The sequence below is a fragment of the Nocardia alni genome, assembly GCF_019038435.1.
GTDB classification, from domain to species: domain Bacteria; phylum Actinomycetota; class Actinomycetes; order Mycobacteriales; family Mycobacteriaceae; genus Nocardia; species Nocardia alni.
The window spans coordinates 1-54669 of record NZ_JAGPOX010000042.1; the positions used below are offsets into that span (position 1 = coordinate 1).

At 66.6% G+C, this 54669-nt stretch carries 59 protein-coding genes (1 of these 59 only partly in view); 26 read left to right on the top strand and 33 right to left on the bottom strand.

Annotated features, from left to right (window positions below):
* The 4 genes from JZ791_RS17825 to JZ791_RS17840 form a co-directional block, all read right to left on the bottom strand.
* A partial coding sequence (locus JZ791_RS17825; RefSeq protein ID WP_216896266.1) for an SAM-dependent methyltransferase occupies window positions 1-755 on the bottom strand: 755 nt, incomplete at its 3' end.
* Window positions 756-766: 11 nt separating this feature from the next.
* Window positions 767-1867, bottom strand: a complete 1101-nt coding sequence (locus JZ791_RS17830) for an NAD(P)-dependent alcohol dehydrogenase (RefSeq protein WP_216896267.1) — start codon at window positions 1865-1867, stop codon at window positions 767-769.
* Window positions 1868-1875: 8 nt separating this feature from the next.
* Window positions 1876-3267 (bottom strand): aldehyde dehydrogenase family protein, encoded by a 1392-nt coding sequence (locus tag JZ791_RS17835; protein ID WP_254205883.1) that lies wholly within the window; start codon window positions 3265-3267, stop codon window positions 1876-1878.
* Window positions 3268-3277: 10 nt separating this feature from the next.
* Window positions 3278-4012 (bottom strand): (5-formylfuran-3-yl)methyl phosphate synthase, encoded by a 735-nt coding sequence (locus JZ791_RS17840; protein ID WP_216896269.1) that lies wholly within the window; start codon window positions 4010-4012, stop codon window positions 3278-3280.
* 462 nt (window positions 4013-4474) lie between these two features.
* Here JZ791_RS17840 and JZ791_RS17845 point away from each other — a divergent pair, with 462 nt between their 5' ends.
* Window positions 4475-4942 (top strand): PaaI family thioesterase, encoded by a 468-nt coding sequence (locus JZ791_RS17845; RefSeq protein WP_216896270.1) that lies wholly within the window; start codon window positions 4475-4477, stop codon window positions 4940-4942.
* A gap of 5 nt (window positions 4943-4947) precedes the next feature.
* Here JZ791_RS17845 and JZ791_RS45110 read toward each other — a convergent pair whose 3' ends face one another.
* Window positions 4948-6450 (bottom strand): transglycosylase SLT domain-containing protein, encoded by a 1503-nt coding sequence (locus JZ791_RS45110; RefSeq protein ID WP_254205884.1) that lies wholly within the window; start codon window positions 6448-6450, stop codon window positions 4948-4950.
* Window positions 6451-6602: 152 nt separating this feature from the next.
* Window positions 6603-7607 carry an aldo/keto reductase gene (locus tag JZ791_RS17855; RefSeq protein ID WP_216896271.1) on the bottom strand — a complete coding sequence of 335 codons (1005 nt, stop codon included), beginning with the start codon at window positions 7605-7607 and terminating at the stop codon, window positions 6603-6605.
* Window positions 7608-7708: 101 nt separating this feature from the next.
* Between JZ791_RS17855 and JZ791_RS17860 the strand changes: the two genes are divergently transcribed.
* Complete coding sequence (locus JZ791_RS17860; RefSeq protein WP_216896272.1) at window positions 7709-8584, top strand: helix-turn-helix transcriptional regulator; 876 nt, start codon at window positions 7709-7711, stop codon at window positions 8582-8584.
* On the opposite strand, the gene JZ791_RS17865 is transcribed toward JZ791_RS17860, so the two are convergent.
* The 4 genes from JZ791_RS17865 to JZ791_RS17880 are packed head-to-tail and all read right to left on the bottom strand — an operon-like array spanning window position 8581 to window position 10888.
* Complete coding sequence (locus JZ791_RS17865; RefSeq protein WP_216896273.1) at window positions 8581-9555, bottom strand: pirin family protein; 975 nt, start codon at window positions 9553-9555, stop codon at window positions 8581-8583. The two genes, JZ791_RS17860 and JZ791_RS17865, sit on opposite strands and share 4 nt — an antisense overlap.
* Window positions 9556-9574: 19 nt before the next feature.
* The gene (locus tag JZ791_RS17870; protein WP_216896274.1) at window positions 9575-9886 is read right to left on the bottom strand and encodes a GNAT family N-acetyltransferase; all 312 of its coding nucleotides are present in this window, start codon (window positions 9884-9886) and stop codon (window positions 9575-9577) included.
* On the bottom strand, window positions 9887-10366 hold the full coding sequence (locus JZ791_RS17875) for a carboxymuconolactone decarboxylase family protein (RefSeq protein WP_216896275.1): 480 nt from the start codon (window positions 10364-10366) through the stop codon (window positions 9887-9889).
* A gap of 54 nt (window positions 10367-10420) precedes the next feature.
* Window positions 10421-10888, bottom strand: a complete 468-nt coding sequence (locus JZ791_RS17880) for a MarR family winged helix-turn-helix transcriptional regulator (RefSeq protein ID WP_216896276.1) — start codon at window positions 10886-10888, stop codon at window positions 10421-10423.
* Between the two features lie 94 nt (window positions 10889-10982).
* Here JZ791_RS17880 and JZ791_RS17885 point away from each other — a divergent pair, with 94 nt between their 5' ends.
* Both JZ791_RS17885 and JZ791_RS17890 read left to right on the top strand, forming a co-directional pair.
* On the top strand, window positions 10983-11618 hold the full coding sequence (locus tag JZ791_RS17885) for a GTP cyclohydrolase II (protein WP_254205885.1): 636 nt from the start codon (window positions 10983-10985) through the stop codon (window positions 11616-11618).
* A 13-nt stretch (window positions 11619-11631) separates the two neighbouring features.
* Complete coding sequence (locus tag JZ791_RS17890; RefSeq protein WP_254205886.1) at window positions 11632-12417, top strand: dioxygenase family protein; 786 nt, start codon at window positions 11632-11634, stop codon at window positions 12415-12417.
* 42 nt (window positions 12418-12459) lie between these two features.
* On the opposite strand, the gene JZ791_RS17895 is transcribed toward JZ791_RS17890, so the two are convergent.
* Window positions 12460-13506, bottom strand: a complete 1047-nt coding sequence (locus JZ791_RS17895; RefSeq protein WP_216896277.1) for an aminotransferase class V-fold PLP-dependent enzyme — start codon at window positions 13504-13506, stop codon at window positions 12460-12462.
* Between the two features lie 135 nt (window positions 13507-13641).
* On the opposite strand from JZ791_RS17895, the gene JZ791_RS17900 reads away from it, so the two are divergent.
* On the top strand, window positions 13642-14262 hold the full coding sequence (locus tag JZ791_RS17900) for an LpqN/LpqT family lipoprotein (RefSeq protein WP_216896278.1): 621 nt from the start codon (window positions 13642-13644) through the stop codon (window positions 14260-14262).
* 15 nt (window positions 14263-14277) lie between these two features.
* Here the strand turns inward: JZ791_RS17900 and JZ791_RS17905 are convergent, their stop codons facing one another.
* On the bottom strand, window positions 14278-14934 hold the full coding sequence (locus tag JZ791_RS17905) for a TetR/AcrR family transcriptional regulator (RefSeq protein ID WP_216896279.1): 657 nt from the start codon (window positions 14932-14934) through the stop codon (window positions 14278-14280).
* Window positions 14935-15070: 136 nt separating this feature from the next.
* Here JZ791_RS17905 and JZ791_RS17910 point away from each other — a divergent pair, with 136 nt between their 5' ends.
* Together JZ791_RS17910 and JZ791_RS17915 are read left to right on the top strand one after the other, a co-directional pair.
* On the top strand, window positions 15071-15304 hold the full coding sequence (locus tag JZ791_RS17910; RefSeq protein ID WP_216896280.1) for a hypothetical protein: 234 nt from the start codon (window positions 15071-15073) through the stop codon (window positions 15302-15304).
* A gap of 130 nt (window positions 15305-15434) precedes the next feature.
* Entirely contained in the window at window positions 15435-15722 is a 288-nt protein-coding gene (locus tag JZ791_RS17915; protein WP_216896281.1) for a hypothetical protein, read from the top strand.
* Window positions 15723-15746: 24 nt separating this feature from the next.
* Here JZ791_RS17915 and JZ791_RS17920 read toward each other — a convergent pair whose 3' ends face one another.
* The 6 genes from JZ791_RS17920 to JZ791_RS17945 all read right to left on the bottom strand — a co-directional run bounded on the left by JZ791_RS17920 (window position 15747) and on the right by JZ791_RS17945 (window position 20096).
* Window positions 15747-16538 (bottom strand): ESX secretion-associated protein EspG, encoded by a 792-nt coding sequence (locus JZ791_RS17920; protein WP_216896282.1) that lies wholly within the window; start codon window positions 16536-16538, stop codon window positions 15747-15749.
* The gene (locus JZ791_RS17925; protein WP_216896283.1) at window positions 16522-17937 is read right to left on the bottom strand and encodes a hypothetical protein; all 1416 of its coding nucleotides are present in this window, start codon (window positions 17935-17937) and stop codon (window positions 16522-16524) included. The genes JZ791_RS17920 and JZ791_RS17925 overlap by 17 nt, the downstream gene beginning before the upstream one ends.
* Window positions 17934-18311 carry a hypothetical protein gene (locus JZ791_RS17930; protein WP_216896284.1) on the bottom strand — a complete coding sequence of 126 codons (378 nt, stop codon included), beginning with the start codon at window positions 18309-18311 and terminating at the stop codon, window positions 17934-17936. Before JZ791_RS17930 ends, JZ791_RS17925 begins: the two co-directional genes overlap by 4 nt.
* Before the next feature lie 9 nt (window positions 18312-18320).
* Window positions 18321-18908: a DUF3558 domain-containing protein gene (locus JZ791_RS17935; protein ID WP_216896285.1), complete on the bottom strand. Its 588-nt coding sequence runs from the start codon at window positions 18906-18908 to the stop codon at window positions 18321-18323.
* Between the two features lie 100 nt (window positions 18909-19008).
* Window positions 19009-19215: a DUF397 domain-containing protein gene (locus JZ791_RS17940; RefSeq protein ID WP_216896286.1), complete on the bottom strand. Its 207-nt coding sequence runs from the start codon at window positions 19213-19215 to the stop codon at window positions 19009-19011.
* Complete coding sequence (locus tag JZ791_RS17945; protein ID WP_216896287.1) at window positions 19212-20096, bottom strand: helix-turn-helix domain-containing protein; 885 nt, start codon at window positions 20094-20096, stop codon at window positions 19212-19214. Before JZ791_RS17945 ends, JZ791_RS17940 begins: the two co-directional genes overlap by 4 nt.
* 248 nt (window positions 20097-20344) lie before the next feature.
* Here JZ791_RS17945 and JZ791_RS17950 point away from each other — a divergent pair, with 248 nt between their 5' ends.
* The 3 genes from JZ791_RS17950 (at window position 20345) to JZ791_RS17960 (ending at window position 22740) form a co-directional block, all read left to right on the top strand.
* Window positions 20345-20770, top strand: coding sequence for a DUF4254 domain-containing protein (locus tag JZ791_RS17950; RefSeq protein ID WP_216896288.1), 426 nt, complete (start codon window positions 20345-20347; stop codon window positions 20768-20770).
* A gap of 543 nt (window positions 20771-21313) precedes the next feature.
* The gene (locus JZ791_RS17955) at window positions 21314-21976 is read left to right on the top strand and encodes an MspA family porin (RefSeq protein ID WP_216896289.1); all 663 of its coding nucleotides are present in this window, start codon (window positions 21314-21316) and stop codon (window positions 21974-21976) included.
* A 62-nt stretch (window positions 21977-22038) separates the two neighbouring features.
* Window positions 22039-22740, top strand: a complete 702-nt coding sequence (locus JZ791_RS17960; protein WP_216896290.1) for an MspA family porin — start codon at window positions 22039-22041, stop codon at window positions 22738-22740.
* A 30-nt stretch (window positions 22741-22770) separates the two neighbouring features.
* Here the strand turns inward: JZ791_RS17960 and JZ791_RS17965 are convergent, their stop codons facing one another.
* Window positions 22771-23481, bottom strand: coding sequence for a GNAT family N-acetyltransferase (locus tag JZ791_RS17965; RefSeq protein ID WP_308162969.1), 711 nt, complete (start codon window positions 23479-23481; stop codon window positions 22771-22773).
* A gap of 361 nt (window positions 23482-23842) precedes the next feature.
* Here JZ791_RS17965 and JZ791_RS17970 point away from each other — a divergent pair, with 361 nt between their 5' ends.
* Window positions 23843-24127, top strand: coding sequence for a hypothetical protein (locus JZ791_RS17970; protein WP_216896291.1), 285 nt, complete (start codon window positions 23843-23845; stop codon window positions 24125-24127).
* On the opposite strand, the gene JZ791_RS17975 is transcribed toward JZ791_RS17970, so the two are convergent.
* On the bottom strand, window positions 24128-24880 hold the full coding sequence (locus JZ791_RS17975; RefSeq protein WP_216896292.1) for an isocitrate lyase/PEP mutase family protein: 753 nt from the start codon (window positions 24878-24880) through the stop codon (window positions 24128-24130). It lies immediately after the preceding gene.
* A 528-nt stretch (window positions 24881-25408) separates the two neighbouring features.
* On the opposite strand from JZ791_RS17975, the gene JZ791_RS17980 reads away from it, so the two are divergent.
* The 6 genes from JZ791_RS17980 to JZ791_RS18005 all read left to right on the top strand — a co-directional run bounded on the left by JZ791_RS17980 (window position 25409) and on the right by JZ791_RS18005 (window position 32582).
* Window positions 25409-26071: an MspA family porin gene (locus tag JZ791_RS17980; RefSeq protein WP_216896293.1), complete on the top strand. Its 663-nt coding sequence runs from the start codon at window positions 25409-25411 to the stop codon at window positions 26069-26071.
* Window positions 26072-26132: 61 nt separating this feature from the next.
* Window positions 26133-26834, top strand: coding sequence for an MspA family porin (locus JZ791_RS17985; protein ID WP_216896294.1), 702 nt, complete (start codon window positions 26133-26135; stop codon window positions 26832-26834).
* A 307-nt stretch (window positions 26835-27141) separates the two neighbouring features.
* The gene (locus tag JZ791_RS17990; RefSeq protein ID WP_216896295.1) at window positions 27142-28023 is read left to right on the top strand and encodes an IclR family transcriptional regulator; all 882 of its coding nucleotides are present in this window, start codon (window positions 27142-27144) and stop codon (window positions 28021-28023) included.
* 91 nt (window positions 28024-28114) lie between these two features.
* A complete protein-coding gene (locus JZ791_RS17995) occupies window positions 28115-30127 on the top strand; it encodes an ArnT family glycosyltransferase (RefSeq protein ID WP_216896296.1) in 2013 nt (670 codons plus the stop codon).
* 185 nt (window positions 30128-30312) lie between these two features.
* Entirely contained in the window at window positions 30313-30957 is a 645-nt protein-coding gene (locus JZ791_RS18000) for a TetR/AcrR family transcriptional regulator (RefSeq protein WP_216896297.1), read from the top strand.
* The gene (locus JZ791_RS18005) at window positions 30954-32582 is read left to right on the top strand and encodes an MDR family MFS transporter (protein WP_216896298.1); all 1629 of its coding nucleotides are present in this window, start codon (window positions 30954-30956) and stop codon (window positions 32580-32582) included. The genes JZ791_RS18000 and JZ791_RS18005 overlap by 4 nt, the downstream gene beginning before the upstream one ends.
* A gap of 54 nt (window positions 32583-32636) precedes the next feature.
* On the opposite strand, the gene JZ791_RS18010 is transcribed toward JZ791_RS18005, so the two are convergent.
* The 3 genes from JZ791_RS18010 to JZ791_RS18020 all read right to left on the bottom strand — a co-directional run bounded on the left by JZ791_RS18010 (window position 32637) and on the right by JZ791_RS18020 (window position 35950).
* The gene (locus tag JZ791_RS18010) at window positions 32637-33578 is read right to left on the bottom strand and encodes an aldo/keto reductase (protein ID WP_216896299.1); all 942 of its coding nucleotides are present in this window, start codon (window positions 33576-33578) and stop codon (window positions 32637-32639) included.
* 88 nt (window positions 33579-33666) lie between these two features.
* A complete protein-coding gene (locus JZ791_RS18015) occupies window positions 33667-35238 on the bottom strand; it encodes a sensor histidine kinase (protein WP_216896300.1) in 1572 nt (523 codons plus the stop codon).
* 1 nt (window position 35239) lies between these two features.
* The gene (locus tag JZ791_RS18020) at window positions 35240-35950 is read right to left on the bottom strand and encodes a response regulator transcription factor (RefSeq protein ID WP_216896301.1); all 711 of its coding nucleotides are present in this window, start codon (window positions 35948-35950) and stop codon (window positions 35240-35242) included.
* Between the two features lie 552 nt (window positions 35951-36502).
* Between JZ791_RS18020 and JZ791_RS18025 the strand changes: the two genes are divergently transcribed.
* A complete protein-coding gene (locus tag JZ791_RS18025; RefSeq protein WP_216896302.1) occupies window positions 36503-37375 on the top strand; it encodes a P1 family peptidase in 873 nt (290 codons plus the stop codon).
* Here JZ791_RS18025 and JZ791_RS18030 read toward each other — a convergent pair.
* On the bottom strand, window positions 37359-37961 hold the full coding sequence (locus JZ791_RS18030) for a hypothetical protein (RefSeq protein WP_216896303.1): 603 nt from the start codon (window positions 37959-37961) through the stop codon (window positions 37359-37361). The genes JZ791_RS18025 and JZ791_RS18030 overlap by 17 nt on opposite strands.
* A gap of 720 nt (window positions 37962-38681) precedes the next feature.
* Here JZ791_RS18030 and JZ791_RS18035 point away from each other — a divergent pair.
* Window positions 38682-39389, top strand: coding sequence for a YoaK family protein (locus tag JZ791_RS18035; RefSeq protein WP_216896304.1), 708 nt, complete (start codon window positions 38682-38684; stop codon window positions 39387-39389).
* A gap of 2 nt (window positions 39390-39391) precedes the next feature.
* On the opposite strand, the gene JZ791_RS18040 is transcribed toward JZ791_RS18035, so the two are convergent.
* Complete coding sequence (locus JZ791_RS18040) at window positions 39392-41035, bottom strand: glycoside hydrolase 5 family protein (RefSeq protein ID WP_216896305.1); 1644 nt, start codon at window positions 41033-41035, stop codon at window positions 39392-39394.
* A 53-nt stretch (window positions 41036-41088) separates the two neighbouring features.
* On the opposite strand from JZ791_RS18040, the gene JZ791_RS18045 reads away from it, so the two are divergent.
* Window positions 41089-41694: a TetR family transcriptional regulator C-terminal domain-containing protein gene (locus JZ791_RS18045; protein WP_216896306.1), complete on the top strand. Its 606-nt coding sequence runs from the start codon at window positions 41089-41091 to the stop codon at window positions 41692-41694.
* A gap of 39 nt (window positions 41695-41733) precedes the next feature.
* Here JZ791_RS18045 and JZ791_RS18050 read toward each other — a convergent pair whose 3' ends face one another.
* Both JZ791_RS18050 and JZ791_RS18055 read right to left on the bottom strand, forming a co-directional pair.
* Window positions 41734-43470: a thiamine pyrophosphate-dependent enzyme gene (locus JZ791_RS18050; protein WP_216896330.1), complete on the bottom strand. Its 1737-nt coding sequence runs from the start codon at window positions 43468-43470 to the stop codon at window positions 41734-41736.
* Between the two features lie 173 nt (window positions 43471-43643).
* A complete protein-coding gene (locus JZ791_RS18055) occupies window positions 43644-44360 on the bottom strand; it encodes a MerR family transcriptional regulator (protein WP_216896307.1) in 717 nt (238 codons plus the stop codon).
* A gap of 113 nt (window positions 44361-44473) precedes the next feature.
* On the opposite strand from JZ791_RS18055, the gene JZ791_RS18060 reads away from it, so the two are divergent.
* The 3 genes from JZ791_RS18060 (at window position 44474) to JZ791_RS18070 (ending at window position 47418) form a co-directional block, all read left to right on the top strand.
* The gene (locus JZ791_RS18060) at window positions 44474-45679 is read left to right on the top strand and encodes an erythromycin esterase family protein (protein ID WP_216896308.1); all 1206 of its coding nucleotides are present in this window, start codon (window positions 44474-44476) and stop codon (window positions 45677-45679) included.
* Window positions 45680-45776: 97 nt separating this feature from the next.
* Window positions 45777-46472, top strand: coding sequence for a maleylpyruvate isomerase family mycothiol-dependent enzyme (locus JZ791_RS18065; protein ID WP_216896309.1), 696 nt, complete (start codon window positions 45777-45779; stop codon window positions 46470-46472).
* Window positions 46473-46578: 106 nt separating this feature from the next.
* Window positions 46579-47418, top strand: coding sequence for an SAM-dependent methyltransferase (locus JZ791_RS18070; protein WP_216896310.1), 840 nt, complete (start codon window positions 46579-46581; stop codon window positions 47416-47418).
* On the opposite strand, the gene JZ791_RS18075 is transcribed toward JZ791_RS18070, so the two are convergent.
* Window positions 47408-48139: a class I SAM-dependent methyltransferase gene (locus tag JZ791_RS18075; RefSeq protein WP_438804533.1), complete on the bottom strand. Its 732-nt coding sequence runs from the start codon at window positions 48137-48139 to the stop codon at window positions 47408-47410. The two genes, JZ791_RS18070 and JZ791_RS18075, sit on opposite strands and share 11 nt — an antisense overlap.
* A gap of 292 nt (window positions 48140-48431) precedes the next feature.
* Here JZ791_RS18075 and JZ791_RS18080 point away from each other — a divergent pair, with 292 nt between their 5' ends.
* On the top strand, window positions 48432-49070 hold the full coding sequence (locus tag JZ791_RS18080) for a lytic transglycosylase domain-containing protein (RefSeq protein WP_216896312.1): 639 nt from the start codon (window positions 48432-48434) through the stop codon (window positions 49068-49070).
* 22 nt (window positions 49071-49092) lie between these two features.
* On the opposite strand, the gene JZ791_RS18085 is transcribed toward JZ791_RS18080, so the two are convergent.
* From JZ791_RS18085 to JZ791_RS18105, 5 genes are all read right to left on the bottom strand, one after another.
* On the bottom strand, window positions 49093-49407 hold the full coding sequence (locus JZ791_RS18085) for a transcriptional regulator (protein WP_216896313.1): 315 nt from the start codon (window positions 49405-49407) through the stop codon (window positions 49093-49095).
* Entirely contained in the window at window positions 49404-49907 is a 504-nt protein-coding gene (locus JZ791_RS18090) for a hypothetical protein (RefSeq protein ID WP_216896314.1), read from the bottom strand. The genes JZ791_RS18085 and JZ791_RS18090 overlap by 4 nt, the downstream gene beginning before the upstream one ends.
* Window positions 49908-49960: 53 nt before the next feature.
* Window positions 49961-50875, bottom strand: coding sequence for an SDR family NAD(P)-dependent oxidoreductase (locus JZ791_RS18095; protein WP_216896315.1), 915 nt, complete (start codon window positions 50873-50875; stop codon window positions 49961-49963).
* A 188-nt stretch (window positions 50876-51063) separates the two neighbouring features.
* Window positions 51064-52791 carry a cytochrome c biogenesis protein CcdA gene (locus tag JZ791_RS18100; RefSeq protein ID WP_216896316.1) on the bottom strand — a complete coding sequence of 576 codons (1728 nt, stop codon included), beginning with the start codon at window positions 52789-52791 and terminating at the stop codon, window positions 51064-51066.
* Between the two features lie 40 nt (window positions 52792-52831).
* Window positions 52832-53311: a MarR family winged helix-turn-helix transcriptional regulator gene (locus tag JZ791_RS18105; RefSeq protein ID WP_216896317.1), complete on the bottom strand. Its 480-nt coding sequence runs from the start codon at window positions 53309-53311 to the stop codon at window positions 52832-52834.
* An 83-nt stretch (window positions 53312-53394) separates the two neighbouring features.
* Here JZ791_RS18105 and JZ791_RS18110 point away from each other — a divergent pair, with 83 nt between their 5' ends.
* Window positions 53395-54282, top strand: a complete 888-nt coding sequence (locus JZ791_RS18110) for an alpha/beta fold hydrolase (protein ID WP_216896318.1) — start codon at window positions 53395-53397, stop codon at window positions 54280-54282.
* A gap of 205 nt (window positions 54283-54487) precedes the next feature.
* Window positions 54488-54669: the beginning of a hypothetical protein gene (locus tag JZ791_RS18115; RefSeq protein ID WP_216896319.1), read on the top strand. It continues 241 nt past the right edge of the window; the window shows 182 of its 423 coding nt (coding positions 1-182); it begins with the start codon at window positions 54488-54490; its stop codon lies beyond the right edge, outside the window.

Sequence of the window (54669 nt, forward strand, 5' to 3'; positions counted from 1 at the left end):
TATTCGGTCAGGGCGGTGGTGGAGTCGGGGCGGGGGTCGTGGTCGAAGAGTTCGGGGAGGTCGATGTTCAGTTGCCGGCGGGTCGCGGCGTAGATGGAGCTGTCGCGGACTTCCGGGGATTCCAGGCCGGGTTTGATTTCGAAGACTACGTGGCTGGATTCGGCGCTGAGGGCGTTGAGGGTTTCGAACAGGCTGTGTTCGATTGCCGCTGGTAGGTAGAACAGCACGCCCTCGATCAGCCAGGCGGTCGGCGCGGTGGGGTCGAAGCCGGCCTCTAGGAGGGGGCGGGCCCAGTCCTGGGCCAGATCCGCTGCGATCGGACGTCGTGTCGTTGTGGGGGCGGCGTCGAGTACCGCGTGTTTGAAGGCCAGCACGTCGGCGCGGTCGAGTTCGTAGATCGTTTGGCCCGCAGGCCAATCGATTCGGAAGGCTCGCGTGTCCAGGCCGGCGCCGAGCAGGACGATCTGGCGGGTGCCGGTGCGGGCCTGCTGGATGAGGTAGTCGTCGAAGACCCTTGTGCGCAGGCCGAAGTACCGGGCGAACCTGCCCCACAAGGGATTTGCCTCGCCGCCGGGCACCTGCGCCGGGTGGACCGGCCAGGCCGCGGAAACCCTTGCGGCGCGGACGAAATGCTCGGCGTAGATATCGCCGGCCAGGGAGTCGGATCGGTGGGTCTCGATCGCTCTGGCCGCGGCGACCAGCAGAGCTGTCCGCCCGACACCGCTGTCGACACCGGTGTCCGTGATCTGTGGCATGACGAGCTCCTTCAATCGGTGTGGGGTGGGAGCAGTACGGGTTTGACCACTCGCCCGGTGCGGCAGTCGTTTTCGGCGTCGTTGATCGCCGACAGGGGATAGGTGGTGATCAGCTGGTCGAAGGGAAAGCCGCCGCCGAGCCACAGCGCGATCAGGCGTGGAATCAGGACGCGCGGGACGGCGTCTCCTTCACAGACGTGCGCTATGCGCCTGCCGCGGTCCAGGAGGCCGGGCGCGAGGGTCAGCGGTGCGCGCTGCCGGCTGATCACCGCGAGCGTTCCCCGGGGCAGCAGCGCCGCGAGGGCGTGATTGATCAGTTCCGCGGATCCCGTTGTGTCCAGCGCGAATTGGACGCCGCCGCCGCTGCGCCGCCGGACCTCGTTGCCGATGTCGGGTGCACCGAGCGGGATCGGTATCGCGCCGAGTTTTTCGGCGATGTCGAGTCGTTCGCCGTGCCGGTCCACGGCCAGGACCGTCGCGGAGGTGGCCTTCGCGGCCATGATGGCGGCCAGCCCAACGGCTCCGGCGCCGAAGACGGCGAAGGTGTCGCCGGCGGACATCCGGAATGTCTCGAGTACGGTGCCCGCGCCGGTGAGAAAGCCGCAGCCGAGTGGCCCCAGCAGCTCGATCGGCAGTGCGCGATCGACACGGACGGCGTTGCGGGCACGGACCACCGCGTAGCCGGCGAAGGACGACTGCCCGAACCATCGGGGCGCCAGGCGCCGGCCGTCGCGGTCGGTGAATCGGTGCGCGTCGTCGCGACGTCGGCCGAACAGGTTCAGCGCGGCGAAGGATTCGCAGTAGGACGGTGCGGCTCGCAGGCAATTGCGGCATTGCCCGCACGAGTCGAAACTCAGCAGCACATGGTCGTCGGTCTCGATATCGGTCACCGCGTCGCCGACGACCGTCACGATCCCCGCACCCTCGTGGCCGAGGACCGCGGGCACCGGAGACTGCCCGGCCGAGTAGCGGACGGCCAGATCGGTGTGGCACAGCCCGCAGCCGGCTATTCGGACCAGGATCTCGTCGGCCGCCAGGCGCGTGCGGAGGCTGATTTCCTCGAGGGTGAACGGTGTGTCGTAGTCGCGCAGAACCGCGGCGGTGACCTGCATGCCGTCCCCTACGCGCCGGACTCGGGCCGGTGGATGACCATCGGCCGCAGATTGCCGTACATACCCCACTCGCCGCCGGCGACGCCGACTCCACTGTCCTTGACGCCGGTGAAGGGTTGGGCCAGGGACAATTCCGCGTGGTGGTTGATCCATGCCGTGCCGCATTCCAGCCGATCGGCGACGGCCGCGGCACGGTCGAGGTCTGTTCCCCAGACCGAGCCGCCCAGCCCGAATCGGGTGGCGTTGGCCGCCTGGACGGCGTCGTCGAGGTTCGAATAGCGGATCACCGGCAATACCGGGCCGAATTGTTCCTCGGTCACCACGGCGCAGTCGCCGGGCACATCGGCCAGGATCGTCGGGGCGAAGAAGTAGCCGGGCCGGTCGGGCCGGTCGCCGCCCGCGGCGACCCGTGCCCCGGCGGCGCGGCCGTCCGCGACCAGGTGCTCGACCCGCTCGAGCTGGCGCGCGTTGTTGATCGGGCCGATCTGCGTCGTCTCGTCCAGGCCGTCGCCGACGACCACCTCGCGAGCGCGGTGGGTGAGGGCGGTGACCACGTCGTCGTACAGCCGGGTGGGGGCGTAGACCCGCTTGACCGCCATGCAGACCTGTCCGCAGTTGCGGAACGCCGACCAGAACAGGGTGTCGGCGATCCGGTCGATGTCGGCGTCGTCGAGGATGATCGCGGCGTCGTTGCCACCCAATTCCAGGGTCACCCGTTTGAGCCCGCTCGCCGCCTGCATGGCCACCCTGCGGCCCGTGGCGATCGAACCGGTGAAGGTCACGTGGGCGATGTCCGGGTGCCCGGCGAGCTGGGATCCCAGCGGTTCCCGGCCGGTGACCACCCCGAATACCCCGGGCGGGAGTACCGAACCCAGCACCTGTTCCAACAGTGCCGTCGCCAGCGGCGTGTACGGGGACGGCTTGAGCACCACGGTGCTACCGGCGGCGAGCGCCGGGGCGATCTTCGACGACGCCAGTTGGAGGGGAAAGTTCCAGGGCGTGATCGCGGCGACCGGACCGAGCGAATGCCATCGCAGCTCGGTGTGCACGGCCCGGCCGTCCCGGATCCGATCGGCCTTCGGCGCCAGCCCGGAGAAATGACGCAGCCGTGCCGCCACCCGCGCGACCTCGGCTCGGGACTCCGCCAGTGGCTTGCCCTGTTCCCGGGTGAGCACCGTTGCCAACTCCGCGCCCGCGGCCTCGACGGCGGCGGCCGCGTCGAGCATGGCCGCGGTGCGTCCCACGGGATCGGCGCGCCACTGCGGCCATGCCGTGCACGCGCGCGCGACGACGGTGTCCAGGTCTGCGGGCGAGTGCTGTGGCGATTGTGCGAAAACCTGTCCCGTCGCCGGATTCACCACGTCGAAGACCGTGCCCAGGTGGGCATCCGGGCGCGTCATGATCATCGGATCAGCTCACCGCGACCCTGTGGCGATCCATCTCCGCGCGGAACGCGGCGATCAGGTGCGGCTGGATCCGGCCGGTATTCCGGTCGCCTCTCTCGCAGACCGCCCCACGCACCCCGACGATGTCGGTCTCCATCGCGGTCAGCGCCTCGAGGTGCTCGCTCTTCACGCTTCCCGCCAGCGCGGCCAGCAGGTTCGCCTCGTGGGTCGACTCCACGAAGCGCCTGCACTCCTCGACCGGAAGATGGTCGAACAGGCTCTTGCCGTCCTTGATCGCGGTATCGAGCATCGCCACATCCGAGCCGGACTGTTGCGCGATATAGGGAATCGACAGCGGACTGATACAACCGACCCGATGCGCATCGGCGTAGCCCGAGGCCACGACCAGGGCTTCGGGGTTGTACTCCTTGACCGACCGCCACACCCCGCGCATGACTTCGATTCCCTGAGCGGGGGTTACACAGCCCATCAGCCCGACCTTGATATAGGTGGCACCGGCGACCGCGGCCCCCAGCGCCGCCTGCGCGACCGTGCCCGGCTTGTACGGCACATCGCCCAGCGTGGCCGACACCGGTTTGTCCGCGGGCACGATGGATCGAATCTCCCGTATCACCCACGGATAATTCGCGCCCAGCGACCCTTCATCGGGTTTCTTGACATCGACGATATCCAGAAATTGTGCCGCCTTCGCACAGACGATGGCCTCGTCGACATTATCCGGAGAAATCAACAGACGCATGACACAGCACCTTTCCCGCGCTAATGATTGCATCGTGAGCGCACGACAATGAATGCGCAGTAAACTCGCATCGACGCGGACCTACCGCTGAACTGCCGGTTCGATGTGTTGTATACCGCGAGAGCAGAAGACACTTGTCATCAAGAGAAGATGTCCAAGGATTTGCTTATTACGCCGGTTGCTGCATACAGGGCCCACCCGTTGGCGATATCGTGATTGATAAACAGAACGCATGGCACTACAGAAAAAATATAACACCGACGGTCGCGCCGGAACAAGGACAACAACCGGACCCGTCGATGTCCTCGCATTGGCCTGGATCCGCGGATCCCGGAGATTCGAGCGCCGCAATGAGCCGCGGGCGAGTATGGACAGATGTCTGACAGGTGTCTTACGTAGCGCCCGCACTCCCTGTACGCTGTACGACACAGTAGAACGTGTTCTAATTTGATGGGAGTCGGGATGGACAGCGCCCTGGGCGATCTGGTGTGGGCCGGGTTTCAGAAGCTGGGCTTCTTGCAGTACGCGGGCATGGCGAGCGTCGAGTATCGGGAGGGCCGCAACGTCGTGCAGATCGTGCCCAAGCCCGAGCATCTGAACCACAACGGGGATCTGCACGCGGCGATCCTGTTCGGGCTGGCCGAGACCGTGGCCATGGGTGTGTCGATCTCCGGGATCGTGGATCTGATGGGGGATGCGTTCATCGTGGCGCGGGACGGGCGGATCGAATATCTGGCGCGGGCAAAGGGGGAGGTGGGGCCGATCCGGGCCACCTCGGAGTTGTCCGATGCGGTCGTGGCCGGGATGCGGGCGGATATCCAGGCGGGCAAGGACGTTGAACTCGCCGTGCCGGTCGACATCACCGACAACACCGGGAAGTCCGTTGCCGCGGCGAGTTTCACCGCGGTGATCCGGCCCCGGCGCAAGTAGGTGGCTCAGTAACCTTGGTAGGCATGGCCTTCGGCGACCGCCGCGACGCCGGGGACGCTGTCCAAGGAGCCGTAGCGGGCGATGGCGTAGCGGACTCCGGCGACGATGTTGTCGACCGGATTCCAGACGTCGCCGTGGCCAGGCGCCATATAGGCGTTGAAGGTGCCATCGATGGTCTGCATCAGGCCCTTGGAGGGGTGACCCGCCACGGCGTTGCTGTCGTACAGGTTGATGGCGTGCGGGTTGCCGGCCGATTCATGGGCGATGATCGTCGCGATGGCCCGGGCGTCGATCTGATTCGGGGCGTAGCCCATCTGCAGCAGGATCTGGGTGGCCTGATCGATCCACTGGCCGACATCGCCGGTCGGCACCGGTTCCAGGGATTCCTGGGCGGCGGCGTTGTTCTGGGGTACATAGCTGCTCGCGTCGGGCGCGGAGGAGTTCGAGACGGCGCTCGCGGTGGTGACGCCGGGCTGGGCCGAGCTGTGGGGACTGCTCGCGACGCCGGGTTGTATCGTCGGCATTTCCGCTGCGGCGGTGGTGATTCCGGGGACATAGGTCTGGCTGTAGACGCCCCGGTACTGGCCCAGGGCGAGCATCAGCTCGCCACCGGGTGTGCCGCTGGCCAGATAACCCATCGCCGTGTTGACCGGCATGCCCTGATACGTGGACAACAGCCATTCCGCGCAGGTCTGGAGATTCTCGCCCAGGGCCTTGATCGAATCCGAGAGGTTCGAGGAATGGTCACGGATAGTGGCGACGGCGTCGATGGCGGCCTGTTTGCCGGAACCGGTCCAGCCGTCGTCGGATAGCAGCACCAGATCGTCGTGCAGGGTCGACATATCGCTGCGGACCTGATCGGCCATCCAGGAATACTGGATGCCCGCGGTCCGCGCGATCGAGTCCGATCCGTGCAACGACTTTCCGAACTCGTAGAAATCGTCGAAGAGCATGCTCTCGCCCGGGCGGATGGAACTGTAGATGCCGTTGTCGGCATTCGTGACGGGCGGACGATCGAGCGAGATGGTGCTGATCGGCGAGCCCGAGGCCGGGGGGTTGAAATCGGTCGGCGGTGCGCTCGGGGGCGCGGACGGGGTCACGCCGGACATCGACCCGATCCGGTTGAGATCCGAACTCGTCATATGCTCGTGGTTCAGGTAGGTCTGCAATGCCGTGGTGAAGGCGTCGCCCATCTTCTCCATGGTGTTCTGCAACGAGTACATCGTGGAGATGAGCTGCTGCCCCCGGCTGCTGAACATATTTGTCAGCGCTTTTCCACCGGGCTCGTTCGAGAATTGCTTGATATTATCCAGGGAATTGTCCTGGATGTATTTTTGATACCATTCGAGCCGGGAGATCGTGGTCTGGCAATCCTGGATGCATTTCGTGAACAGCTGCAGGTCGACGTTGATCGGATTCAGGCCGAGCGTGCCGTTGTGAGTGTCGGCGTCGACAGCGTCCCACGAATTCGGCTGCCCCTGGTCGGCCGCGGGATCGGTACCGCTCATCGGTGTCCTCGAATCGGCATAGCGTCCTCCCCACCACGGGAAATACTCGCGTTTCGAAGATACCAGCTTGCCGAGCCGGCCGACCAGCCCCTGTAACCGGGGCCACGAACCCTGTGACCGGCGAATCACCCGCCGATCACAGGGAATCGCGCTCAGCGTTCGCTGTCCAGCAGTGCCATTTGCGGTGCGGCATAGCGGGTTCCGGCCACCTGATCGGCGGGCGCGGCCGCCTCGATCGCCGCGAGTTCGTCCTCGGACAGCGTCAGCTCCAGTGCGCCAAGAGATTCGGCCAGCCGCTCGGCGGTGCGTGCGCCGATCACCGGGACGATGTCAGCACCCCTGGACAGCGCCCACGCGATCGCCAGCTGTGCCACGGTGGCGCCGTGGCCTTCGGCGATGGCGGCCAGAGCGTCGACCAAACGCAGGTTGGCCGTGAGGTTCTCGCCCTGGAAACGCGGGCTGTGCGCCCGGAAATCGTCGGGCGCGAACGGGCGGCGGTCGCGCAGCGAATCGCTCAGCAGGCCGCGCGACAGCACACCGTAGGCGGTGATCGCGGTGCCGAGTTCGCGGGCGGTCGGCAGGATCCGCTCCTCGATCGTCCGGGTGATCAGCGAGTACTCGATCTGCAGATCCACGATCGGATGCACGGCCGCGGCGCGGCGCAGGGTGTCCACGCCGATCTCGGACAGCCCGATATGCCGCACGAATCCGGCCTGCACCATCTCCGCGATGGCCCCGACGGTGTCCTCGATCGGGACATTCGGGTCCAGCCGCGCGGGCCGGTAGATATCGATGTAATCCACGCCGAGCCGCTGTAGTGAATATGCCAGGAAATTGCGAACCGCCGCTGGACGGCCGTCGAAACCGCCCCAGCTGTCATTCGGTCCGCGCAGCGCACCGAATTTCACGCTGAGCAGATAATCCTCGCGCTTGCGGTCGGCCAGGGCGCGCTGGATCAGCATCTCGTTATGGCCCATGGCGTAGAAATCGCCGGTGTCGATCAGGTTCACGCCCGCGTCGAGTGCGGCGTGGATGGTAGCGATGGACTCTTTTTCGTCGGCCTTTCCGTACACGCCGGACATGCTCATGCCGCCGAGGCCGATCCGGCTGACGACGGGGCCGGTCGTGCCGAGCTTGGTTGTGTCGATAGTGGTCATACCGAAAATTCTGCGCGCGCTATCCCAGGATCGGGGAGGAGCGCGTATCGGGGGATCGGCGATCCCTGGCTGGGCGATCCGGGCAGGAGGACAGTGGACATATGGACCGCGACGAACTAGCCGATTTCCTGCGCTGCCGCCGCGAGCAGCTGCAACCGGCCGACGTGGGGTTGCTGCCGGGTGTCCGGCGGCGCACGCCGGGCTTACGCCGCGACGAGGTGGCGCTGCTGGCCGGAATGTCCACCGACTATTACACCCGGCTCGAGCAGTCCCGGGGTCCGCGGCCGTCGGTGCAGGTGCTGGGCGCGGTGGCCCGTGCGCTGAGGCTGACCGACGACGAGCGCGATCACCTGTTCCACCTGTGCGGGCATCCCGCGCCTCAACGTGGCGCCGCCGCCGCGCACGTCGGCCCGGGCATGCTGTTCCTGTTGTCCAAGCTCGAGGACACCCCGGCTTGCGTGATCTCCGACCTGAGCGAGACGCTGGCGCAGAACCGCATGCATATCAACCTGTTCGGCGACTTCTCCCGCTACACCGGACTGCATCGCTACCTGCTGTGGCGGCTGTTCACCGAGCCGCAGACCCGCAGCCACTATCCGCAGGAGGACTGGGATCGCCTGATCCGCAGGCATGTCGCGGATCTGCGGGCCACGGCCGCGCGGCGCTCGGGCGACCCCGACGTCGTCGAGCTGGTGACGCGGCTGCGCGCCGAGAGTTCCGAATTCGAGTACCTCTGGGCCGAACACGAAGTGGCGGCGCGGCACTCGGATGCCAAGCGGGTAATCCATCCCGAACTCGGTGTGCTCGACCTGCTCTGTGAGACGCTGGTCAGCCCGACCTCTTCCCAGACCCTGCTCGTGCTGTATCCACGTCCCGGCGGTGATGCCCAGGACAAACTGGATCTGTTGCGCGTCATCGGAACTCAGTCGATGAATACCGAATCGGATTCCGGCGCGGTGGTATACGAGCTGCCCTAAACCACGCGGCGCTTGCGCGGCTTCAGGCGCAGGTTGGGCAGCGGTGGGGCGGGAATGCGCTGGTCAGGGGTGTGCCCGGCGATATCGGGGAAGCGGGCGAGATCATGGGATTCCCAGGCGTTTCGGGCCTCGAGGATCTCATCGTGGCTGCGTGCCACGAAGTTCCACCACATCACCAGATCCTCGCCGAGCGGCTCGCCGCCGATCAGCACGACATGCGCACCGCCCGCGCTGGAGAGCGGCAATTCGCTGCGGTCACTGCCCAGATACAGCAGCGCGCCGGGCGTCACCGGCTGGTCCGCCACGCTCAGCTCGCCATCGATGACCAGCAGCGCGTGCTCGAATTCCGTTGTCAGCGGCAGATTTACCGCGCTGCCGGGGTCCAGCCGCATATCCGCGCCGACGATCGGCGTATACGCGGTCGCCGGGGACCGCACGCCGGCCAGCGAGCCGATCAGCACCCGCGCTCGCAGGCCCGGCAGATCCAGCACCGGCAGCTCGCGATGCTGTTCGAAATGCGGTGCGATCTCGCGCGCGCCCTCGGGTAGCGCGATCCACAGTTGCAGCCCCTGCCCGGCCGGCGCCCCGGTGACGGTGTACTCCGAATGCGCGATCCCGTGCCCGGACGTCATCAGATTCAGTTGGCCGGGCTCGATCTGCACATCGGACCCGATGCTGTCGCGGTGCCGGATCCGGCCCTCGAACGGCCAGGTGACCGTCTGCAGACCGATATGCGGATGCGGGTCGATATCCGGCGGCAGATCATCGCGCGGCGCGGTCGACCCGAAATGGTCCAGGAAGCACCAGGCGCCGACGGTCGGCAGATCCCGCTGCGGGAGCGTGCGCCGCACGAACACTCCGCGCACACCGCCCAGGGGCACTTCGCGCGCCGGATAGCTGTCGGCCCGCGGCCCCGGTCCGGGCGACGCCTCGCACAGCGCCGCCTCGGGATGCGCCTCGAGGTCACTCATGGGTGCACCGCATCGGCGCTCACCTCTGGATGCCCTTGCCGACCACATGCTCATCATATTCCGGGTGCTTGTCCAGCCAGCTCTTGATGTAGGGGCACCGCGGCACGATGGCGCGTCCTCGGGCGATCTCACCCTCGATGGCCTGGCGCGCCAGGATGCCGCCCAGCCCCATGCCGGCGTACTCGGTGTCGACCTCGGTGTGGATGAAGACCGTGTCCTCGTCGCGCTCGCGGTACTCGGCGAATCCGGCCAGTTTATCGTCGTACCACAGCTCGTAGCGCAGTTGCGCGTCGTTGCGGACGACCGAAGTCTGCACTGCCTGCTCACTCATTCAGCTCTCCTTCCGCGCCCGCACCGGATGCCTGCTCATGATCGATACGCGATTGAATGCACCGATGGTCGTCGCGGCCCAAATGACGACGGATACTTGATCGTCCGACATATGTTGCCGCGCAAGAGCATACTCATGCTCGAGAATTTGTTCACCCGGAAGTATGGTGGTCGTCTCGGCCAGCGCGAGCGCGGCGCGCTGTAGCGGCGTGTACAGGTCGGCGCGCCGCCAGCCTTCGAGCACGTCGAGTTGCTGCTGGGTGACTCCGGCCTCCACCGCGGCGCGGGTGTGCAGATTCAGGCAGAAGGGGCAGCCGTTCAGCTGGGACACCCGGACGTTGATCAGCTCGATGAGCACGCGGTCCAGGCCGGCCGCGGTGGCGGCGTGGTGTAGCGCGAGGGATAGGGCGCTGAGCGCGTGATACGCCTCGGGTGTCTGCTTGTCGATCCAGACGCGGGCCGGGGTGGGTTCAGTTTCCATGGCGGTCGCATCGTAATCGTGCTGGGCCGATGACGCGCGGTGCGTGACGTCATTTCAGGGCTCATCGCGCAGTCGCTCGGCGACAGCGCCCAAACCCTCGCCGATCACGGTGAGCTGGTCGGGCGTCAGCACGTCGACGAACAGCGCTCGGACGGTGGCGATATGTCCGGGTGCGGCCTGGTCGAGGGTGTCCCGGCCGAGCTCGGTCAGCACCGCGTAGACCGCGCGCATATCGGACGGACAGGAGCGCCGCCGTACCAGCCCGGCATGTTCGAGCCGGTCGATCTGGTAGGAGAGTTTGCTCTTGGAGTTGAGCATGGCGGTGGCGAGCTCGCTCATCCGCAGCTCACCCTTGGGGGCGGCGGACAGGCGGACCAGGATTTCGTACTGCAGATGGGACAGTCCGGCATCGTGCTCGAGTTGCTGGCCCAGGCGGCGCTCGAGCAGTCCTGCGACGGTGAGAAAGGCCAGCCAGGCACGCTGTTCCTGTTCGTTCAACCAGTGCGGCCGGGACTCACCCATCGTTTCAGGCTACCGCCGGTGCCCGGGGCGGAATAAGCCCCGGGGCGTCTTTGTTCAAATTTGAACGTAAGCGTTCCCGGACTCCGGAGCAGCCATGACACCCACTCTCGGTCCCGTCTCGCAGATCGGCACAGCTACGGTGCGCACCCGCGTGCGCATCCCGCTGATCTTCGGCGACGGATACTCGGCCATGGCCGAGGCGGTCACCTTCGACGGCCTGTCCGACGGTCGCGAACATCTGGCCCTGCTGTTGGGCGAGCCCGGCGCGGTGCCGCTGGTGCGGCTGCATTCGGAGTGCCTGACCGGCGATGTATTCGGTTCGGCCCGCTGTGACTGCGGCCCGCAACTGCGCGAGGCGGCGCAGCGGATCACCGAGGTCGGCGGGGTGCTGCTGTATCTGCGGCAGGAGGGCCGGGATATCGGCCTGTACAACAAGATCGACGCCTACGCGCTGCAGGACCAGGGGCTGGACACCTATCAGGCCAACACGGCCCTCGGCCTGCCCGAGGACGGCCGCGACTACACCGCGGCCGCCCAGATGCTCGCCGCGCTGGGCGTGGGTGAGATCGACCTGCTGACGAACAATCCCGATAAGCCGCGCCAGCTGCGCGCCCTCGGCGTCGGCGTGCGCACGACGGTCCCGACCGATGTGCACGCCACCCCGAACAATGTGCGCTACCTGCGCGCCAAGGTCGAGCGGACCGGGCATACCATTCGATTGATCGGTTGAGAGGTAGACAGACATGACCGATACCGTGAACGCCGAGCGCATGCCGGTGCTGTATTTGTCCCACGGTGCGCCGCCGCTGGCCGACGACCCGCTGTGGCCGGGCCAGCTCGCCGCGTGGTCGTCCGAATTACCCAGGCCCACAGCGATTCTCGTGGTGTCCGCGCACTGGGAGGATGCCCCGGTGACGCTGGGCGCGACGACGACCGTGCCGCTGGTGTACGACTTCTGGGGCTTCCCGGAGCATTACTACACCGTGCGGTACCCCGCGCCGGGTGCGCCCGAACTCGCCGCGAAAGTGCGTGCCCTGCTGGGTGATTCGGTACACGATGCGCCCGGGCGCGGTCTCGACCACGGCGCCTACGTGCCGTTGGTGGAGATGTTCCCCGCCGCCGATATTCCGGTCCTGCAGCTGTCCATGCCCACCCTGGATCCGGTCGGCCTGTTCGAGCTGGGCCGCCGCCTGGCGCCGCTGCGCGAGGAGGGCGTATTGATCCTCGGAAGCGGATTCTTCACCCACAACCTGAGCGAGATGACCCGCGACGCGCCCGACGGTCAGGCGCCGTCCTGGTCCAGGGAATTCGACGACTGGGGCCGGGAAACCCTGGCCGCCGGGGATGTCGACGCCCTGCTCAACTTCCGTCACACCGCACCCGCCGCCCTGCGCGCGCATCCGCGCACGGAACATTTCGCCCCGCTGTTCGTGGCCCTCGGGGCGGGCGAGGCAGACCTGAACACCCGCCGCACCCCCATCGAGGGCTTCTGGTTCGGCCTGGCCAAGCGCTCCATTCAGCTGGGCTGACGGCGGAGTCACAGCCGTCGCACCCTGTTCGGGTGAATGTGATTATCTGTGGCCCAATACTTTCAGCGCGTGATCGACTTGGGCTGGAGTGTTGTACAGGTGAAATGAGAAGCGGAGCATTCCATTTCGCGCTGCGGTGATGATTTCGGCCGCGGCCAATCGCTCGGCCCGGGTGTCGGCATCGGGGATGGTGACGATCGGGGCATCGCCGGGGACCGGGGAGATGCCCAGGTCCGCCAGACCGGCGCGGAAGCGTTGTGCCAGAGCACGATCGTGTGCGCCGATGGCATCCACGGTCAGGTCGTGGATGAGATCCAGGCTGGACTGCAGCATGGTGACGCCGACGCCGTCGGGGGTGCTGTCGTGGCGGCGGGCGGTGTCGGCGAGGCGTTGGGGCACATAGAGTTCCGCCCATCTGTCGGCCGCGGCGTACCAGCCGGGTGAGACGGGACGCGCGGCGTGCGCGGCCTGTGGGGCGATGGCCAGGAAGCTGACGCTGCGGGGGCCGAGCAGCCATTTGTAGGTGGCGCACACCCAGAAATCGGCGTCCGCGAATCGCAGCGGCAGCCAGCCCGCGGCCTGAGTGGCGTCCAACAGCAGCAGGGCGTCGTGTGCCCGGGTGGCCGCGCGCAGCCGGGCGGCGTCGACCACGCGCCCGTCCAGGGACTGCGCCAGGCTCACCGCGACCAGCGCGGTATCCGGCCGCACCTGCTCGGCCAGTCGGTCCAGCGCGACCGCGCGCAGTCGTAGATCCGCGCGATTGCGGAAAGGATTGGTCACCGAGGCGAAATCATGTTCGGCCACAAGCACTTCCGCACCGGCGGGCAGTCCCGCGGCGACCGGCCCGATCAGCGCGCCGACGGAGTTGCCGACCGCGACATCGGCGCCCGTCGCGCCCGGCAGCAACCGCGCGAAGGACGAGCGCAGCCTGTCGACGTTCTCGTCGCTCATCGGCGTTCGCCGCCCGGCCGCCCAGTCGGCCAGCACCGCATCCAGCGCTGCCCTGGTTCGTGCCGGTGGCAGCCCGTATGCGGCGGTGTTGAGGTAGGTGGTTTCGGGCTCGAATTCGCCGGGCGCCAGGACTTTCATGGATCCAGGTTGGCGGTATCGGCCCTGAGCAGTCCATATCCAGCGTGCCGAAGGTGGACTGTCCTCGTGGGTGGCCCGTCCGGTACGGTTTATGGCGTCGTTCGTGGTGCAGGAGGGGAATTCGGCGAGATGTTCGTGGATTCGCAGACGGCGTTGCCGACCATCGGGGAGTTGCTGGCGGCTCTCGGGGTGGAGACGACGCCGGTGTTTCCGGAGACGCCGGGGGCGCCCGTCGTTGCGGTGGATACCCCGGAGGAATGGGAAGAGGTCGCGCGAGAATATCTGCCCGCGTGCTATCGGGCCTGGGCACTGCCGGCGTTCGAGGATGCCACGGGGCCCGAGGCGCAGTGGGCCGACAACGTGGTGATCATGGCGTGGCGATTGTCGAGACCGGTGGATTCCACGGCCGTGATGCGGTGTGCCTACACCGATTCGCGGCGGCTGCCGCAGTGGTGCGAACTGGGTGGTCAGGCCCGGGAGCACGGCGGATTTCCGTCTGCGGCGATCAGGGGAACGTATGCGCACGGGGAATTGACCCTGTGGTGTTCCACCCGCTACGTGGTCGTGGATACGCTCGACGGGCAACATCTGGTCCAATTGACCGTCACCACGCTCGCGGACGAGAACGACGACGGTCGATACATCGCCGATTCGGTGTCGGTGCGTGCGTCGTATGCGGGACCGGAATTGCCGGATACGGGTTTCGAACAGGAGATCGATGTGTCCGAAGCCGGTGGTACCGCCTTCCGGATTTGAACGCCCCAGCGGTGCTCAGAGTGCGGATCTGACCCGGGCTATTTCGATGATCACCGATGCGGCGTGGCGGTTGAAACGTTCGAGGGAGACGCCGGTCAGGCTGTCGTCCAGCCATGGGCGGTAGAGGAATGCCAGGGCGCTGAATATGGCGCTCGCGTTGAGGCGGATATCGATATCGTCGGCCGGATTACGGGTTTTGTCGCCGCCGGCCATGCTCATCGCCATGGGGGCGGTGAATTCGGTGATCAACTCGTTGCCGCGGGCGCTCAGTGTGACCGTCGCCTGCGATTGGATGAACATGATGCGGCCGCGGCGCGGGTCTGTCAGCACGTAGTCGGTGAAATGGGTGACGACGTGGGCGAAGATCTCGCGCCGTTTCGGCGGTGCGGTGGCGAAGGACTGCAATAGCCGATCCCGGGCGCCGAGGACCACCTCGTCGAGGACGGCCACCTGTAACGTCTCGAGATTCGGGAAACTTTCATAGAAATACCGCTCGGTGAGCCCGGCCTCCCGGCATACCGCCCGCATCGACATCCCCACCACCCCGGCCGTGCCCATCAGCTCCGTCCCGGCCTCCAGCAGCTGGCGTCGGCGTGCGGCGGTGCGGTCGGCGGGTTCCTGCCCTCGCCAGCGCCTCTGGCCTTCGGTGGGCTCCCAGGACGAGGATGACATTCCCGCATCCTGCCACAGCAAACTCCGGGCGAGAAATGTTGACATCACATGATGTTGACATCGGCTGATGTCGATTACTAACCTTCCAAATATCCAGTCCCCCTTACCCGGCCCCTCGACGTTGGCGGTGAACGTTATGAGTAGGAACCAGGCAGCACAGTCGGCGGTGCTGAGCCTCCTGCGGCCCGGTGGCCTGTTGTCTGCTGCGCAGATTCAGCGACAGGCCCATCTGACCGGATGGAGCACACGGAATACCTTGGCGCGCTTACAGGCTCGCGGACTGATCGTCGCGAACTCCTGCAGCGGAACCTGGCACATCAGTGAGCGCGGCCGGGCCGCGGCGGCGGCGAATCAGCGTTCGTACGCGTAACCGCTGTTCTGCCGGGTTGCAATGATTCTCGGATTCGGCCCGGTCTGTTATCGGTGTGCGGCCGGTTCCCGATGAACGCTGTAGAAAGCGGAAATCGGGTGCACATCCCGCCCGGGGATCAGGAGGAATCGTGAAGTTACGAATTGTCATGGCGGCGGCGACGATCGGCGCGGCCGCGCTGATCGGCGTGGGCCAGGCGGCCCCGGCTATGGCGGACAACAGCAGCTGTGCGAACGCGGAGGCCCAGACGCGGTCCGATCTGCAAGCGGCCGGGCGGGGCGGCACCTCGTCCGATTCCCCGAGCCAGCTCACCAATAACGCCGAGTCGTTCATCTTCACGCACGGCGGGAACCATTCCGGATTCGGTAACACCCACTTGAAGGGTGACGTCAATCAGCTGAACGCCTACTGCCGGTAGGGGAGAACCACGGGCCGTCCGGGATCAGCGATGGGCGCGCAGGTAGTCGTCGTGGATGCGGTCTTCCCGGTAGTACCCGGCCGTCAGGGTGGTGAGACGATTCACCTCGGCGGCCAGTGATTTCGGGTCGATGGGCTTGGCCACTATCGGATCGGTCGTCTTGACGTAGTAGCGGCCGTCCTCGTAGTCCATCCACCAGAAACAGCGGGCCGGGGCGCGGCGTGCGTCGAGGGCCGGGCCCGGGAAGATCATCACCTCGCCGTATGCCTGGCGGGGGCGCTGGAAGATGCTGTCCAGCTGATCGGCGAGGGTCGGGCCACGGCGAATCGGGTTGGCGCGATCGGCTTCCATATCGTTCCGGCGAATCTCCAGCGGTGGCTGCTTGCCGGCTCGGCGCCTGGGCAGGGCCTCGACCGCGTATTCACCGATCTGGGCCGCGGGGCAGTATTTCACTATGACATCGCCGCCGGAGTCGGCGGACGGGCCGGGGAGTTGGACCATGACCACGCCCATCGCGTCGCGGACCGCGCCGTGGAAGCGGTAGATCTGGGTGAACTGCTCGTCGCCGTGGACCGCGCCGCCGAATCCCTTGGCCTCGATGCGGGCGTCGGGGGCCAGCAGGACCTCCATCGCGCGTTCGAGGATCGGGTCGTATTTGCCCAGCAGACTTGTGACCGCGGATTCGCGGGCGCGTTTGAGGTCGTCGAAATCCGGTATGTCCGTGCGGAATTGGAGAGGGTAGGGGAGGCGGTCGCGGCCCTCGGCGGACCAGAGGATCTCGAACTCCTGGGCGGTGAACCTAATACTCGGGGGCATCGTAATCTCCGCCGATGACGGGTGGGACGTGCTTGGGGAGGTCGTCGATGCCGGTGAGTTCCTCGCCGTGTTCCTTCGTCACGAGATACTCGGGGACGCCGGACTTTTCGCGGCCCTCGCCCTTACCCTTGGCCTGCCCGGGGTTCACGCCCGCCATGCCCTGGCTGCCCGCGCGCGGGGCCGCGGTGCGGGCGGCCGACGCCGCGGTGGCCTGGGCGGCGCCCGGAGTGCCGGGGAGGCTGCGGCCGGGACCGCCACCCGCGGCGGCCGATCCGCCGATGTCGGGGGGCGTTGTGCCGCCGACGGCGAATCGCATGTTGTCGTTGCCGAGGGGGACTGCGCTGGGGTTGGGAACGCCGCCGGCTCCCATTGCGCTGCCGCCGAGTCCGGACATGTTTCCGCCGGGGCCCGGAGTGTTGCCACCGAGTCCTGGAGCGATATCCGAGACGGACTGTGCGCCAGGGGTTCCCGAGGTGCTCAGGGGTGAGGTGGGCGCGGTGTATCCGGCAGTCGTGGTGGCGGGCTGGTTTGCGTCGGCCGGGTTGCTGGGATTCGTTGGGCCGGAGGCGGATCCGTCTGTTCCGGGCTGTGGGCCGGTGATGCCCTGATCGGGGCCCGGGCCGGTGCCAGGGGCGGTGCCGCCCGTGCCCGGGCCGGAGGCGGCGGGGCCGGGTTGCACGGGTGCCGGGCTCGGGCCGGACGGGCCGACGGGTCCCATCGGGCCGCTCGGGGCCGGGCCGGAGACGATCTGCGGTGCCGTGGGCAGGAAGGGGACGCCGGTGTCGGTCTGGCCTGCCACGCGGCCGTAGACCGTGGCCAGGATGCGGCGGGCCTCCTGGGTGGCCTCCTGCTGGTCGTGGTCGTTGACCTTCATGACGCCGCTGGTGGGCAGGGCCTTGCCGGACGGGCTGGGTGCGCCGGCGCCGGGCATGAGGGACTGGGTCTCCTCCAGTCCGGTCTTCATTTCCGAGAGTTTCAGGCTGATCAGGGTTGCGGCGCTGGACAGGTGCTTGGACTTGCCGGTGTAATTGTTCACCGCGTCGACGGCGGCGGTGGCGGCCGCGCCTCGCCAGCCGGAGTGGCCGTTGTCGCCGTTGATCGTGCGGGCGAACTGCTGCTGGAATTGGGCGAATGTGCCCATGAGGGTCATGCCGATATTCGCCCAGGCGGTGACGGCCTCGTTGACAAGCTGCGGCTTCATCGCGCTCACCGACTGCTGCATGGCGGTTAGATCCATATGGTCGTAGCTGTCGGGCGTGGTGATATGTGGTGGCTGGACGTCACCCGAGAACTCGGTTCCGTAATTTCCCTGATGCTCGGTGTTGTAGATCCAGTCCCGGTCCTTGTTCCACTGCTCCTGGGCCGCGATGACCTTGCGTTTGTAGTCGTCGTAGCTCATTGGGGAGTCAGCTTCTCGATTTGGTGGCGGTGGTTTTCGTCCAGGGCTTCGTAGTTTGCGATTGCCTTGGCTACCACCTGTTTTGCGGTGTTGGCGGCGTCGATGTGCTGCTTGAGGATAGCCTCCAGCGAGCGGTTGTCGCCGCTGGCCAGAGCGGAGAACTTCTTCTCTAGGGTCTGACTGGAGTTAAAGTTGCCAAAGCCCGAAATGTAGCTTACGCGAGAACCGGCAATAAGAGCTTCTCTTATCTGGGCAATGTGATCATCGCATACTTTATCGAGGCCTTTTCCTGTTTCAGGGTCTAGAAACAGTTCCCCAGCGTTTGCGCTGGTGAGTAGATTTTTCCAATCGTTCGGATCAATCCCATCTATCATTTCCCCTCCTCATGCCCCGGGAAGAACCTGAGCAAGTCCATTGGCGAGGCGGCTCACCGTAGTGCATGGATCTCCCAGGTTTGGCATCCCATACTGGTTTATTACGTCGAATGTGATGGTGCCCCCCGAGACCTGCGCACCGATCAAGCACTCGAGATTATTGTTGCTGCCTACAGGCTGGAAGCGAAGGGCCCGGTTGCTGCCTACGGTTGTGGGGGTGAAATTTCCGTAATCGGGCCGCTGTTTAATCTGGTCGAGCGTCGTGGCAGATGTAAGAATTCCCAAGTTGTATGTCTTGTCGGTTGAATACCAGCTACAGATCTTCCAACCGTCGAACGTAGTTCCCGCAACTTTGTTGCTCTTGGTAGTGGTATCGAGGCCAAGTCCCGAGATTGTCGAATCCGGGATGGTGCAGGGATCCCATTGAGACGCCACTGAACCCGTCGTTGTTGTTGCGGCTGCCGCATTGCTGCTCGGCGGTGCGGTCTGGGCCGAGGCGGTCGGGGAGCCGGAGTTGGCCTTGCTGCAACCGGTGAGCGCTAGGCCTGCTGCGGCGACCAGGGCGATCGCGCTCAGTGCCTTCGACCGCTGGGTCATCTGGTGCCCTCCGTGTTGGCGGATGTCGCTGGGGGCAGGCCCGTGCCGGATCCCCCCATCCAGCAGACCTTACCGGCCGTCTGGATGGGGAACAACCGGGTCAGGCGTGGTCGAACCTGGCGTTTCGCAGGCTGTTGGTGAACGTGTCCCATTCGTCGGGAGTGAAGACGAGCGCCGGACCGGTCGGGTTCTTCGAGTCGCGGACTCCCACCATGCCCGCGCCGATGTGAGCGATCTCCACGCACGCGGTGGCTTCCTTGCTGCGGCTCGACTTGAACCAATGTGCTTGGGAAAGGTCGTAACTCACGTGTTGTACTCCCTTGCGATCTGACCGATCAGGGTCCTCGATTCGTCCCTGTCCAAGGCTACGCGGTCGATCTCCTCGACTGCATGCCGATACGGACCGATCTCGCTCTCGCGTTCGAGGTAGAGATCTCCTGTGAAGCTTTCCACGAAGACGACCGGCGTTTGAACCAAATCTGTTGTCGAGGTTTCTCCATAATCCAGAAGAACGAAGGAACCGACGTGCAGCCCGATATGGCTGCCCACCGACTGTGGGATCACTCGGATGGATACGTTCGGCCGTTCACCGAGGGTGATCAAATGTTGTCGCTGTCGGCCCATGACCGCAGATCCACCGACTTGGTGATGTAGGACGGCCTCGGAGAGGAAGACGTCTACCTCCAGCTCATTGCGGAGCATGCGCTTTTGACGCTCAATGGCCATCTCTACGCGGCGATCCACATCTTCCGCAGAGTCCCCGGGAGTCATGGTCCACTCGCCGGCTCGGCGGTAGTCGGCGGTCTGTAGCAATCCGGGAAGTAGTGTGTTCTGGAACGAAGTGAACTTTCGTGCCGTCTCCTCGAGTGTGAAGTAGTAGATGACGCCGTCCGGAGCGAGATCCGCGTACGCGTACCACCAGTGTCCGCCCGACTTCTGTGCCTGCCGTGCCTCCGTCGCGAGGTTCAGCAGCACTTTGCGCTCGGCGTCGTTCACCTCGTACTTATCGCACAGGGCGTTGATGTGCAGGCTCGATGTGCGGGTCGGTTCTCCCTCCTCGAGTCTCCCGATGGACTGGGGTGACACCTCGAGAGCCCTTGCCGCCGCTGATTGGCTGACTCCGGCCTTCACCCTGAGCATGCGCAGACGTTGACCCAAAGTCCGACGTGCGAGCGATGATCCTGTCATTACTTTGCCTCCGTATCTTTGTGTTCTCCGTACTGGAAAGGCCCCCTACGGATAGCCCCGTGACGAATACGCGAATTTCCCCGTGGACCCCTGGTGGATAACCGGCAAACCTCAACCGACATGGTAGGACTCGGCTCGGTGCTTCGCTATCGTCTGCCGCGTAAGAGATTTCGTTCTGTCTACCGCGAAACGGAAAGGGGGCCAGTATGTACGGCCTTCCGCCAGCCGATCGGAGTGTCGTGTCGGACATGGCCGAGCCGCTGCCCACGAAATCGGAACTGCTGTATGCCTGCCGGGGTATCGAGTACGACTGGCATCCGATTCTGCGCGCCGCGCACGCGCTGACCGAACTGCACGAGAAAAAATTGAGCACGGACACCGTGGAATATGTCGAATTGGAATGTGAACGGGCGCGGCGAATACGTGACATCGATCGGTGCGTGACCGCCTCGCTGCCGCCCGCCCACGGTTCGGCTCATGTGCACACCGAAACGGTCGGTGCGGTCGTCGACCGCGTCGCTCGGTTCACCGCCGCCGCCTACGCCGCCCTGGCAGACCCCTGCGACTGGTCCCTGGGTGAGGCATGGGAACGCCTGGCCGAACTGGCCGTCGGATACGAGGACCTCATCGACGAGGTCCGGACCGGCCGCCGTCGGCTGCCCGGCGGCCCCTGATCCCCGCTGCGGTGTCTGCCCGGCGGTGTGTCATCGCCCGCCGACCTGGGTCTGCGCCCGTTTCCGAAAGACTTTCCATGAGAGTAATTCGGACTAATGCCACACCGGGGGGTGCTGGTAAAAAATATGTAAACCGGACAAAAGGACGTGCCCGCCGAAACGTGATGAGGGACATACATTTCGACGGGCACGTCATGGCCGCCGTACAGCCGTACTCAATATTGCTCACCCGTCGTCGCGTGGCCAGAGCGTTTTCAATGGTTGTCGGCCGCTTTCCGTGATTGTCGGCCGCTTTCAATGTATGTCTCCCGGGTTGCAATGGATGTTTTTCAATGAAGGTTGTCCGGTTTCAATGAAGTACCGCGCGCTCGGATTGCAATGAATGTTCGAAGCAATGAAGGAAACATAAACTGTTGGCAATTGTGAATTGGGCTACCGTTCTGCCCTGTGTACGAATCGCCTGGTATGCCAAGCCCGTTGCGGCTCGTGCGCCATCTGAATGCCCCACCTGAGTGGGGCATGCCGAGTATGTAGTGAGGACTGATGAGGGAAATTCGAAATGCCGGTTCTGCCTGGGCTCTCCGGGCTGCCGGTATCACCGTGGCGGTCACCGCCGCGATCGGGCTGTTCTCCACCGGTGCGGCGAATGCCGACACCTTCGTGCCGTTGCCGGACGGGCACGTCGTGGATCCTGGTGTGACCATCGACAGTACCGGTAACAGCGTCATCATTTCGCCGTCACTCGCGGCGAACGGTGCTGGTCGTGTGGCGTGGTTGTCGTCGCACATCGTCACGAATGTGACGACTCCGGTCGGTACTGTCGGCCCGTGGAACGGTCCGCAGAACAATGCGGGGACCAACAACTCCTCGACGCATGGCGCTTCGACTCTGTCGGTGGGTTATGTGATGGGTTGCCAGGTGTCGCTGGGTGAGCTGTCGGCGGGTGTCTCGGGTGAGATCAGCACGACGCCGACATTGTCGGGTTCGCTGTCGCTGCCGCTGTCACCCGGGCAGGTCAAGTGGGTCAACTATGACCAGCAGGATATGACCAGCAGCGGTCGGTACTCCTTCGATCTTCAGGACCAGGAGGTCGAGGTCCAGGGGTGCGCGGGTTATGCGCAGGCTCGTGAGGTCGTGACGGTGGAGATCATCGGCAGCGACTACACCAAGCAGACCTTGTACGGCCAGCCATTCAGCCTCGGCTGAGCTCGCCGATAGTCACCCCTTTTTTTCGCTTCGGCGAATCAGATCTTCGAGGAAACACCCAAATGAACAATACTCGTAAGGGCACAATTGCCCGTATGGTCGGCATCGGAGCAGCCGCCACCGCCGCGGTCGGGCTGTTCTCCACCGGTGCGGCGAACGCCGACACGTTCGTACCGCTGCCGGACACTCACAACTCCCAGACCATGGGCGACGGCACCGTCATGCATGTCGACATCCTGGGGGAGTCGGCGAACATCAACCCGGGCATGGTCGCCAGCCCGCTGAGCCGCAACGTGTGGACCAGCGGACGCGCTCAGGTGAACCTGACCGGCGGCGAGGCCGGGGACCCGAAGACCGCTACTCGTCTGGTCGTCGGTTATATCGTCGGTTGCCAGGTCGACCTGTCCGGCGGCATGACCCCGGAGGCGGACGGTGGTGTCACGGTCACTCCGGGGACCAGCAGCACCAGCACGTCCTACTCCGGCACCGGTACCTTGGGTACGACCCTGACCCTGGGCGCCGGCCAGGCCAAGGAACTGAACATCCTCGATCTCGAATCACCGGATGATTTCGGCACCGACAGCCACTACTCGTGGCAGCAGGTCACCGGTCCGCATCAGAGCCTGACCTGGCATGATGAGGAGTTCAACGTGGACGGCTGCGGCGGCTACGCGCAGGCGCGGTCGTTCGCTCGGGCGCAGGTCTACACCTCGCACGGCATCGGCTACACCACCACATACGGCAAGCCGTTCAGCATCGGCTGATCGGTTGCCGTAAACCCCTGTCCTGCAACCTTAGTCGGATGCGGGATAGGGGTTTTCATGTGTCTGGGTGCGGATCCGGGTCACCAGCTTCTCCCGGACCGCGGGCCAGTCGTCCACGGTGATGGAGAACAGCACGCTGTCGCGGATGGTGCCGTCGCCACGCCGGAAGTGGTGGCGCAGAGTGCCCTCGTAGTGTGCGCCCAGCCGTGATATCGCCTGCTGCGAACGATGGTTGCGCACATCGGTTTTCAGCTGGACCCGCGCGACGCCCAGTGTGCCGAAGGCATAGTCGAGTAGCAGCAGTTTGGCTTCGGGGTTGACCGCGGTGCCCCACACCGACGGGGTGTAGAGGGTGAAGCCGATCTCCAGTCCGGCGTCGTGCGGGCGGGCGTCGAGATAGGCGGTGACGCCGATGATCGCGCCGGGCGCGCGATCGCCGATCGGCCGGCGGGCGCGCACCGCCCAGCCCTGCCAGTTGTCGTACGACTGCCGCTGACGCAGGAGGGCTTCGAAGTGCTGGGGGGATCCGGGGCGGCGGGGCACATGCGCCCAGACCCGGTCGCTGTCCAGGGCCGTGAACAACTCGGCAGCCTCCGCGGCGGCGTCGATTCTGCTCAGGTGTACTGTCTCGCCGGTCAGCGCCGCGTCGTCCGGGACGGGCCAGATCATGTCCGGCCAGGCTTCGTCGTTGGGGCGGGGATCGGACATCGGCTCGAAGCGAGCCAATTCTGCGGTTTGCACAGGTGGACTATACCGGTTACCAGACGTGCTCGATAAGTGTATTACGTTGCCGGACAACACTTTTCGTTCATCTTACGTTAACGAGACAGTGTCGTGCGAGCCATTGCGGCATTGCGTCATCGGGGGCCGGGCCTCGCGTGCCGGCCGGACGTTTCGTGCGAAATCCGCTGGCGCCACTGAGGGTTCGTGCCCCGGCGGCGCACCGGATTTCGAGTGTGCTGCCGTGCGAAGTTTGCCCGATGTTCTGTGAAATGCAAACTGGTCAGTTTTGAACTGAATTCGGTACTTCAAAACTTGTTGTGTCACACCATGAGCGAGACTATTAGAGTATCGGGTGGTATCGGTAACGGAGAGGAAACGGGTGGTCGTTGGTAGGCGCCGCGGCGGGAACGGGAAGCCGTTCGGTCCGGTCCGCCCCGAGCATGCGTCCGATGGCTGGGCATTGGCCGGTGACGCCGCGGAGTGGTGGTTGACCAAGACCTACGGCGTCATCCATGCGCGTATCAACGGCACGACCGACAGTACTTGCGCCTGGCGGGTCAGCAAGCCCACCGGCGACTTGATTCGCGAGGTGTCGGCCTTCACGGTCGAGGAGGCGAAGATCGCCTGTGACACCTGGGCGAAGGAAAACCTGCCGCCGGGCTGATCACCCCCAGCGCTGGAGCAACCGGTTGGTTTCCGCCGTCAGGGCCGCCTGCAGGAATGGACCGAAACTGATTCGGGCGACGCCCAGTTCGGCGAAGTGGGCGCGATCTCCCTTGTCGGGCGCGGAGATCGCGTTGACCGGCAACGGCAGTTCGGAGGTCAGGCGACGCAGGGTGTCCGCATCGTGCCGGCCCACCGGATACAACACGTCGGCCCCGGCATCGGCGGCCAGTCGCAGCCGCGCCACCGCGCGGTCGATGCGGTCCGCCTCGTCACCGTCCTGCCGCAGGAACAGGTCGGTGCGTGCGTTGACCACCACGTGTACACCCGAGGCGTCGGCGGCTTGGCGCAGCGCGGCGACGAAATCCGCGTGCTCCTGCGGCTCGCGCAACCGGCCACCCTCGCTGTGCACGGTGTCCTCGATGTTCAGGCCCACCACACCCACCTCCAGCAGCCCCTCGATCAGCTCGGACGGCTTACGGCCATACCCGGATTCGATATCCAGGGAGACGGGAATCGTGACGGCCGCGGTGATCTCGCGCACCCGGGCCAGCGATTCGGCGAAGGTCATGCCCTCCTGGTCGGACTTGCCCAGGGAATCGGCCAGCGGGTGGCTGCCCACTGTCAGTGCGGAGAACCCGGCCTGCTGGACCAGATTCGCCGACCAGGCATCCCAGACGGTGGGCAGGATGACGGGATCGCCAGGGCGGTGCAGAGCGAGGAAGGCGGCGGCTTTGTCGGTGAGTGCGTTCACGGGTTCAGCGTACTGATCCACGCCGGGGCGAGAATGGGACATGCCCGCCGAAATATGATGAGGGGCATATATTTCGACGGGCACGTCGGGTAGCCCGGTGGTCTTACGGAGGGGAACGACTGAGGCCGAGGATCCGGCTGCAGTTCCGGTGCGTGCTCGACGAAGCTGGACGCCGTCCCGCCGCCCGTACGGGCCGCAAACAATATCGCTCGCATGTCGTCGTTCGTGCCAGAGGGTTTTCAATGAAGGCCACAATCATTTCATTGAAGGAAACGTCTCAATGAAGGGTTCTGCATTTTCTTTGAAGGAAACATTGCAATGATGGCAACCGGTGTCCCAGGGTTGTAATGAATGTTTGGTGCAATGAAGGAAACATACTCTGATAGAAACTGTGAATTGGGCTACCGTTCGCCCTGGTGCGTGTTCTGCCTGGTATACGGCCGTACCGTTTGCCGGGTTCATTGCAGTTCGCGCACCGCCGTAATGCCCTGCCTGTGGTGGGACATGCCGAGTATGTAGTGAGGACTGATGAGGGAAATTCGAAATGCCGGTTCTGCCTGGGCTCTCCGGGCTGCCGGTATCACCGCGGCGGTCACCGCCGCGATCGGGCTGTTCTCGACCGGCGCCGCCAACGCCGACACCTTTGTGGGGTTGCCGAACGGTCACGTGTCAGAGCCGGGTGTGACCATCGACAGCTTTGGAAACGCTGTAACTATTTCGCCGTCGCTGGCCGCTAACGGTGCCGGCCGTGTGGCCTGGCTGTCGTCGCATATCGTCACGAATGTGATCACCCCGCCAGGCACGGTTGGCCCGTGGAACGGCGCGGCTAACAGCCCAGGTACCAACAACTCCTCGACGCACGGGGCCTCGACCATGACGGTCGGCTACGTGATGGGTTGCCAGGTGTCGCTGGGTGAGCTGTCGGCGGGTGTCTCGGGTGAGATCAGCACGACGCCGACATTGTCGGGTTCGCTGTCGCTGCCGCTGTCACCCGGGCAGGTCAAGTGGGTCAACTACGACTATCAGGATATGACGAGCAGTGGCCGTTACACCTTCGATCTGCAAGATCAGGAGGTCGAGGTCCAGGGGTGTGCCGGTTACGCGCAGGCCCGTGAGGTCGTGACGGTGGAGATCATCGGCAGCGACTACACCAAGCAGACCCTGTACGGCCAGCCGTTCAGCCTTGGCTGAGTTCGCCGATAGTCACGCCCCTCTCGCTTCGGCGATCCCTAAATTTCGAGGAAATACCCCAATGACAAATATTCGTAAGGGCACACTTGCCCGCGTTGTCGGCGTTGGAGTCGCCGCCACCGCAGCGTTCGGATACTTCTCGGTCGGCGGTGCCAACGCCGATGTCTACGTTCCCCTGCCGCCCAGCTCCATCAACGAGGTGATGGGTGACGGCACCAACGCACATGTCGACATCAGCGGTGAGTCGGCCAACATCAACCCGGGCATGGTGGCCTCGCCATTGAGCCGCAATGTGTGGACCACTGGGCACGCCCAAGTGAACCTCGCCGGTGGTGAGGCGAACAATTCCAAGACCTCGACTCACCTGACCGTCGGCTATATCGTCGCCTGCCAGGTGGACCTGTCCGGTGGGATGACTCCGGAAGCGGCCGGTGGCGTCACGGTCACTCCGGGGACCAGCAGCACCGCGACCTCCTATTCCGGCACCGGCACCCTCGGGACGACGTTGACCCTCGGGGCCGGGCAGGCCAAGGAACTGAACATTCTGGACTCCGAGGTACCGGACGACTTCGGCACCGACACGCACCACCCATGGCAAGGTGTCACCGGCCCGCATCAGAGCATGACCTGGCACGACGAAGAGTTCAATGTGGACGGCTGCGGCGGTTACGCACAGGCGCGGTCGTTCGCCACGGCGGCGGTCTACACGCCCCACGGCACCGGCTATGTCACTGCGTACGGTAAGCCGTTCAGTATCGGTTAACCGCATCGGTCGACCGGACTGGCCGACCGGGTGAACGACAAAACCCCTGCTGTGTATACCGACCGGATGCACAGCAGGGGTTTTGCGGTATGTGGAGACGTGGGGAGTCGATGTAAGACGTGCGGTAGCGGGTATGCAAGGAGGCTGGAGTGTGTTTCAATGATTGAAATTGTTATCAATACACAGCCAACTCTAAGCGGACCGGCAGGGCCCAGACAGGCTCGTTGGACAAAGTCGTAACCCTTGTACTCGCAGAGTCGCGAGGTGGTTTCGCGTGTCCCGGAAATGACCGGAAGGTAAGTCGTTCATGGCCAGATATTCCAACGGGGAGTCTGTTTTCTCCCGTTTGGCACGGTTGTTGGAGGCGTTCGAGGATGACAAGCCGGTTATTACCGTCTCTGAACTGTCGAAGCGGACCGGCCTGTCGTTACCGACGGTCTCCAGAATGGTGTCCGAGCTGGTCGAGCGCGGATGGTTGCAGCGCGACGCGGACCGCCGGGTCTGGATCGGCCTGCGAATGTGGGAACTTGTCTCCCGCGCCGCCCCGACACGTGATCTTGTGCGCACCGCGACGCCCTATATGACAGAACTCAGTGCGCGAATCGGACAAAACGTGCATTTGAGTGTGCGGCAGGGATATGAGGCAATGTTCGTCGAGTTGCTCTCCGCGCCCAATGCGGTGCCGACTGTGCTCAGCGGGCCCGGCGCGCGACTGCCGCTGCACGCCTCGGCGCCCGGTCTCGTACTGCTGGCCTACGCGCCCTCCGGGGTGCAGGAGGCCGTGTTGTCGGGTGCGCTGCCGGCGCTGTCGCCGCGCACCGTGACCGATCCGCACGCACTACGGGCGCTGCTGAGCGAGATTCGCCGTACCGGCGCGGCGTACTGTCCCGGCCTGATCGACCCGGCCAACACCGCGATCGCGGTCCCCGTGCGTTCCACCGGCCGCGAGGTGGTGGCGGCGCTGTCGGCGATCGTGCCCAATACCGAGGGCGCCCGGTCGGTCGTGCCGCTGCTGCGCACCGCGGGTGCGCAGGTCAGCCGTGCCCTGGCCGACCGGAACACGCCGAAGTGGCAGCCGGAGGACGGGGAATCCGAGGGATCGGAGGATCGAAATAGCACGGGTCCATCGGTTCGGTCGTTATCGCTGGGGCTCGGCATGTTCGGGTCACAGGCGGCCGCCGCCACTTAGCGCAGCGGCGTCGGCCGGTTCGTCCTGTTCACAGCTATCTCGCAGCCTCGGTCCAGGTCAGACCTAGTGTGTCGGTCGAGGCTCGACAACCATGACCGAGACTGCCTCCGCGACCGAGGTCGTGGCGCCCGGATCCCTGAGCGCGGCGCCCGCCGCTCGACAGACCGGATCGCGGCCGCGATGGGAATTACCCGCGCTGGGCCTGTTGCTGATCATCACGGCCGTCGCGTACTGCTGGGATCTGAGCGCGACCGGCTGGGGTAACGACTTCTATGCAGCGGCGGTGCAGTCCGGCACCCAGTCGTGGAAGGCATTCTTCTTCGGCTCGCTCGATCCGGGCAATATCGTCACCGTCGACAAGACGCCGCTGTCCCTGTGGCCGATGGAACTGTCCGGCCGGATCTTCGGATTCAGTAGCCTGAGCATGCTCTTGCCGGAGGTAGTGCTCGGGGTGGCCTCGGTGGCGCTGCTTCGAGCGAGCGTACGGCGCTCGTTCGGTCCCGCCGCGGGGCTGCTGGCCGGGCTGGTGCTTGCCCTCACCCCGGTGGCGGCCTTGATGTTCCGGTACAACAACCCCGACGCGATGCTGACCTTCCTGATCATCGCGGCGGCCTGGGCCATGACGCGGGCGCTCGGCGATGGGCGCTGGCGGTGGCTGGCGCTCACCGGCGCGTTCATCGGACTGGGTTTCCTGGCCAAGCAACTGCAGGTGATGCTGGTCGTACCCGGTCTGGTGCTGGGGTATCTGGTGGCCGGGCCGCCGCGGCTGGGCAAGCGGCTGGCGCAGCTGTGCGCCGCGGGAGTGGCCGTAGTGGTCAGCGCCGGATGGTGGGTGCTGGCCGCGCAGCTGTGGCCCGCGTCGTCGCGGCCGTATTTCGGTGGGTCGCAGAACAACTCGATCCTGGATCTGACCGTGGGCTACAACGGGATCCAGCGGCTGGACACCTCGGGCTTCGGCCCGCGCGCCGGGACGCCCGGCATCACCCGGCTGTTCGGGCCCGAGCTGGCGGGGCAGATCACCTGGCTGGTCCCGGCCGCGCTCGTGCTGGGCGTGGCGGGGATCGCGCTGCGGGGGCGCGCCGGGCGTACCGACGGGGCGCGCGGGGCGCTGGTGCTGTGGGGTGTCTGGCTGGTGGTGGCCGGGCTGGTGTTCAGCTTCATGAACGGCACCTTCCACCAGTACTACACGCTGACCATGGCCCCGGCGATCGCGGCGCTGATCGGCGGCGGGGCCGTGCTGGTGTGGCGGGAGCGCGACAGGGTGTGGCCGCGGGCGGCGCTGGCGGTGAGCATGCTGCTGACCGTGGCGATGGCGTGGGTGACGCTGTCGCGCACGCCCGATTTCGTGCCGTGGCTGCGGTGGGTGGTGCTGGTCGCCGGGATCGTGGCGGCGGTCGCGGTGGTCGTGCCGGTGTCCGGTCGGGTGTCGGCCGTCGTTCTGGGGCTGGCGATCCTGGTCGGGCTGGCCGGGCCGGTGTCGTACACCGTCGACACGCTGGCGTCGGGGCATTCCGGCGATGGCGGCGGGTTCGCTGCGGGGCCGCAGGTGCCCGGGGCGTCGATGTTCGGTGGACCTCCAGGGGGAGGTCATCACGGCGGTGGACACCGCGGCGGGGCGCAGCTGCCCGGCGATCCCGGTGCCGGGTCGCAGGCACCCGGCAGGCCCGGTACCGGTGCGCCCGGTGCGGGGATGCCGATGCCCGGCGGTGCGCCGGGTGGACCAGGGCACGGTGGCGGACCCGGTGGTTGGGATCAGGGTCCGTCGCAGCAGGTCGTGAATTTGCTGAAAACCGATGCGGGCAGGTTCATCTGGCCCGGTGCGGCCGTCAGCTCGCACGGGGCGAACAGCTATCAGCTGGCCGCCGGCGTGCCGGTGATGTCGATCGGCGGCTTCAGCGGCGGTGATCCCGCGCCGACGCTCGCGCATTTCCAGCAGTACGTGGCACAGAGGAAGATCCACTACTTCATCGCCGGAGGATTCCACGGGCCGGACTCGGACGACAACAGCGAGAGCGCGAAGATCGCCGCGTGGGTGCAGCAGCATTACACCGCGAAGACGGTCGACGGTGTGACGATGTACGACCTGTCCGGGGCCGCGCACTGAGGCTGGGGCGCAGCACTTTTCGTATCGGCCGGGATCCGCATTCGCCACCACGGTGGTGAGTGCGGTCCCGGCCGAAAACGTTCCGGGATGACCGGAGGCATGTCGGGATGACGGACGGGACGGTGTAACCCGGGTCACTGAAGTTGCACTTTCTGAAAAATTGCACTTTGTGCTATTTTTTGGGTGTGTCCCTGTTGGAAGACGATCCGCGGCCGGTCGGGCTGCGTGAGCAGAAGAAGCGTCAGACGAGACTCGAGCTGTGCCGGGCCGCGCGAACGCTGGTGCTCGAGCGGGGGCTGGACGCGACCACGGTGGAGGATGTGGCGCTGGCGGCGGGGGTGTCGCCGCGCACGTTCTTCAACTACTACGAGAGCAAGCTGGATGCCGTCGTCGGCCCGGTCGGCGATATCGGCACACCCCGGACGCGGGAGCAGTTCATCGCGGGCGGACCGACGGGGGTGCTGATCGAGGACCTGTCCCAGCTCTTCGCCGCCGGGTTGGAGTCCGAAAATCAGGTGCTCGAGGATATTTCGGTCATCAAGGAGCTCGTCCAGGCCGAGCCGCGGGTGATCGCGGCCTTCGCCGCCTCGGGCGCGCGGCACGAGAGTGCCGTCTCCGAACTGCTGTACGCGCGCATGGGCGATGATTTCACGCCTGAATTCGCTTCTCTCACAGCGGCATTGATGTCAGCCCTGACGATGCGCGCCGCGCTGTCGCTGGGCGGTGACCGGAATCGGTCGCTGGTCGATGCACTACACGAGCACCGCGCGATGGCCGCGCGGTTGTTCGCGCCCACCACTGAGCCCACCGATGACAGGAGACGGGGATGACGATGAGGGACGCGGCGCCGCCGGCGCCGATTGTCTTGACGCAGAAGAGAGTATGGCTGATTTTTTCCGCGCTGATCGCGGGAATGTTCCTGGCCGGCCTGGATCAGACGATCGTGGGAACCGCCATGCCGACCATCGTCGGTCATCTGGGCGGCGTCTCCCATATGGCTTGGACGGCAACGTCATACCTGCTCGCCACCACCATCGTGATGCCGATCTACGGCAAGTTCGGCGATATGTTCGGCCGGCGCTGGTTGTTCCTGTTCGCGATCGCGGTCTTCACCGCCGCGTCCATCGGCGCCGCGCTGTCCACGGGTTTCTGGGAATTCGTGGTGTTCCGCGGGCTGCAGGGCGTCGGCGGCGGTGGCCTGATGATCCTGGCGCAGGCCATCATCGCCGATATCGTGCCCGCGAAGGACCGCGGGAAGTACATGGCGCCGATGGGCGCGATCTTCGGGGTCACCTCGGTGGCCGGGCCGCTGCTCGGCGGTCTGTTCGCCGATCACCTCGGCTGGCAGTGGTGCTTCTGGATCAACGTGCCGGTCGGGCTCATCGCGCTGGGTATCGCGTCGCGATATCTGACGATTCCCACTCACCGGCCCGCGACGCGGCCGGATTACCTCGGCGCCCTGCTGATGTCGGCCGGCACCACGCTGCTGATCCTGATCACCGATTGGGGCGGTAAACAGTACGCCTGGGGCTCGGCGGCGATCCTGTCGATGGTCGCGGCCTTCGTGATCGTGGTGGCGCTGTTCGTGGCCGTCGAGGCGCGGGCGCAGGAGCCGATGCTGCCGCTGTGGCTGTTCCGCAACCGCACGTTCGTGCTGACCTCGGCGATCGGGCTGATCGTCGGCCTGACCATGTTCGCGGCGCTGGCGTTCCTCCCGACGTACCTGCAAATGGCAACGGGCGCATCGGCTTCGGTGTCCGGACTGCTGCTGATTCCGATGATGGTCGGTCTGATGCTCACGCTGACCGCCTCGATGGCGGTGATCACCAAGACCGGCCGCTACCGGATCTTCCCGCCGATCGGGGCGCTGCTCATGATCGCGGGCATGCTCTGGATGACGCAGTTGACCGCGCACACCACGATGTGGGTGGTCTCGGCGCAGCTGTTCGTGATCGGCGCCGGTCTCGGGCTGATCATGCAGATCATCGTGCTGGTGGTGCAGAATGCGGTGCGGCCCGACCAGATCGGCACCGCGACCAGTGCCAACAACTACTTCCGGGAGATGGGCGGCGCGATCGGGGTCGCGATCTTCGGAAGTATTTTCACCACTCGGCTGACCTCGGGACTGACCGACGTGTTCAAGACGCACTGGCAGGAGGCCCTCGGCGCGCACCTCAGTGCGGGCGGGCTGGTGCCCGCGGTGGTCAAGCACCTGCCCGCGGACCTGCACGACGCGATCGTCGATGCGTACGCGCACGCGCTGATTCCGGGGTTCTGGTACATCATTCCCGGTGCGGTGCTGGCGTTCGTGCTGTCGCTGTTCATCCCGCAGATGGCGCTGTCGGACGAGGCCGGGATGGTGGCGCGTGGCGAGGCGGTGCTGGAGGAGAGGGACGAGCCCGACGCCCCGGCCGGAGGCTCCGAGGCGGATCCCGAACTCGTTCGCGGGCACTGAGGTTCGCCGCTCCAGCGAGATTCTCGGTGCAGCGGCGAACCCCTCGGAATCGATCTATTCGGAGGCGGCGGTGAGAGCGGCCGCCTCCGAGTCGGTCAGGGACAGTTCGGCCGAGGTGAGCAGGGCCTCGAGCTGCGCGGGGATGCGGGCGCTGGCGATGGGGGCCGCGACGGCGGGGCGGGTGCGCAGCCAGGCCAGGGCGACCGAGGCCACCGGGACGTCGTGCGCGGCGGCGACGGCGTCGAGTGCGCCGAGCACGCGGATGCCCTTGTCGTTCAGGTAGTTACGGGCACGCTGTGCGCGGGGGCCGGCCGCCGCGTTCGCATCGTCACCCTGGCGGTACTTGCCGGTGAGGAAGCCCATCGCCAGGCCGTAATACGGGAGGACGGCGAGCTTTTCGCGCACGCACACCTCGGCCAGCTCGCCCTCGTAGGTTTCGCGCTCGACCAGGTTGTACAGCGGCTGCACGACCTGATAGCGGGCCAGGCCCTCGCGGTCGGAGATCTCCAGGGCCTGCGTCAGGCGCGGCGCGGTGTACTGCGAGGCGCCCAGGTAGCGCACCTTGCCCGCGCGCACCAATTCGTCGAAGGCGCCGAGGGTTTCCGCGAGCGGGGTTTCGGTGTCGTCGTGGTGGGCGTAGTACAGGTCGATGTGGTCGGTGTGCAGCCGTCGCAGCGAATCCTCCACGGCCGCACGGATATTCTCCGCCCGCAGCCCGGGCCGTCGCGGATGCTTGGCCACCTTGGTGGCGATGTACACCTCGTCGCGGTTGCCGCGTGCGGCGAGCCACTCACCCAGGATCGTCTCCGACTCGCCGCCGGAATTCCCCGGAACCCAGGCCGTATATCCGTCGGCGGTGTCGATGAGGTTCCCGCCGCCGGCTGTGAAGGCATCCAGGACGGCGAAGGATTCGTCTCGATCGGCGGTCCAGCCGAAGACGTTCCCGCCGAGGCAGAGCGGATGAATATCTAGCTCGGTAGTTCCCAACAGTGCCATGCCACCCAACGTAGCCGCCCGCGCCGGCCCGGCCCCACCGCGTGTTCGATGAAGGTTTGCCGAATGTCCGCCGGTGACTCACGGCGTCTCACGTCGCCGCAGTCGGACCGCTGTCGTCCGAGAGGCCGATGTCCTCGGCGGTGTCAAAAGCGATATCGGCGGGGTCGGTGGACTGCGGGCAGGACCGGAACAGGATGCGGAAACTCGTCCCCGCTCCGGGACCGGTGGACAGATAGATCCGGGCCGAGTGCGCGGCGAGGATGGCCGTCACGATGGCCAGGCCCAGGCCCGAACCGCCTGCGCGCGAACGGGTTCGGTCGGCGCGGTAGAAGCGGTCGAAAACGTGTTGCGCCCGGTCCGGAGCGATGCCGGGACCTTCGTCGCGGACCTCGACGGCAAGCAACCGTCCTGTGCCGGAGCCGGACTCGGTATGGCTGTCCGTGGCGCCGGCCGAGGCGATCGCATGCTCCGGCGGGCCGCTCGCGAGTTCGACGGTCACATCGATCGCGGCGGTGGGCGGCGTATGGACCAGGGCGTTGGTGACCAGGTTCGTGATCACCTGCCGCAACCGATGTTCGTCACCGAGGATGCGCTGCGGCTGGGACGGGGTGTGCAGCCGCAGTAGCCGCTCGGGCCGGCGGATCCCGGCGTCGTGCACGACATCGGTGGCGATCGCGGTCAGATCGACCTCGGTGAGATCCAGGGGACGTTCCTCGTCGAGCGTGGCAAGCAGCAGTAGATCGTCGACCAGCACACCCATCCGGGTGGCCTCGCTCTCGATGCGGCTCATCATGCGCCGCACGTCGGCCTCGGTCGTGGCGCCGCCGTGCCGGTACAGCTCCGCATAGCCGCGAATGGAGGTCAGCGGGGTACGCAGTTCGTGCGAGGCGTCGGCGACGAAGGTACGCAGCCGGGCCTCCGACTCCTCCAGACGGCGCATCGTCGTGGACAGTCGCGCCAGCATCACATTGAACGCGCGCCCCAGCCGCCCCACCTCGGTGCGCGGGTCGGCGTCTTCCACCCGGCGATCGATATCGCCGTTCGCGATCGCGTCGGCGGTGTGCTCGACTCGGGTCAGGGGCGCGAGGCCTGCCCGCACCAGGAGCGCCGCGACCACGATCAACGCGATGAGAAGCGCCGCACCGGTGCCGATTTCGATCGTCCGCAACTGCTCGATGGTGGCGTAATAGGTGTCCATCGGAATGGCCACCGCCGCCGTGCCGCCGTCCGACTCGTATTGATCGGGCGGCTGAACCACCACAGCCACGCGCCATTTCGTACTCTCGCCGCGCTCGCCGACGACGAACGGCTTGCTACCGTGCGCGCGCACCGACGCGGTGTCCATCGGCGGTAACAGTAACTTCGCGTTACCCACGCCGAACTGGCCGTCCGGATGTCCGGCGGTGTCGAAAAACAGCATCCGCGCGGTGGATGGGAATATGACGCCATTGTCTTGCGCGGAGGACGGCGGTGGCGGCGGCGGCCGATCGGTCGAGGTCAAACCCGAGGCGACACGGTCGATCTGATCGTCCAGCCGGTTCAGCTGCGTTCGGCTGAGCAGGGCGACGCAGAGGGTACCGAAGATCACCAGCCCGGCCGCGGTGACGACCAGCACGGTCACCAGTAGCCGGGTGTGCAGCGTTCGCCCGCGCAGCGACATGTCAGATGCCCCAGCCCGGTCGGCGCAGGATATAGCCGACCCCGCGGGTGGTGTGGATCAACGGCGTGCCTCCGGCGTCCAGCTTCTGGCGTAGATGGCTGATGAAGGTCTCCACGACCCGGCTGTTGCGGCGTTCGCCGATGCCCCAGACGTTCTCCAGGATCTGGCTGCGGCTGACCACCTTGTCGGCATTGAGCATCAGATAGCGCAGGAGTTCGAATTCGGTGGGGGACAGTATGACGGGTTCCCCGTCCCGCCACACCTGATGGGAATCGGGATCGAGGATCAGATCCGCGTACTGCAGGCGCTCGGGATCCGCGTCGCGGGTGGTGCGGCGCAGGATCGTGCGCAGGCGCGCGACGACCTCCTCGATGCTGAAGGGTTTGCTGACGTAATCGTCGCCGCCGACGGTCAGGCCGGTGAGGCGGTCCTGGATCGCGTCGCGGGCGGTGAGGAACAGGATCGGCGCATCGCAGCCGATATTACGGAGACGCTGCGCCACGGTGAATCCATCCTGATCGGGCAGCATCACATCCAGCACGACGATATCGGGCATATGCAGCCGCGCACTCGCCAGCGCGGTGGCGGCGTCATCGGCGGAATACACCTCGAATCCATTCAGGCGCAACGCGGAACCGAGAAGATCCAGAATGTACGGCTCATCGTCGACCACCAGAACGCTCGGCGCGGACCCGGAACGATTATCCTTCACCAGGCACACGATAATCGTTCGGTTCTTTCCCGGCTATCGCCCGGCACTCGAAATGGCCGGACGGCGACATGGTCGAGCCGGGTGCGGTGTGATGAACGATACGGCTCGGTGCGGGTGCGGCGAGCAGGCAGGCTGCCCCGGTCGGCCGCACACGGTCGCTGCTGTCCGGGCGGTGGAACGAGCAGCCCGAACCGAATCGATGAATACTCGGTATTTACCGGTTCGTCGGAGATTCATAAGGCCCCTGAATTCCGTGTGAATCAGATTTCGGGCCGCTCGTTCTTCTTCGATGCCCGGACTGCGCAATCCGGGCAATTGTCATTGTTGTTTAAGGCGCCGGGTTGTGCAAGCTCCGTCGGATGATATTAGTATCTTTGCAAGCCTGCTGCGTAATGCCTACGGTGACGCGCTCGGCGGGAGCGGATGTGATGCCGTGGCGGGTGATCCGCGCAACACCTTCCGCCGGCCGAAGCTGTAAATTTGTCGGCGAAGTGTCGACGCCGGCGGGTAACCGGCTGCGGTTCCGATAAACCGAATGGGATGGGAGAATTCATGACCGTCGCGGTTGCGGGAGTCCGGGTGGGGCATTGGTCGGATCCGGCCGGGGAAACCGGGTGTACGGTGCTGACGCTGCCGGAGGGCGCGGTCGCCTCCTGTGAGGTCCGCGGCGGGGCGCCCGCGAGTCGCGAACTGGACGTGCTCGCCCCGGACAAGACGGTCTCCTCGGTAGACGCGATCGTGCTGACCGGAGGTTCGGCGTTCGGACTGGCCGCCGCCGACGGGGTGATGCGGTATCTGGAGGAGCAGGGGCGCGGTGTGCTCACCGCGGCCGGGCGGGTGCCGATCGTCCCGACGATGGCGCTGTTCGATCTGGCCGCGGGCGATCCGGCCGCGCGACCCACGGCCGAGCACGGATACGCCGCCGCGCGGGCCGCGGCCGGTGAGCAGATCCTGCGCGGGCGGGTGGGCGCGGGCACCGGGGCATACACCGGACAGTGGCGCGGACCGCAGCGGCGGCCGGGCGGAATCGGTTACGCGCAACGAACGCAGGGGGATCTGACGGTGTGTGCGCTGTGCGCGGTGAACGCCTTCGGCGATATCGACGACGGGCGCGGCGAGATCGCTCTGGACTCCGTCGCGGCGCTGAACACCCTGTTCGACCTCGAGGGTGCGCGTACGCACACCACCATCGGCGCGGTGATCACCAATGCGCGCCTGGACAAGACCGGCTGCTACATCGTCGCCCAGGGCGCGCACGACGGTCTCGCGCGTGCCCTCACCCCGCCGCACACCCGCTACGACGGCGACGGATTCATCGCTGCCGCAACGGGTTCGGTCGATGCCCACGTGGACGTCGTGCGGTTGCTGGCGCTGGCCGCGGTTACCGAGGCCATTCGTTCGGTGGGGGCTACCGGCCCGGCATGAGGGCCTGAACGGGTTCGTACACGGTCACCAGGACGATGGTGTCGCCGTAGGGCGCCGCGCCGCGGGCGAGGCGATGTGCCATGCGCGCCACCGACGTTCGCCACCGATACTTGGCTTCGATCTGCGTCTGGACGTACGGCAGGAGGGTACCGCCGGTGATCACCTGGGCCTGCCCTTGGCGCTGCTGCGAGCCGAGGGACGGATTGCCGCGCCAATCGCCGGGCTGTACGAGCACCCGGGGGTCGCGGGACAGTTCGTCCGCCTCGGTGGCGTAGGAGGAGACGCGGAAGGCGAGCTGGTTGTGACCGATCGGCACCACCAGGCGCGGAACCGTGACCAGCGCCTGCGGCCCGGAGACGCGGGTGACCACCACCGTTTTGGCCTCTTGCCAGATGTTCGCGGTATCCGATCGCTCCGGACGGCCCCCTGGTGCCTGCGGACCGCCGTCCGGGGCGGGGATGGGGCGGGCTATGGGCTTGCGGTACAGGCCGGGGTTCGGACCACCGCCAGGAACGGGACCGGCGCCCGGATTGGGCTGGGCGACCGACAGATAGGCGGTCGGCACATCAACCAGGGTTCCATTCATGGCATTGGATCCTTTCCAGTGACAAATCCTTCGCGAGCGAGCCGGTGCGCGGACGGCTGATCCGCCGCGCTCGACTCGCCATGTATCGTTCTCCGCACCATGGTGTTACATACCGTCCAGTTCGCCTCGTCGGCGAATCCGGAGCCGGTATCCCTCCATGGATTTCGTCGCGAACACACGCGGCAGACGGACGAACCGATACCCCCGAGCTCCGTTGCCCGACTGCCTTCGATAGTCCCTACCGCTCGCCGATCTGGCAACGGTGCTGGTAGGGGGGTGTTCCCGGTGCCGGGCAGTCGTACCGGCAGCCCCGGTGGACGAGCGTCCTCGCGCCGAGACCCGACTGTCAGAGAATTCCAAGGTTCATTGTTCGGGACGAAAGAGTAGTATTGAATCGGGTCGGGAAGCCGTCGAACAATTGAAACGTGCAGGCCCGCTTATAACAAATCGGTGGAGCCACCCGATAAAAGTTACATTTCGATTCCCGACGGTATGGTATTCCGTTCGAAGGAGTGATCATGCCTTTCTATCATCCAGGACCCTGGGGCGGTGGGGACTGGCATCACCATGGTTGGGGTTGGCCCGGCCCGGGCTGGGGCTGGCACGGGCCCTGGTTCGGTAGTGCCTGACCCCCTGAACAGCTGACGCACACGGCGCCACACGGTGGATCCGAACGGAGAAGCCATGCCGTGTGCGTCGGCTTGTGTAGCCTGATCGGACGTGACAGCGGCCGACGGCGAATCTCCCGACAGTCCCCCCGCGCCCGAGCGCGAGACCCGGCATACGGCTCGGTCGGTCCGCCTGGGTCTGCTGCTCGCCGTGGTCGGCGGTGCGCTGGACGCCTACACCTTCGTCGATTACCAGGTGTTCGCCAACGCGCAGACCGGCAATATCGTGATGATGGGTGTGTCTGCCGCGCAACGGGATTGGCGGGCTGCAGCTGATCGACTTCCGCCGATTCTGGCGTTCGTGGCGGGCGTGGTGGCGGCGGAAGCGCTGCAGCGGCCACGGATCTCGGCGATCCTGCGCTGGCCCACGCGGATGGCGCTGGTATTGGAGATCCTGGTCCTGATCGGGGTCGCCCTGCTGCCGCGCGAGGCGCAGACCGTGGTCACCGTGCTGGTCGCGTTCGCATCGTCGGTGCAGGTGACCAGCTTTCGCACCCTCGTGGACACCCCCTACAGCACGACGATCAGCACCGGCAACCTGCGCACCGCGGCACAGAACGCCTTCGCCGCGGTGGTTGCCCGGGATCGTGAGGCCGCACGCCGGGCCGGCCGCTTCTGGGGGATCGTCCTGGCGTTCCTCGTCGGGGCGTGCGGCGGCGCCGTGCTGACCATGCATCTGCATGCCTACGCCGTTCTCGTTCCCGCCGTACTGCTCATCGGCGCGCTGGCGTTGTTCGTCCACGATGAGCGGACCGCGTGAGGTCAGTTCTCGCGCCGGCAGTTCCCCGACGGGGATGAGGCCGGGCCCTCGATGCCGTCGAGGTTGTGGCCGATGACGCGATAGCAGCCCGGATCGGTATTCGGGTCGTGCCAGGTGCGGGAGGAGTCGGTGACGCAGCTGTCGCAGACCGTCTTCCACGCGCCGCCGGGGGCCTGCCGCTGGATGGTGTAGGCGGGGGATCCGGCCGAGCCCTGGAACAGGACCGTATTCGCGGTGGTGGAGGTGATCGTGGGGGCCGGGACCGGCTGGTGCGCGGGGGGCGCCGGGTATCCGGCCATGCGGTAGGCGTGGGCGCGCAGCAGTTGGGCGCGGGCGGCCATGTCGGCAGCGGTATTGGAGCGAGTGTCGATGCCGGTGTAGTACAGCGCCCACCAGTTGCCGTCCTCACCCCATTGGCACGTGGGCGTGCAGCCTGTGTCGGCCGGAATCGGTTGCCAGCCATGGCCGTTGGCATGCGATTGCAGCGCCCAGTAGTTGTCGCCGGCGATATTCGGGTCCGCTTCGAGGCCGGTCAGGAACTGCTGTAAGGCCGCGGGGGTGAGAAAATCGGTGTTGTCCCAGCCGAATTCTATGGGGGAGAAGGCTTTTCCCGCGGCCGCTGCCTGTGCCGCCGCCTGGTGAAGGGTGGGGGCGTTGCCGTCGACGCGATCTCCCATGACGCCGGGAATCCAGTGCGGGTAGTACTCGGTGGCGAAGACGTCGACGCCGGGAATCCGCAGCGCGCCGGGATCGATCGAGCCGATGCCGCCGACGGAGCTGTTGTCGATGAACAGCTGGTTGTGGTCGACGGCCTTGAAATGGTCGGAGACCGTACGTATCCAGCGGTCGAGCGTGGCGGACGTCTGGCCGTCGCCCAGGCCGATGTTGTTGCCGTCGACCCAGCCCGCGAAGGTCGGGTCGTCCTTGTAGGCCAGGCCGGTGTACGGGTTGACGTGGTTCAGCAGCGCATCCATGTGATGCTCGTAGTCGCCGATGAGGGCCGGGTCGGTGAAAAAGGCCTTGCCGCAGTCGGATCGGTGTCGCCAGACGCAATACCAGCCGTGTCCCTGTCCGGACAGCGAGGCGTGGGTGGGCGTCGGTGCGCCGTTCGCATCGCCGTCGAATTCACCGAACAGCTCGACGCCGTACCTGTGCGCCTCGGCGACGACCATGTCGATCTGCCCCAGGGCCGCCGGATCGAATTGTCCGAGTTGTGGTTCCAGGCATTGTGCGCAGCCGATCGTGTCGCCGAGGGTCTGCGCGCGGACCGCGGTCGCGCCCATGTCGCGGGCCGTGGCCAACGCGTCGTCGACCTCGTATCTCGTCGCATAGCGTTCGCTGCCCGCGGGGATCGGCGAGGACGGGTTCGGGCCGTAGTTCGCCAGCCCCAGCCACTCGATATTCGCGCCGCTGAAACGGAATTCACGCCCGTTCACGGTGAGCCGGGCGCCCGCGTGCCGCACGAAACTGTCGCGGTACTGCCCGGTGGCCGGGCCCGCTACCGGCGCGGTCGGTTCCGGCGGGGGAGCGGCGTATCCGGACGGTGCGGATGCCAGGGCCGTGACGACGGCGGCGCCGAGTGCGGCGAGAATTCGGCGTGGACGCACGGGTGTCCTCTCGGGGCGGTCGACTGAGTGCGACGTCACGCTACCACCAAAACACAGTATCGCTGTGTTTTTATTGCCGGTACCGTCGGCGCATGCCCGAAAACACCGGCCGGGGTCCTTACGCCAAGGGAATCGCCCGCAGACAGCAGATCCTGCGGGAGGCGTTGGCCGCCTATGCCGAGAGCGACAGCGCCGGGCCGTCCCTGCGGGCCATCGCCACGCGGGTGGGCCTGAGCGAACGCGGCCTGCTGCACTACTTCCCGGCCCGGGACGAACTGCTCGTCGCGATCTTCGCCGAGCGCGACGCGTCCGATGTCGCGCACTTCGACCCGGACGCCACGATCGAGGCCCTGCCCGCGATGGTCGCGCACACCGCCCGTACGCCGGGCCTGTCGCGCCTACTTTTGGAAATGATCGCCGCGGCAACCGACGAGGGGCACGCCGCGCACCGCTACTTCACCGACCGCTATCGCGCCCTGCGTGGCGTACTCGCCGACAAGTTCCGCCACTCGGTCGAGCGGCCCGGCCCGGCGCCCCTGCCTGCCGTGGACCCGGATTTCGCGGCCCGCATCCTCACGGCGGCCTCCGACGGATTGCAGGCCCAGCGGCTCCTGGACCCGTCCATCGATCTCGAGGACGACCTCGACCGGCTGACCCGTTTGCTGTTGTCGGCCGCGTCCCGGCCGGATCGGCGATGAGGACCCGGCGTGGCACCCCTCCGCTGCCACGCGAATTGTTCAGGGGCGCGGGATGTTTCGCAGGTTCAGGCGGGCTATCTCGGCGACTTCGCCTACGCCGCCGGACAATACGAGTTTGCCGAGGCCCATCGCGAAGCCGCGTGCCTCTTCGAGGGTGAGGTGCGAGGGGACCTCCAGAGCGTCGGGGGTGGTGACCACGTCGAGCAGGGCCGGGCCGTCGTGGGCGAGGACCTCGCGAACCGCCTCGCGCAGGTCCTGCGGCTCGGTGACGCGCCGGGTGAACAGGCCCGCGGCGGCCGCGATCGCCGCGTAGTCGGCCTGTTCGTGGTCGGTTTCGAACGGAGGGTCCCCGGCGACCATCATTTCCAGGCGGACCATGCCGAGACTGGAGTTGTTGAATACCACCACCTTCAACGGCAGGCGATGGATCTTGACGGTCAGCAGTTCGCCCAGCAGCATCGCCAAGCCGCCGTCGCCGGACAGCGAGACCACCTGACGGTCCGGATGGGCCAGTTGCGCGCCGATGGCCATGGGCAGTGCGTTGGCCATCGATCCGTGCACGAAGGAACCGAGCAGGCGCCGGCTGCCGTTGGGTGTGAGGTAGCGGGCCGCCCAGGTGCAGCACATGCCGGTGTCGGCGGTGAAAATCGCGTCGGCGGAGGCCAGTTCGTCGACGAGGGCGGCAAGGTGCTCGGGGTGGATGGGGCTGTGGGTGGCGATGTGGGTGCTGTAGGTGTCGACGCTGTGCCGTAGCGCGCGGTCGTGGGCGTGCAGCATGTCGTCCAGGAAAGAACGATCCGTGCGCTGGGGCAGCCGGGCCAGCACCCGGTCCAGTGTGAGACCCAGGTCGGCCGCGATTCCCTGTGCCAGGGGTGCGCGACGGCCCAGGCGCGCGGGATCGATATCGATCTGAATGTTGTTGCCGGACGGGAGGAAATCGTCGTAGGGGAAGTCGGTACCCAGCAGCAGAACCAGATCGGCGGCGTGCAGCGCCTCATAGCACGCGCCGTAGCCGAGCAGGCCGGTCATGCCGACCTCGTACGGGTTGTCGTATTGCAGAATGTCCTTGCCGCGCAACGTATGTCCGACCGGGGCGTACAACCGACCCGCCAGGGCGAGTACCTGCTCGCGGGCATCGGCACAGCCGATACCGCCGAAGATGGCGATGCGTTCGGCGTCGGCGATACGCTCGAGCAACTCGTCGATCGCCGCGTCGTCCGGTACCGGGCGCGGCCGGGCGGTGACGGTCGTGCTGTGCTTCGGTTCGCCGTCGGAATGCGCGGCCAGAATGTCGCCGGGCAGCACCAGAACCGCCGCGCCGCGCTTACCGATCGCGCTCGCGATCGCGCTGCGGGCCAGTCGTTCCGCCTGATCGGGGTGGGCGACCGTTTCGCAGTAGTGGCTGGCCTGCGCGAACAATGCCTCCGGCTTGGTCTCCTGGAAGAAGCCGGTACCGATCTGACGGCTGTTGATATGGGAGGCCAGGGCCAGCACCGGTGCGCCGGAGCGGTGCGCGTCCATGACGCCCTGGATCAGATGGGTGTTACCCGGGCCGCAACTGCCCGCGCACACCGCCAGTCGCCCGGTGAGCTGAGCCTCGGCGGAGGCGGCGAAGGCCGCGGCCTCCTCGTTGTGCACATGCACCCATTCGACCCGGCCGTCACGGCGCACGGCGTCGCTGAACGCGTTCAGGCTGTCGCCGACCAGGCCGTAGATCCGGCGGACCCCGGCTCGGACCAGCACCTCGAGTAGGTCGTCGGCTACCGTGCGGCGCAGTGCGGTCATCTCGCTGTCCGATCGTCATGGGCCGCGGGGCGGCACAGTAGATGAGTCTGACGGCCGGACAGTACCAACTCGGCACGCCGGTTGGATACCGACATCTCGGGTGGTGACCGAGCCGTTGTCGCCGAACGGTTCACCGGCCGGGCCGCGGGCGGATCACCGCTCGATCAGGTGACCTGACCGGCCTTCGGCCCCGACCGGTCGAGCAGGTCGAGATAGGTGTCGAGATGGGCCGCGCCGGTGAGCAGGTTGCGGCTGCGGGCGGTCAGGCGGGACTGCCAGGAATCCAGGAAGACCACCAGGGCGTCCGCGCCGCCCGCCTCGCGCAGCGAGTCGAGGAACTGGGCTACCTGGTGCAGGAGGTAGCCGCCACGGCGCAGTTGGCGGGCGATTTCGGCGTCGCGGACGCAGTCCGGGCCGTAGCGGCGGTAGCCGGTCGTCCGGTCGCGCTCGGGGTGCAGGATGCCCTCGGTTTCCCAGGTGCGCAGCGTGGCGGGGTGCAGGTCGAGGTGGCGCGCGAGTTCGCCCACGGTCAGCGGGGGACCGGGGATGGGGGTCGGCGCGGTGGACAGGGCGCCCAGGGCCTTCGCGACCTCGGTGCGAGTGTCGCGTTCGGCGAGCTGGGAGACGTGTGCGGCGTCGATGAGGCGGTAGGCGGATTCGGTGTCGCCGCGGTGGATCGCGCGCATGATGGCCGTCGCCTGCTGGTGGCCGTGGCCGCCGCGCAGGGCGAGGAAGGCGCGAAGGGCCTGCGCGTGCAACGGGGTGTAGCGGCGGTAGCCGGACTCGCTGCGTTCGGTCGGCGGGAGAATGCCCGCGTCGTCGTAATTGCGGATCGCCTGTGCGGACAGGCCGTGTTCGCGGGCGAGGTCGATAGGTCGCATACACCACCTCCGATTGAGGCTTGCAGTCTATCGAGGCCAGGTCGAATTCAGACAAGTCTCACTCGATTCTTCAACGATATCGTCGAGGTCAGGAGAATCCGGAAGGAGTTTTCATGTCTATCGCACTGCGTGAGCTCGGTCGTCGGCTCGACGACCCGGCGAGCCTTGACCGCGCCCTCGACGAGTTGTTCGCCGCGGGGATCCCGGAGTTGCTCGCGCTCGGCGAGCCCACCCATGGGATCGAGGCATTTCCGTTGCTGCGCAACGAAATCCTCGCTCATCTCGTCGAACGGGGATTCCGGTCGATCGCGCTGGAGATCGATTTCTTCGCCGCGTCCATTGTCGAGGACTATGTGGCCGGTGCGGCGACACCGCTCGATACGGTGCTGGAGACCGGGTTCAGCCATCGGTTCGGAGCGGTGCCGGGCAACCGTGAGCTCGTCGAATGGCTCCGCGCGCACAACGCCGATCGCCCGTCGCGGGACCGGATTCGCTTCTACGGCTTCGACGCCCCGACGGAATCCGCGGGCGCGCCGAGTCCGCGTCGCGCGCTGACCGCGGTCATCGACTACCTGCCCGGCCCGCTGCTTCCCGCCTCGGTCCCCGACCTGGACGCGTTGCTCGGCGACGAGGCCGACTGGACGAACGAGGCTGCCATGTACGACCCGGCGGCATCCCTCGGCGACTCCGCCCGCATCGGCCCCCTGCGCATCCTCGCCGACGATCTCGCCGGTGCCCTGCGTCGCGCGGCCCCCGCCCTACGCCCCGCCGATCCGGCCGCCTACGACCTCGCCGCCGCCCACGCGCATACTGCCCAAGGCCTGCTGCGCTATCACGCGGCCATGGCCGTCCGCGCTCCCGACCGCATCGCGACCCTGCTCAGCCTGCGCGCGGAGATGATGGCCGAGAACCTGCACACGATCCTCGGGCAAGAGGCGCGCCGCGGCCCCACCCTGGTGTTCGCCCACAACGTCCACCTGCAACGACTGCGGTCCCACATGGATATCGGCGAGACACGGGCGAGTTGGGGAAGCGCCGGAGCCCTCGTCGGACTCACCCTCGAGGACCGGTATCGGTTCGTGGCGACCGACGCCAATCCCCATAGCGAGCCGGGAACCCTGCAACGCGCCCTGGCCGAGGCGACCACCCGCCGCACCCTGTTCCCAGGGCCTGCCCTTCGCGAAGCGCTTGCCCCGACGGTCATCGCGGGCGAACCCATTGTTCCAGGCCATATTCCGCTCACCCCGGCGGATATCGAGGGCGCCGACGCCGTCATCTTCATCGCCGATACCGACGGAAAACGCCATCAATACTGGTAGCGGCCTGCGCCTGTGTGACGTCGCCAACCCGGCCGTACGACCAGTCGAGTCGGTGCCAATGGTTGGATTCCGACGAATCGCTCTTTACGGTGAGGTAATGGATTACCTTGCCGTGCTGCGGGCGAAGCTCGCCGAGTTCGGTGCGCTCATCGACGGCCCGTTGGACCTCTCGACTCGGGTGCCCGGATGTGGCGATTGGACGTTTTACGACCTGGCCGATCATCTGGGCAATGGCAATTTGTGGGTTGCGGTCGGGGTGCGGGAAGGCCGGGGGGATCACCACGGTGAACCCGCACCCAGGGAGGTGGATCGGTTGCGGGGTTGGTTCGACGACACTGCCGAGGCTCTCGTCGCGGCGTTGTCCACCGATCCGCGGACGCCGGCCTGGACCTTCACCAGTCAGATGCCGCGGACGGTGGGTTTCTGGCAGCGGCGGCGAATGCACGAGACGCTGATGCATCTGTGGGACGGGCAGGATGCGCTCGGGAGGGCCGCGTCCTTCGAACCCGAGCTGGCCGCCGACGGCATCGCGGAGGTGTTCGAGCTCTACGCGCCCCGCATGATCAAACACGGTGCTGCCGCGGCGCCGGACACCGCGATCCGTATTCACGCCTCCGATACCGGCGGCGACTGGATCTACGGTCCGGGCGAGCCGAGCGCCGAATTATCCGGCCCCGCCGCGGATCTGCTGCTCGGACTGTGGGGCCGCCGGTCCCTGTCCGATCCCGTGCTCGGCTGGTCGGGCGATCGCGTCGCCGGTGAGCGCGCGTTGTCCGGACCGCTGGTGCCGTGATGGAGATGGTCGCGCTGCCGGGCTACCGGAACCGGGCGTGGTCCGGCCGTATCCTGATGCCGGACCGGCAGACCCGACCGGTCCGCCGATAGTGAGGTAGGCGCCGATGTCAGGTACACCCGATGGCTCGTACATGCCGGAAAAGCTGCCGTACTGGGCAGGGGACGGCATCGATCCGACCGTGCCGAGCCTGGCGCGCATGTACGACTACTCGCTCGGTGGCGGGAACAATTTCGCCGTCGACCGGGAGCTGGCCGAGGCGTACCAGAAGCGGTGGCCGCACATGTTCCACGCCGCGCGATCCAACCGCGCGTTCCTGCGGCGCGTGGTGGGCTATCTGCTGGACCAGGGGGTGCGGCAATTCCTCGACATCGGCTCGGGTATCCCGACCGCCGGCAACGTGCACGAGGTCATCATCGACGCCGGCGCCGCGAACGACGTGCAGCTGATTTATGTCGACATCGATCCGATCGCGCTGATCATGAGTCATCGCCTGCTCACCGATGTGGGATGGGCCCACGCCGTGCGCGGGGACGCAAGCAACATCGACGGCATACTGACCGACCCCGAGGTCACCGAGCGTCTGGACTTCACCCGGCCTGTGGCGGTGCTGATGCTGTTGATGCTGCACGCGGTGCCCGGCCCGGCGCAGTCGCTGCTGGCCGGGCTGCCCGAGCGCCTGTCGGTCGGAAGTTATCTGGCGGTCTCCAATTCCGCTCCCAGCGACAGCTATCCCCCTGACGAATTGGCCGAATGGCTGGCCATGGGCGCGCGCACCGTGACACCGACCGTCGCCCGCACCAGCGCCGAGATCGCCGCCTTCTTCGACGGATTCGAGTTGGTCGAGCCCGGCTTGGTACCGCTGCCGCTGTGGCGTCCCGAACCCGGACAGGAAACCACCTCCTTCTGGTACGACGCCGTCGGTGGCGTTTCCGTCAAGCTGTGATCGTCGACCGGAGCCGGTAGACGATGAAAGTCGGTACATCGCTCACCGGACCCAGCTCGACGGGGAACCGTTGCAGTGCCTCGGACGAGGGTCGCGCCTCGGTGATCGCGTCGATCACGAATCCGGCCGCCGCGAATTCCGCCATCACCGCGGCCAGGGGTCGCCGCCAAAAGTGTTGCGTGACCTCGACATCGGCTTTGGTCCAGGTATCGGAGACGAGCCGGGTATCGAAGTAGTCGTCGTGCTGACCGGCGAGCGCGGGGGCGAACGGATGATCCAGCGACAACACGATCCATCCGCCCGGACGAAGGATCTCGGCGAACGAACGAAGCGGAGTCTGCCAGTCGCGCAGATAGTGCAGCGCAAGCGAACTGGTGATCCCGTCCACCGACCGCGGCGCCAGATCCAGCGGTTGCGCCAGATCGGCCTGGAAGAAGCGGCCGCGACCGGCACACCGGGCCTCGGCCTCCGCGACCATCGCGGCGCTCAGGTCGACGCCGATCACCTCCGCCCCCTCGGACAGCAGCCACTCACACTGGGCCCCGGCCCCGCAGCCCGCGTCCAGGACCGTCAGCCCCGTCAACGGTCGCGGAACCGAGGATCGCAGCGCCGGCCGCTCGAGCCAGCCGTTGTACGGGCCGTCATCGGTCGTCGCGGACCATACCGGCGCCAACCGGTCGTACGCCTCGCGTGTCCGAGAAAAGTGCTCCGACTGTGTAATTCGCTCGGCATTCACAGCGACAATCATGCCCGCAACGATGCGGGAGCACCGCGCGAGGCGCGCTGAACGCGGGCTGACCTCGCCGATCATGTTGTGCTGAAGCGTATTTCGATTTCGATGAGGCTTTACCGCACGCTCGGCTACAGATCTCGATACAATCACGTTCGCTCGGATCGAATATGTATGTCACGGAGGTAGTACCGAGGTGGGACGTCACCGGATGAAGTCGGCATCAACCGTCCGGCGGAAATCAGTTATCGCATTATCCGGTTTGGTTCCCGGGGTGGTCTCGGTGACAGCCCTCGCGACGCAGGCATCGGCCGCCACGACCGCGCCCGAGATCCACATGGTCGCGCTGCCCACCGGATCGGCCGGAACCGGATCGGCGGGGACCGGGTCCGCGGACTCCGGGTCGTCGAGTGGATCCGCGGGCACGGGCTCGACCGGCGGGTCGAGCGCGGCGGCGATTCCCGGGGTCGCCGAAACCGCGTACAAGGTCGCCGCGGTCGAACTCGCCGTGACACAACCCCAGTGCCACATGCCGTGGCAGTTACTCGCCGGGATCGGCCGGGTCGAGTCGCATCACGCCGACGACGGAGATGTCGACATGTTCGGGACGGCCCGGCGCTCGATCTACGGCCCGGCCCTGGACGGCACCCTGCCCGGCAACGAGGTGATTCGCAACCACGCCGGCAAATTCCTGCGGGCCGAGGGGCCGATGCAGTTCATGCCCGCGACGTGGGCGCGGTACGCGCCGCCGGGCGGCGACCCGCAGAACATTTTCGACGCGAGCTACACCGCCGGAAATTACCTCTGCTCGGGTGGGCTCGATATGCACGACTCCGCCCAGCGGACGACCGCGATCCTGCGCTACAACCACTCGATGGCCTATGTCGCCGAGGTCATGGGCTGGGCGCACCGGTACGAATAGCGCACATGACCTGGCCGCCATTTCACGACCCCTCGTGCAGCGGCGTTCCGGCTCGGTCGACGATCGCGCGTAGCGCTTGGGCGTGTGCGCGCAGGCACCGGAGTCCGTGGTCGGTGGCGCGCACGGTGGTCTTGGGTATCCGGCCGGAATAGGTGCGCTGCTGCTCGATGTAGCCGTCCTTGCGCAGGGTGGTCAGCTGTTTGGACAGTGCCGAGTCCGACAGTGCGACCTCATCGCGCAGGTAGGCGAACTCGCACCACTCGGCCGCGGACAGCACCGACATGACGGCCAACCGCGTCGGGTCCGAGAGCAGCCGGTCCAGCTCCGGGCCGCTCATAGGTCCGCGCGCTGCCCTTCGACCGTGAGCACTCGCTGGCTCAGGGCGAACAGTCCGGTGGCCACGGCTGCGTAGAGTACGCCGGCGACCGTGTTCGGATAGCCGGGGACACCGAGTGCCGAGGCGATGGAGTGGCTCAGGCTCTCGCCGTACCGCGCGATCAGCCAGCCGATCACCGCCACGGCGAACAGCATGGCGATCAGGTCTCGTGGCGCCATCGACTGTCTCGGGGCCACCCCGCGTAGCAGGCTCAGCGGAGCCGCACGGCCGGCGATCCTGACCACCAGCGTGGCCAGCAGCGCGACCAGGATCGCGGCCGCGATCACCTTGGCGCCACCGATTCCCACGAAATCGTTCGCCGCCGTCGCCCCCGCGGAGAAGACGAATATCGCCGCGTAGTACCAGCCCGGCACCCGCGTCGCCCGCCTGGTTCGCCGCTGATGCGTCCGCATCAGCGCGAGCGCTTCCTCCGCCTGTCGTCGATCCTCGAACTCGCTCACCGCTGTCTCCTGTCTACTACTTGCCTAAGTGGAAAGTACATACTCTTTTCTAATTAGGCAAGTAGTGGGACCGGGGTCGACGGATGTCGGAGCGGATCGAGGCCGGTCAGTGCCGAACTGGCGGCCCACAGCCCGGCGGCGCTGTCGGGGTCGGTCAGGTGCGCGGGCGGTGTTTCTCGATGTGGTCGCCCACGGAGACCGAAAACCCTTGGCCCCCACAGCTCCCCGCCGGCGATGTCGGTATCCAGGACGGTGCGGACGATGGTCTCGGCCGCCGCGTGTTTCCCGTGCAGCGCAACACCCGCGGGCAGCCCGCGCAGGCGTTGGGCGGTGGTATGAACGAACAGCGGTGGCCGCGACGGGGTCAGCGAGTCCAGGGCGCCGCCGGGGTGGGCGACGATGCTGGCGCTGGTCGCACCGAGCGCACGCAGCCGGCGATCCAGTTCGAACGCGAACAGCATCTGGGCCAGTTTCGATCGCTCGTAGGTGCGCTTGGGCTGATAATCGTCTTCGGACTGCAGATCGGCCAGGTCCAGCCGCGCCGACCGCGCCGCGAAGCTGCCCACGGTGATCACGCGGCTGTTCGGGGTGGCGGTCAGAATCGGCGCCAGGTGGGCGACCAGTGCGAAGTGTCCGAGATGGTTTGTCGCGAAGGTCAGTTCGTGCCCTTGCGGACTCATGCGTCGATCGGGACCGGACAGCAGCACCCCGGCGTTGAGCACGACCGCGTCCAGGCTGTCGGCGCCGAGGTCGGCCACCGTCGCGGGCAGCGAGGACAGATCGGCAAGATCCAAGCGCACCCATCGGAGCCGGGCGGCCGGAACCCGTGCGCGGATCGCGCGTGCCGCGAGGTCGGCCTTGGCGGTGTCACGGCAGCCGAGCACCACGGTGGCGCCGGCGGCCGCGAGCTGCTCGGCGACGAAATACCCGATGCCCGCGCCGGCGCCGGTGACGAGAACTGTCTTCATGCCATCGACCATCGCCCAGGCCCCTTGCGCAGTCCTCACACGCCACTGGCGCGTGGCACCGCACCGTGTCTGACACGGGCACCGTCGCGGAGGGTCGGGTTAGGCCCAGGACGAAGGGGGCGTAGAGGTCGACCGGTCGACGATCAGCCCATCACCGGCGATGCGTGCGCAGTCGATACCTCGCGGGACTATCCGTAGGTGAACGAGTACGCCTGCATGCCGGGAGTGAACGTGACTTCGATGTGCCCCGGCTCGGCGGTGGGTGTCGAGGCGATGAGGTGTGTGGTCGGGGGTCCGGAGATCGGGATGACGGTCGTCGTCCCGTTGGCGGTCACCGTCACCGACCCGGCGCCGCCCACGTCCAGATAGACGTTCTTGGCGTGGTAGTCGAGTTCGATGGCCGGGTTGCCGGCGCCCGCGGTGGCGTTCTGGGCGCCGACGGTCCACTGTCCGCGATAGGCGAAGGTGTCGGCGGGCAGTGTCGCCGGATAGTCGAATCGGTTCGCGCCCTTCTGGTATGGACCGTTGCCGCCGTAGTTGGCGACCGAATCGGCGCCGAGGTAGGTCTCCACCGTCATCGACTCGGTCGGGGTCTGGTCGGCGACGTTGGTGGCGGGCCGCAGCGTCTTGCCGGGCTGCGCCTGGGTGAGCAGGGTGCGGATCAGCTGTTCGGTCGTGCCGTAGTCGCCTTCGCCGAACTTGACGTGCCGAACGACGCCGTCCGCGTCGATCAGATATTCGGCGGGCCAGGCCGGGTTGTTGTAGGCGGACCAGGTGCCGTAGTTCGGGTCCAGGGCGACGGGGTAGTCGATGTGCATCTTCGCGGCGGCGTCGGCCACGTTCGAGGGCACGTGCTCGAAGGCGTACTCCGGGGTGTGGACGCCGACGACTTCGAATCCGTCGCCGTGATAGGTGTTGTACCAGCTGATCACGTGCGGGATGGCGCGCTCGCAATTGATGCACGAGTAGGCCCAGAAATCCACCAGGACCACCTTTCCGCGCAGCGACGCCAGGCTGATCGGCGCGTTCCCCGGCGTATCGAGCCAGCCGGTGATCCCGGCGAATTCCGGTGCCTTCCCGCAGTTTTCGAGCTGCGACAGCCCTTCGGCACAGCGGGTCTGCTGGAAGCCGCCCGAATCGAGTTCGTGCTGGATTCGATCGGTGCCGCCGACCTTGTTCTGCAGCGCGGCGGTGTAGTCGGGGACCGCGCGCTGGATCACCTGCGGAAGGTTGAACACCAGTGCGCAGGCCAACCCGATCATCACCACGCCAGCGGCGATGCGAAGTCCGCGTTGACGCCGGCGCAGCGCGGCGATTCGCGCGGCCATACGGTTGCCCGCGAACGCGAACGCGAACAGCGGAATGCCGGCGCCGATCGCGAACGACACGGTCAACGCGATGGTCGGCAGGCCGACGTGGCGGGTGGCGCCGGCCACGATGATCGCGGCGAGCACCGGCCCGGCGCACGGAACGTAGAGCACGCCGAGCGCCAGACCGAGGCCGAATCCGCTCTTACCGGCGCCGATCTGTCGTTGCGGCAGTCGGGCGAAAGGGCGCTCGAGCAGCCGTTCGACGGCGGGGAACAGCAACCCCAGCCCGATCAGGATCAGCACCACCAGCCCGGCCCAGCGCAGCGCGTCCTGCGGCAGGTGCAGCAGCGACAGCACAGTCGATCCGATGAGCGTGACCACAGCGAAGCTCAACACCAGCCCGGCGACCACACTGTAGGGTCGCAGCGTTTCGGCCAGGGTGCGGCGGCGGACCAGCACATTGCCGGTTGCCGCGTCGCCGTCCGAGGGCTCGCGCCGCGCGTTCTGCGCACCCGCCAGCAGGACGACCGGTAGCACCGGAAGCACGCACGGGGAGATGCCGGTGATCAGTCCACCCACAAGACCGATGAGTACGAGCGTGTACATACCTACAGTACGGACTCGGCCACGCCGCAGTTCGATCCCACTATGTCGGCTCGCCGAGACCGCGCGTCATCCAGCCGGGCATGTCGAAGCGGATGGGTGACGGGCCGACCAGCACTGCCAGCTGTTTTTCCAGGCGCTCGAGTTCGGCGGAGCCGATCCGCCGTTCCCAGCGTTCGCGCAATTCGTCGAAAATCTCCTCGCCCTGGCGCAGCACCTGGAAGCCGAGGGCGGTGACCTCGAGGTGTTTGCGGCGGGCGTCGCGGGGATCGGTCTCCCGCGTCACGTATCCGCGTTCCTGGAGGAGCGCGATCGTCTTCGCGGCGGCCTGCTTGGAGACCGACAATCGGCGGCTGAGCGATGTGGCGTCATCGGCGCCCGCGGCGATGGCGCGCATGGCGAAGTCGTGGACGGGGCGTACGTCCTGGTAGCCGCGCTGAGCGAGCTCGTCGGTCGCATCGTCTACCAGTGAGCGGAAGCCCCCCAACAGAAGGAGCGCGAGATCGGCGCCTGAGCGGGACATGGCAGCAGAATACAGGGGCTTGCTATTAGACAACCTGGTTGGCTAATATTTTGGCAACCAGGTTGTCTAATTGAGGAGTCACGGTGGCCGCGATATCAGCCGGCGCAACTATTCCGGGGATCACCCACCATCGGGTGGAGGTGAACGGGACCACGCTGCACTATGTGTCGGCGGGCACCGGCGGGACCCCGATTCTGCTGGTCCACGGGTTCCCCGAAACGTGGTGGGCCTTCCACAAGCTCATTCCGATACTCGCCGCGGACCACCGCGTCATCGCCGTCGATCTGCGGGGCTTCGGCGACTCCGGCAACGGGCCCGGCGTGTACGACAGCGCCACCGTGGCCGAGGACCTGCACCTGCTGATCGATCGGCTCGGTGTCGGCCCGGTTCATCTCGCCGGGCAGGACATCGCCGGGGCGAGCGTGTTCCGCCTCGCGACCACACATCCGCGGGACGTGCTCAGCCTCACCGCGATCGAGACGATGCTGCCCGGGTTCGGATGGGAAGCACTCGCCGACGTCACACGCGGCGGCACCTGGTATATCGGCGTGCTGGCCGCGCCCGGTATTCCCGAGATGCTGCTCACCGGCCGCGAGCGGGAGTTCCTGGGACAGTTCGTGTTTCCGGCCATGACGGCGACCCCGGGCGCGATCACCGATGCCGACATCGATGAATTCGTCCGCGCCTACACTCGGCCCGACGGCTGGCGTGGAGCGATCGGCCTCTATCGGTCGTTGCTGCGCGAGGGCTCCGAGATCAGGGCTCTGGCGCACACGCCGGGGTTGACCGTGCCCGTACTCGCGGTCGGCGCCGGGGGAGGCCCTCGCACGCTCGCCGCGATGAGCGAGGCCACGGCCGCCGAGGTCGATTCGGTATCGCTCGACGGCGTCGGCCACTACGCCGCGATGGAGGCCCCGGAGCGACTGGCCGAGGCCATCATCGAGTTCACCGGACGCGTAGACGGGCACTGAGCGGATTGTCGGGCAGGCTGCTTTTCAGGGATGGGGGCTCGGGCCCCGGCTGGTCGGCCCTGTCCGATAATCTCCGATAAAGTATGGGCCGGACCAACTCCCGCTGACGCCGTTGCGATCTCGTTGGAGGATGGGTGCGGTTGGATCGGGAACGGCGGCGAGTGCCGTTACGCGGGAAGGACATCGACTGATGACGGTGCGGCGCATGGCAGCTGCGGTTGCGGCAGCGTTGGGAATCGCTGCGGCGGTGTGCGGTACGGAACCGGCGCAGGCCGATCCGCTGCCGCAGGTGCCACCGTTCGGCACGACGCTGCTCGCCTTCGGCGACGCGAATTTCTGTGCGGGAGCGATCAATATCGCGATGGAGGCCGCACCGCACAAACCCGG

Bases quoted from the DNA above. Each gene is read 5' to 3' on its own strand.
- JZ791_RS17855 (WP_216896271.1), bottom strand. From the start codon at position 7,607: ATGACCACTATCGACACAACCAAGCTCGGCACGACCGGCCCCGTCGTC.
- JZ791_RS17840 (WP_216896269.1), bottom strand. From the start codon at position 4,012: ATGCGTCTGTTGATTTCTCCGGATAATGTCGACGAGGCCATCGTCTGT.
- JZ791_RS17895 (WP_216896277.1), bottom strand. From the start codon at position 13,506: ATGAAAGTCCTGGCGCCCGGCGAATTCGAGCCCGAAACCACCTACCTC.
- JZ791_RS18055 (WP_216896307.1), bottom strand. From the start codon at position 44,360: ATGCGACCTATCGACCTCGCCCGCGAACACGGCCTGTCCGCACAGGCG.
- JZ791_RS18105 (WP_216896317.1), bottom strand. From the start codon at position 53,311: ATGTCCCGCTCAGGCGCCGATCTCGCGCTCCTTCTGTTGGGGGGCTTC.
- JZ791_RS17860 (WP_216896272.1), top strand. From the start codon at position 7,709: ATGGACCGCGACGAACTAGCCGATTTCCTGCGCTGCCGCCGCGAGCAG.
- JZ791_RS18015 (WP_216896300.1), bottom strand. From the start codon at position 35,238: ATGTCGCTGCGCGGGCGAACGCTGCACACCCGGCTACTGGTGACCGTG.
- JZ791_RS17920 (WP_216896282.1), bottom strand. From the start codon at position 16,538: ATGCCCCCGAGTATTAGGTTCACCGCCCAGGAGTTCGAGATCCTCTGG.
- JZ791_RS17905 (WP_216896279.1), bottom strand. From the start codon at position 14,934: ATGTCATCCTCGTCCTGGGAGCCCACCGAAGGCCAGAGGCGCTGGCGA.
- JZ791_RS17985 (WP_216896294.1), top strand. From the start codon at position 26,133: ATGACAAATATTCGTAAGGGCACACTTGCCCGCGTTGTCGGCGTTGGA.
- JZ791_RS17980 (WP_216896293.1), top strand. From the start codon at position 25,409: ATGAGGGAAATTCGAAATGCCGGTTCTGCCTGGGCTCTCCGGGCTGCC.
- JZ791_RS17865 (WP_216896273.1), bottom strand. From the start codon at position 9,555: ATGAGTGACCTCGAGGCGCATCCCGAGGCGGCGCTGTGCGAGGCGTCG.
- JZ791_RS18095 (WP_216896315.1), bottom strand. From the start codon at position 50,875: ATGAAGACAGTTCTCGTCACCGGCGCCGGCGCGGGCATCGGGTATTTC.
- JZ791_RS18010 (WP_216896299.1), bottom strand. From the start codon at position 33,578: ATGGCACTGTTGGGAACTACCGAGCTAGATATTCATCCGCTCTGCCTC.
- JZ791_RS17925 (WP_216896283.1), bottom strand. From the start codon at position 17,937: ATGAGCTACGACGACTACAAACGCAAGGTCATCGCGGCCCAGGAGCAG.
- JZ791_RS17960 (WP_216896290.1), top strand. From the start codon at position 22,039: ATGAACAATACTCGTAAGGGCACAATTGCCCGTATGGTCGGCATCGGA.
- JZ791_RS17830 (WP_216896267.1), bottom strand. From the start codon at position 1,867: ATGCAGGTCACCGCCGCGGTTCTGCGCGACTACGACACACCGTTCACC.
- JZ791_RS18045 (WP_216896306.1), top strand. From the start codon at position 41,089: ATGCCCGAAAACACCGGCCGGGGTCCTTACGCCAAGGGAATCGCCCGC.
- JZ791_RS17945 (WP_216896287.1), bottom strand. From the start codon at position 20,096: ATGACAGGATCATCGCTCGCACGTCGGACTTTGGGTCAACGTCTGCGC.
- JZ791_RS18005 (WP_216896298.1), top strand. From the start codon at position 30,954: ATGACGATGAGGGACGCGGCGCCGCCGGCGCCGATTGTCTTGACGCAG.
- JZ791_RS18025 (WP_216896302.1), top strand. From the start codon at position 36,503: ATGACCGTCGCGGTTGCGGGAGTCCGGGTGGGGCATTGGTCGGATCCG.
- JZ791_RS18065 (WP_216896309.1), top strand. From the start codon at position 45,777: ATGGATTACCTTGCCGTGCTGCGGGCGAAGCTCGCCGAGTTCGGTGCG.
- JZ791_RS17890 (WP_254205886.1), top strand. From the start codon at position 11,632: ATGACCGATACCGTGAACGCCGAGCGCATGCCGGTGCTGTATTTGTCC.
- JZ791_RS18085 (WP_216896313.1), bottom strand. From the start codon at position 49,407: ATGAGCGGCCCGGAGCTGGACCGGCTGCTCTCGGACCCGACGCGGTTG.
- JZ791_RS17870 (WP_216896274.1), bottom strand. From the start codon at position 9,886: ATGAGTGAGCAGGCAGTGCAGACTTCGGTCGTCCGCAACGACGCGCAA.
- JZ791_RS18100 (WP_216896316.1), bottom strand. From the start codon at position 52,791: ATGTACACGCTCGTACTCATCGGTCTTGTGGGTGGACTGATCACCGGC.
- JZ791_RS17955 (WP_216896289.1), top strand. From the start codon at position 21,314: ATGAGGGAAATTCGAAATGCCGGTTCTGCCTGGGCTCTCCGGGCTGCC.
- JZ791_RS18060 (WP_216896308.1), top strand. From the start codon at position 44,474: ATGTCTATCGCACTGCGTGAGCTCGGTCGTCGGCTCGACGACCCGGCG.
- JZ791_RS17995 (WP_216896296.1), top strand. From the start codon at position 28,115: ATGACCGAGACTGCCTCCGCGACCGAGGTCGTGGCGCCCGGATCCCTG.
- JZ791_RS18030 (WP_216896303.1), bottom strand. From the start codon at position 37,961: ATGAATGGAACCCTGGTTGATGTGCCGACCGCCTATCTGTCGGTCGCC.
- JZ791_RS17885 (WP_254205885.1), top strand. From the start codon at position 10,983: ATGACACCCACTCTCGGTCCCGTCTCGCAGATCGGCACAGCTACGGTG.
- JZ791_RS17950 (WP_216896288.1), top strand. From the start codon at position 20,345: ATGGCCGAGCCGCTGCCCACGAAATCGGAACTGCTGTATGCCTGCCGG.
- JZ791_RS17990 (WP_216896295.1), top strand. From the start codon at position 27,142: ATGGCCAGATATTCCAACGGGGAGTCTGTTTTCTCCCGTTTGGCACGG.
- JZ791_RS17930 (WP_216896284.1), bottom strand. From the start codon at position 18,311: ATGATAGATGGGATTGATCCGAACGATTGGAAAAATCTACTCACCAGC.
- JZ791_RS17845 (WP_216896270.1), top strand. From the start codon at position 4,475: ATGGACAGCGCCCTGGGCGATCTGGTGTGGGCCGGGTTTCAGAAGCTG.
- JZ791_RS18070 (WP_216896310.1), top strand. From the start codon at position 46,579: ATGTCAGGTACACCCGATGGCTCGTACATGCCGGAAAAGCTGCCGTAC.
- JZ791_RS17880 (WP_216896276.1), bottom strand. From the start codon at position 10,888: ATGGGTGAGTCCCGGCCGCACTGGTTGAACGAACAGGAACAGCGTGCC.
- JZ791_RS17910 (WP_216896280.1), top strand. From the start codon at position 15,071: ATGAGTAGGAACCAGGCAGCACAGTCGGCGGTGCTGAGCCTCCTGCGG.
- JZ791_RS17875 (WP_216896275.1), bottom strand. From the start codon at position 10,366: ATGGAAACTGAACCCACCCCGGCCCGCGTCTGGATCGACAAGCAGACA.
- JZ791_RS45110 (WP_254205884.1), bottom strand. From the start codon at position 6,450: ATGAGCGGTACCGATCCCGCGGCCGACCAGGGGCAGCCGAATTCGTGG.
- JZ791_RS17935 (WP_216896285.1), bottom strand. From the start codon at position 18,908: ATGACCCAGCGGTCGAAGGCACTGAGCGCGATCGCCCTGGTCGCCGCA.
- JZ791_RS17835 (WP_254205883.1), bottom strand. From the start codon at position 3,267: ATGACGCGCCCGGATGCCCACCTGGGCACGGTCTTCGACGTGGTGAAT.